This window comes from Providencia sp. TYF-12 (assembly GCF_041344805.1).
Classification (GTDB): Bacteria; Pseudomonadota; Gammaproteobacteria; order Enterobacterales; family Enterobacteriaceae; genus Providencia; species Providencia huashanensis.
The window spans coordinates 1,613,107-1,670,777 of sequence record NZ_CP166833.1 but is presented as its reverse complement, the minus strand read 5'-3'; the positions used below and the strand labels follow the sequence as shown (position 1 = coordinate 1,670,777).

Genomic DNA, 57,671 nt, shown 5'->3' with positions numbered 1-57,671 from the left:
AACAGCAGAAACACTATGGGCAGGAAATAAAGGTGGCAAAAGACTAGGTGCTCTATTAACAGGCTTTGCTGCAGGCGCAATCGGTGCGGGATTTGGCATCCCTATGGCCTCCGCAGGTATCGCTTTAATCGGTAGTATCTTTGCATTATTCATGTTTGCTATTGGCTTACTTATTCGTGGTTTTTCTGAATCGGGTCTAATTAGTTATAATTTATATGAACACTATGTCCCTCACGGTGTAATGATTGGGGCAGGAATTGTCGCACTCATTCAAATAGGTGCCATTGTTTTTCGTAATAAAAAAGAAACGGATCAGCGAATTAAAGAAAGTGAAGAACTTATTCAAAGTAGCCGCCGTATTAAATCAACACTAATTAAAGGGGCTATTTTCTACTTTCTCACCGCCCTCGCCTTAACCTTTATTAGCCAAATTTTTGTGACGATGACATTGCCACAACTCATCGGATTCCTTATTTTTGCTACCCTAGCAGCTTTGATTCAAGAGATGATTGTGGGGATGGCTGCCATGCATTCAGGTTGGTTTCCAGCGACGGCAGCTGCGCTTATCTCATTAATGATAGGTATCCTTATTGGTTTTCCCCCTGAAGCATTAGCTGTATTAGTTGGGTTCTGTGTCGCCACTGGCCCTGCATTCGCAGATATGGGGTTTGACTTAAAGACTGGGTTTATGATCCGCGGTAACGGCAAAAACCCAAATGTTGAGCGCTATGGCCGAAAGCAACAATATTTTGCCTCTATTATTGGTTTTTCCTGTGCCTTAGTCGTTGTTGCACTGACTTATGATTTCTATTTTCAGCAAGACAAAATTGTCCCTGCCTCTCGACTCTATGCGGCAACAATTCAAGCAGGCAGTTCATCTGATGTCGCAATGATGTTGTTACTGTGGGCCATTCCTGGGGCTGTTATTCAATTAATTGGCGGGGCAAAAAACCAAATTGGTGTTCTTTTTTCAACAGGCTTGATGATCAACTACCCCATTGCAGGTTGGACCGTTCTCGTAGCGCTCGCCGTGCGGGTCATCATACAACGCTTCTTTAATATTAGCTCAGATAAAATTTCAACTTTCGCTGGAGGACTCATTGCCGGTGATGCGCTCTATTCCACCGCCAAAGCCTTTCTTCCAACGATAAAAGCAAAACTGCTTTCCCTATGGGCTCGATAGTTTTCAATAGGAATATAATTATGATGAATATATGGCAACAAGCACAGCAAGATACCCTAGTCTCACAAAACTACGTCTATTTCGATACTGGAGCCGCAGCCCCCCCACCCAAACCGGTCATTGATGCGGTAAAGGCCTACCTCGACAAAACAGCAGAACAAGGTATCTATCTGCCAAGTTTTCGCAAAGCAACATACCAGCAGGTCGAAGTTTGCCGGAAAAAAATGGCCACGTTTATTGGTGCTAAAGAAAATGAAATTGCATTCACTAAAAATGGTACAGAGTCCATTTGTTTAATTGCTAGAGGTATTTCATGGCAAGCAGGTGATGAAGTTATTATCCCGGATACCGAAATGCTCAGTAATATTTCAATATGGCAATTGCTAGCAGAAGAAAAAGGAATAAAAATTGTTACTGTTCAAGCCGATAAGCAAGGGGTTATTTCTCCCGCATCCATAGAATGCGCCATTACCCCCAAAACGAAACTCATCAGTTTTGTGGCATTATCTAATATAACTGGCGTTATGCAACCTGTGCAGGCTATCTGTGAAATAGCCCAAAAGTATAAGGTATTAAGCCATGTCAGTGCCTCTCAGGCTATTGGAATGTATCGTGTTAATGTTCAAAGTTGGCAATGTGATTTTATGTCCTTTTGTGGACGAAAAGGCTTAAGAGCAATCGAAGGCAGTGGGATATGTTTTGTCCGTGAGTCGTTAATCCCCTTATTAACCCCAATGCTAGTTGGTTGGTGGAATAGTAGCATCGACCCTAAAACAGGTACGGTGATATTACCCAAGACCGCTAAACGTTTTGAAGCAGGTTGCCCAAATATCCCTGCAATTATCAGTTTGAACTCTGCATTAGACTATGCATCCCAATTAGGTATCGAGCAAATTGAAATACGTAATCAAACCCTCACACAATATGCTATGCAGAAATTAGCCACAATTCCAAATATTGAAATATATGGTCCAGATAATAGCAATCAGCGTATAGGAATAATTCCATTTAACATTAAGGGTATTTCCTCTGATTTATTAATGCAAAAATTAGAAGCTAAAAATATCATTATTGAATCAGGGCATTTTATGGCAACGGCAATTTTGCAGTTCTATAACATAGAAAGAATGGCTCGATTATCATTGCATTATTTTAATACTGAAAAAGAAATAGATTTATTTATTAACGCAATTAATGATATTACAAAGGAATAAAAAATGACTAAAGCATTATTAATGAGTAGTTCACGCATGGGAAACATGAATTATTTAGAACATGCTGATGAGCAAATTCATCGATTATTACAACATAAAAAACAAAATATTTTATTTATTCCTTATGCCGCAGTGACTTTTAGCTTTGATAAGTTTGAAGCCATTGTACAACCTGTATTTAGGGCCTTAGGTTATGAATTAAAATCCATTCATCATTTTAGCGACCCGATTAGTGCAGTGCAGGAAGCACAAGCTATCGCAATTGGTGGGGGAAATACATTCGCTCTACTAAAACGCCTATACGATGCCAAAATTGTTGACGTAATTTCCCAGCGCGTCAAACAGGATGGAGTACCTTATATGGGGTGGAGTGCAGGAAGTAATGTTGCAACCCCTACGATCCGTACAACTAATGATATGCCTATTGTTCAACCACCTTCATTTAATTCACTGAACATATCACCATTTCAAATTAACCCACACTTTATTTCTGGCAAACCAGTTGGTCACAATGGGGAAAGCCGCGAGGAACGTTTAAATGAATTTTTGACGATTAACCCAACCGAAGAGTTAATTGCCCTCTACGAAGGTACCGCGTTATTTATTGAAAATGAACAAGGCACTATTTTAGGTGACCAAAATGCATTATGGCTACGTGGCCCCGATAAAATTGAAGAAATTACCACTAACCAACCTTTCCGATTAGATATGATTAAAGGAGCATAATAATGTCATTGAACTATGTTAGCCAAGTCTATGAGTTATTGGACAGCCCCCATGTTGATGGGGAAAAAATGTCCTCGTTATTAAGCTCTGTTAGCCCCGACCATGCTCAAATCACGGTGACCTCAGTCAACTACGAGGCTCCTGAAGATACTCGTCAATTATGCCATTTTATTAAGGTTGTCATTCCCGGTACAGAGGGAAAACTATCTGGTGGAAATTACCCAACACTTGGTATTATTGGCCGTTTAGGGGCACAACAAGCGCAACCTAATCGAATCGGGTTAGTGTCTGATGCTGATGGCTCTATTGTTGCCTTTGCAAGTGCGATGAAACTACTTGATATGACAGCAAAAGGTAGCCGGCTTAAAGGGGATGTGATTATAACCTCCCATATTGCAACCCATGTTTCGATAACCCCTCATGACCCTGTCGACTTTATGGGGATGCCCGTTTCCTCAGCTACGATGAATAAATACGAAGTCGATAAACAGATGGATGCCATTTTATCTATCGATACATCCAAGGGAAATAGTATTATTAAACACCGAGGAATTGCGATTTCACCAACTGCCAAGCAAGGCTATATTTTGCGAGTTTCTCCAGATTTAGTGCGTTTAATGGAATATGCGACTGGTGATGTAGCAAAAACATTCCCAATTACCACGCAAGATATTTCCCCTTATGAAAACGGTGTTTATCATTTCAATTCCATTATGCAACCCCATGTTGCTACCCATGCTCCTGTAGTTGGCTTAGCCATCACAGCCAAAGCACTGGTCCCCGGTAGTGAAACCGGTGCAAGTTATGAAAGTGAACTTGTTGATGCTACAAGGTTTACTGTTGAAGTTGCGAAGCAGTTTTGTTGGAATAAAATACGTTTTTACCAACAAGACGAGTATGATGTGTTGTATAACTTGTACGGTTCCCTTGCACAAATTCAAGGTTAATTTAGCGAAAAAAGGTCACTATCAAAGTGACCTTTGGGTTTTATGATAAACCGTTATGCATCATTACTGATTTTCTTTTTTGTCATCGCCATCGCAATTATCAACAGTAGGGTCAAGAAAATGGACAAGGTTAATAATAACGAATAGAAACCATTCCATTGGTATTTTTCAATCACCAACGATAGCGGATAACCTGCAATTGATGCCCCAATATAAGCAAATAAGCTAACAAAGCCTGTTGACGCACCCGCAGCATTTTTATGTGAATTTTCAGCAGCGGCCATCGCAATAAGGAACTGTGGACCAAAAATAAAGAAACCAGTCATAAAAAATAAGAATGAAAATACATATTCGTTATCAACTGGCACAATCCATAAACAGAATGACGTTATGATAATCCCTAGCGCATATATGACATTCATCTGCGCACGATTACCTTTAAAGATTAAGTCAGAACCCCATCCAGCTACGATAGCCCCAAAAAAGCCACCAATTTCAAACATCATAACGACGGCGTTCGCAGACAGTAGATTAAAACCATGATCTTCAATTAAGTAAAGATTAGCCCAGTCGTTGATCCCGGTTCTAATGATATATATTACGGCATAAGACAGCGCTAATACCCACAATACCTTATTTTTAAAAATATACTGATTAAGGATCTGGCCTAGTGGTAACCCCGCCCCTTTGGCTTCATATTTTAATTCTTCAATGTCATTGCGCCATTCACCAACTGTCGGTAGCCCCATCGTACGCGGCCTATCACGTAGCAAAATACACAAACCAATACCAATCACAATAGCAATAACACCAGGGATAATCATTCCGTAGCGCCACCCTAATGCTAATGCAACACCACCAGACAAAATTGGAATTATGGCACCGCCAATATTATGCGAGGTATTCCAAATCGCCCACCATAGACCCCGCTCATTACGTGAGTACCATGTATTGAGGATTTTCGCACAAGGTGGCCATCCCCACCCTTGGAAGAATGCATTTACCATCCATAACACAATAAACATGGATATGGATGATGTTAAACCGAATAGAATATTCACGACCCCAGTGGCAATTAACCCAACCCCCATAAAGTAGCGTGGATTAGAGCGGTCACCGATGATCCCAGACAGAAACTTAGAAGCGCCGTAAGTTAGGTAAAAAGCTGTCCCAACCATTCCGATATCACCCTTTGTGATCCCCAAATCAGTTAGCATTTCAGGCATAACAAAGTTAAAACTTTTGCGTGTGAAATAAAAAACAGCATAACCAATATAACTAACAATCATTAAATGCAGACGCCAGTATTTATATTTTGCGTCGATTTCCGATTTTGACATCGTTACTGGCACATCTGGTTGTTCCTTAAATATTGACATATTGAATCCTACTAAAAGTATTAGCAGGCAAAAATATGACAATACATTGATAGCAACAATAGGTAAATTTACTTAAATGTTACAGTTTTATTACATTTTTATTTCAATTTGTTACCAACATCAAAAAACTTAATCGATTAAGCTTCATTTTTTAATGAGTGAATTGGTTATGCCAATTGTTTTGATGACACAATATTCACACCCTGAATAGGATTGACTGCGCCTTCGAGTAGCGCTGAGGCTATATTAGTTGCAGGGCTAATTTGGCAACTTGCAGGAAGCAAACGAGATAAAAACGAAATAACCCGTATTACCACCACTTCACCAAGGCGTTCTTGGCTTCTGTGACCACTAATGACATTTGGACGCACTATTGTTAAAGAAGAAAACCCCAATGATATTAAACGCTTTTCAAGCTCCCCTTTCACTCGGCTATAGAAAAAAGGGGAATTAGCATTAGCGCCTAATGCCGAAGTCAAAACAAAGGTTGGACAATGCCATTTTTTAGCGAGCTCAGCACAGGCTAACGGGTAATCATAATCAACTCGGCGAAATGCAGTCTTTGAGCCTGCTACTTTCATTGTTGACCCTAAAGTACACACCACCGCATCAACTCCCCAAAGATCTGCCTCATCTGGCAAATGATTAAAATCAACCGTTGGCGCCCATAACTTAGCATGCTCAGGTAAATCACGGCGCGTAGGCGCAATAACCTGCGTGACTCGAGAGTCAGCTAAAGCTAATGATAATACATGGCTACCGACTAGCCCTGTTGCCCCAACAATGAGTAATTTCACTTTATTTCTCCATGAGTCAGCAGTGAACCCTAACTATAGCTTAGCATTGCATCGCGCTTATTGCCTTTGCTAGCTCTCCCATAATGAATAATTTTCTTCCCGACTCAAAGGTTTGTATCCCTTTTGTTGTTTGTTTGTGAAAAACGCTTGATATTGGCAATGATTCTAAAGATAATCATTCTCAATATCATTTCTATTATCAACAAATTTAGTGTGGTAAATAATATGACAGCGCCAGTTGCAGAACACAACGTCGAAACGGCAAAGCAAACCGTTAAAGCTGACGTAATAGAAAGCCAACAACTCTTGGGGCCTAATGGCAAGGTCTCAATTCAACATAATGGCGAACTTTATTTATTAAGACAAACACGTACAGGTAAATTGATTTTAACTAAGTAGTCTGTGCCAAAAATATAAATCGCAAGCCACCTAGGTTATTATCCAGGCAGCCAGCTTAATCTAAGCATAGGAAAGGTTTCTTATGGAGTTTAAACTGACGTCTGTATACCCTATTTTTGCCTCTGGGCACCCTGTATACATAAATAACTATTCGATCCACCAACATGGTTTTACACCATTCTATTTGCGTAAAATGACAGATAACGTTACTCCGTTATCACAACCAAACTACGCCTATCTCAGTGATCTACAGTCATTAACTCCCCTTTTTTCTTATGCTAGCGCACCACTTACACTCAATTTCCCCTGTGTGATACCAAAGTCAGTTCCCCCTGACCCACTCACTTTTATTTAGCCATAAGCTGCTAATTAATAAATATTTAACTCATTCTGTTTAATACAGCGAAAAATAAAATACGTTATGGAGTCTCACAATTATGTCCCATGTTTTACGAGTGTCAGTTATAACCAGTGCGATATTGGGGGTTATAGCCAGTGCACAGGCCCAAACCACTGAAGTCTCATCCAAAAAGAATGCCAACGATGTTATGACCGTCTATGCCACTGGGACTGAGCGCGATAGCTTTGATACACCAATGATGGTGACTGTAATCAAAAATAATTCCCCAGAAACCGAAACTGCAAATAACGTGAATGATATTTTACGTAAAGTGCCTGGAATTGGTGTGACAGGAACCGCTCGCACCAATGGCCAAGATATTTATATGCGTGGTTTTGATCGCAATGGGATTTTGACGCTTGTTGACGGTGTACGACAAGGCACTGATACGGGCCATATTAATGGTACCTTTATTGACCCTGCCTTGATTAAGCAAGTGGAAATCATTCGAGGCCCTTCAGCTTTGCTATATGGTAGTGGTGCCATGGGGGGAGTCATCGCGTGGGAAACCGTTGATGCGAAAGATTTATTACGTGAAGGGCAAAACCACGGCTTCCGTGTATTTACCCAAGGCTCAACTGGAGACCATAGTATTGGTTTTGGTGGTACCGCTTTTGGTCGTAGCGACAACCTTGATGGCGTATTCAGTTTCGTGACCAAAGAGACTGGCGATATTCGCATGAGTAATGGCGATGACATGGATAACAAAGAGACTATTGGCAACCTATTAGCTAAAGGAACATGGCAAATAGACGATACGCAAAAATTATCAGGCCAACTCCGTTACTACAACAACGATGCTCACGAGCCAAAAAACCCTCAAGAGCTCACTAGTACACCTAAAAACTTAAAAGTTAACCGCACGACTCGCCAACGTGATGCACAAGCGACATACCATTTAAAACCGTCTTCACAGAATTGGCTCGACCTAAAAGTGACGCCTTATTATTCAGAGGTCAATATCACAGCCAAAGGGCAAGGCACCCCTTATGAGGGGCGTACGCAAAAAACCTCTGGTATAAAGATTGATAATAAAACTAATTTCTACGACTTACCTGTTGCTTCGCATAACTTAACCTATGGCAGCGAAGCTTATCAGCAAAAACAAACCCCTTACGCGGCAGCCACTCAATTCCCTGATGCTGAGATCACCTTTGCTTCTGGCTTTTTACAAGATGAGATCACCTTAAAAGATTTACCTGTTTCGTTCATTATCGGCACGCGTTATGACCATTATAAATCGAAAGCGAAAGGTAATGAAAAAGTCAAAGAAGGTAAATGGTCATCTAAAGGAGCAGTCAGTATTACGCCAACTGACTGGTCAATGCTGTTTGCTTCATATTCTGAAGCATTTCGCGCACCTACCATGATGGAAATGTATAACGATAGTATTCACTTCCCTATGGGACCGAATAAATTTAACAGATGGCGTCCTAACCCAAACTTAAAACCAGAAACAACTCGGACAGCTGAATATGGCTTTGGTTTGCGTTTTGATGACTTAATGATGGCTCGTGACAACCTACAGTTTAAAGCGAGCTACTTTGATACTAAAGCGAAAGACTACATCAATACCGACGTTAATATGGTGGAAAACTACACCACGTCTATCAATGCCAAGCGCGCCAAAATTTGGGGTTGGGATGCTTCTCTCGATTATACAAATGATTATGCCAAATGGAGTTTAGCTTACAACCGCACTGAAGGAATTAATGAATTCAATGGTGAGTCAATTACCTCCATCAAGCCAGAATCCGTCACAAGCAACCTGTCAATCCCTGTCGCCAATAGTGGGTTCTCTGTAGGCTGGTTAAGCGAATTTACACGCCACACCAATTTCAATAAGGCCTCAAAAGCCCCTAAACAAGCGGGGTATGCAGTTCATGACTTTTACGTCAGTTACCAAGGTGATGGGCAGCTCAAAGGGTTAGGAACGAGTGTGGTACTAGGCAATGCCTTCGACAAAGAATATTACTCATCGCAAGGCATTCCGCAAGATGGTCGTAATGCCAAGCTACTTGTCAGCTTCCAATGGTAATTCACACAATTTAAGGAGATACACGTGAATTCAACACTTTTCGAGCGTTACCAACAAGCTAAAGCAGAGAATAAAGCCAGATACGCTCGTGATCTTGCCGCTTATTTAAATGTTTCTGAAGCACAACTGCTACACAGTCGTGTGGGTCATGATAAAGCTGTGCGCTTAGATATTGATGCACCTACGCTTCTGACCGAATTGGCCAGTGTTGGGAAAGTCAAAGCTATTACTCGCAACGAATACGTGGTTCATGAGCAAGTTGGTCGCTATGACAATGCAACATTTAGCCCTCATGGTGGGTTAATTTTGAACCCTCGCGCACTTGATTTGCGGATGTTTTTTAGTCACTGGGATGCGATTTTTGCCCTGACTGAAGAAAGCAAACAAGGTGAACGCCACAGTATTCAGTTCTTTGACAAACATGGTGATGCTCTACATAAGGTCTATACCACTGAAGAAACGGATATGGCGGCTTGGTATGCGCTGATTGACAAATACACAACCCAAGATAATGCAGAATTAGTTCATCAGCCCATCGTTCCTTTTACCAGTCAACCTATTAGCGAGGAACTAAAGCGCCAGTTAGAACAACAATGGCGCGATATGACGGATGTCCATCAGTTTTTTGTATTGTTAAAGAAAAATAACTTAAGCCGCCAGCAAGTTTTTGCCGCTGTTAGCGATGATTTAGCTTGGAAAGTCCCTAATGATTCCTTCAATCAGCTGATTAATACTGCATTTAAGGATCAGAATGAAATCATGATTTTTGTGGGCAACCGCGGATGTGTGCAAATTTTTACTGGTGAAATAAAAAAAATCATGCCATACCAAAGCGAAGGTTCAGACTTAAAGTGGCTAAACATTTTCAACCCTGATTTCACCTTGCACATGATTGAAAATGGCATTGCCGAATGCTGGGTAACTCGTAAACCCACACAAGATGGCTTTGTAACTAGTCTTGAAGTCTTTGATAACCAAGGAAATCAAATCGCACAAATGTATGGGCAGCGTACCGAAGGGACTCCAGAGCAAGAGCAATGGCGCCAACAAGTCACCGCATTACCACGCATTTAAAACTAGGTAACTTATTATGAAACAATGGCTTCTAACAATTGCAACGCTGGTCATATCAATGAGTGCTTACGCAACAGAACGTATCGTCACTTTAGGTGGTGACGTCACTGAAATTGTGTATGCCCTAGGAGCGGAACAACAACTCGTTGCCCGCGATAGCACCAGCCTTCACCCCGAGCAAGCAACCAAACTTCCTGATGTTGGCTACATGCGGATGCTAAATGCGGAGGGCGTGTTATCCATGCGCCCAACACTCGTACTAGCGAGTGAGCTCGCAAAACCTTCGATGGCATTATCACAAATAGAAAAAAGTGGTGTAAAAATCATCAAGGTAACGGGGAAGCCTAATTTAGAAGCCATTCCCAAAAAAATTGAGACTATTGCTAACGCCGTGGGAAAAACGAGCCAAGGCGAGCAACTTATTAACCAATTTAATCAAGCACTAAGCCAGGTCAATACAACGCCTATTGATAAAAAAGTTCTATTTATCATGAGCCATGGCGGAGTCCTGCCCCTTGCAGCAGGGAAGCAGACTGCCGCAGATAGTGTTATCAGCGCCATCGGGGCAAAAAATGCGATGTCTAACTTTGAGAGTTACCGCCCTTTATCTCAAGAAGGGTTACTCTCAAGCCAACCTGATTTAATCGTGTTTACGGAAGAAGGCGTTAAGTCACTAGGGGGAATCGATAAAGTGTGGAAATTACAGGGAATGTCAATGACACCTGCTGGGAAAAACAAAGCTCTGCTCGTTGTTGACGATGTCGGTATGCTCACCTTTAGCTTAGGTACCCCTCAAGTCATGCAACAACTACGTGAGGCATTAGAAAAGTCCCAATGAGCCGTTTTAAAAACCCATTTTTGGTGATTATCGTTTTATTTCTAGTGCTTTGTGGCCTGACCGTTCTCGCATCTAATGCAGGTGCAATGAACTTTTCATTGAAAACGCTGTGGCAAGCTTCTGCCACAGATACCGACTGGCAAATTTGGTTAAACATTCGCCTGCCGCGTATTTTAATTGCAATCCTAGTCGGCCTTGCACTCGCTGTTTCAGGTGCAATTATGCAGGGCCTATTTCGTAATCCGCTTGCGGACCCAAGTTTATTGGGGATTAGTAGTGGTGCTGCTTTATCCGTTGCCGCTTTTATTGTTTTTTCCATTTCATTGCCGACGGTTATGCAGGGCTATGGTCACGTTGCTGCCGCATTCGTGGGTAGCCTGACCGTTTCTTTCATTATTTTTAGTTTGAATCGTTCATCAAATGGCAATCTAGCACGGCTTTTATTAGCCGGAATTGCCATTAATGCATTGTGTATGTCATTTATTGGGGTTCTTAGCTATATCAGTAATGACCAACAACTCAGAACATTTAGCTTATGGATGATGGGAACACTCGGGAATGTTGACTGGCCTTCATTGGCTATTGCCGCTTCCGTTATTTTGCCCATCAGTGTTGTCTGTTTAGCACAAGGGAACAAGCTTAATATCTTACAACTCGGCGATGAAGACGCTCATTATCTTGGCCTAAATGTTGAACGCGCTAAATTTATTTTACTCTTCCTTAGCGCCATGTTGGTCGGCTGTGCTGTTGCGATGAGCGGTGTCATTGGTTTTGTTGGCTTAGTCGTTCCGCATTTGATCCGCATGACACTTGGCCCTGATCACCGCTGGTTAATCCCAGGTTCTGCGATAGTCGGTGCTTCACTACTCTTAATTGCCGATACTATTGCGCGAACAGCTGTTGCCCCTGCAGAAATACCTGTTGGTTTACTCACTGGCCTTATTGGTGGCCCCTATTTCTTATGGTTGATTCTACGGCAACCCGCGGGGAAAATTTAAATGATGCAAATGAAACCAACATTGTTAGAAGCCAAAAATCTATCTTACAAAATCCACGACAAAACCTTGATCCAAGATATCAGTTTATCGATAGGACAAGGGGAAATGGTCGTTATTATTGGGCCTAATGGTGCGGGTAAATCCAGTTTATTGAAGTTACTCACCGGCTACAATACTCCAACTCAAGGTGCTTGCTTTTTAGAAGGCAAGGCACTATCCGATTGGGATCACAACCACTTAGCACGTAAACGCGCTGTCATGAAACAGCATAGTCACCTGCAATTTGCATTTACGGTTGAAGATGTAGTTGCTATGGGGAGAACACCTTATGGCTCTGAAAACAAGCACCTTGCCATTGATGAGGCGTTATCACAAACGCACTGCCAACCATTGCGTCAACGGGATTACCGGCAGCTTTCAGGGGGGGAACAACAGCGAGTCCAATTAGCGCGCGTGTTAGCCCAATTATGGCAGCCAACCCCACAACCGGCTTGTTTATTTCTTGATGAGCCAACCTCTGCTCTCGATTTATACCACCAACAGCATAGCCTACGGTTATTACACCAACTCACTCGTGAACAGCCACTAGCAGTTTGCTGCGTATTGCATGACCTTAACCTTACAGCATTATATGCGGATAAAGTCTTATTAATCCATGATGGTCAACTTGTGGCGAAAGGTTCTCCTACTGATGTATTAACCACCGAAAACCTAACGCGTTGGTATCAAGCAGATTTAGGCGTCACTCTACACCCTGAAAATAACACACCATATATTTATTTACGCCATTGATTTATTTATAATATTAATTACCCCATAAGCACTTTAACTCATAACTTGCTAAAGTGCTTTTATTTACCCTTTAATCTAATTATCTGTCACTATTTAAAATAACCCTACTCTTATAAGTTGTTGCTGTGATGATTTATTTCCTGCATAGCCTATTGATTTACCATTATTAAATATACAACGTGGTTATTATTCTAAAAATGAGTAAAATCAAAATAATACGTTAATAATAAGCCTAAATTAAAAAATAAATATCAAGTAATTTCACTTAGAATGCATGTGTGATTTAGTAAAGCTGACAAGGAAGCACATGGAAAATAATATCATAACAACATTAATAGAATTAACACACCGAGGAAATGATGATGTAAAAATAGCAGCCATATCTGCATTGGGGGATTATCGAGCCACAGTTGAGCAGCAGACGGCTATCACTCGGCTACTTGCATTATGCAAAGACCCAAATAAAGATGTTGCGGTATCTGCAATAAAAGCATTAAGTAAACTTTCTGACCACTTTTAATCTATGGGTAATACTATTTTTTCGAGTCATGCTATTGTATATAGCACTCACCTTCTAGCTTATTGTCATAAACTTTAACAGGCTTTCTTATTCCCTGAAAAATCACCATTGAACCTGATACCGACGAAGATAAACCCCTATGACTTATTAGGTAATTTGGTGATTAAACACTCTCATAAAATAGCACACAGCAGCCGAGTTTTTTTAATATTATTTATAATTTTATTTTGCTAATATCAACGTTCCTGTACTTTAATAATTAGGAAATTAATAATATTAATATATTTTTCCCATCTATTTTTAATAATAGTATTTTTTAGGATAAATTATGGATCATAGAGTGTTAGAAACATTTCTTCGTTTAACTAAACGAAAAAATGATGACGTCAAAATAGCCGCCATTTCAGCTTTAGGTAACTGTAAACTACCTATTGAGCAAAATAATACAATTAACCGATTACTTGAACTCTGTCATGACCCAAATAGAGATGTTGCAATAAGTGCAATCAATGCTGTGAGCAAATTATTAAACCAACACTTTGAATAGAATAATACTCTGAAATTTGTTATCTAAATATTTCTAATTTTTATAATAAAAAAGTGAAACTCATTATCGAGCCCCACTTTTTGTGTTTTAGCTATTTTATTTCAAATGTAATGCATGGAACGCAATGTGCTCACCAATAAAACTACTAATAAAATAGTAACTGTGGTCATAACCATCGCGTAAATTTAATGTATATGCATGCTGTTTTTTATCGCAAATATCAGCAAACAATTCAGGCTTTAACTGTTCTTTATAAAAAGGGTCCGCCGTACCCACATCGACTAATATTGGGGGAATAGAGTCCGTGTTTTCAAGCAAATTTACCGTATCGTATTGAGACCAACGCTCCCGTTCATCCCCTAAATATGCCGTAAATGCTTTTTGCCCCCATGGAACTTGAGATGGAGCCACAATAGGTGCAAACGCAGATAAACTACAATAACGGCCCGTATTACGTAAGCCAATCATCAGTGCCCCATGCCCACCCATGGAATGACCAAAAATGGAGCGCTTATCTGAAGCGGGTAAATGAGCTTCGACCAAAGTGGGTAATTCCGACACAATATAATCATACATTTGGTAATGGCTATTCCATGGAGCTTGCAGAGCATTAATGTAAAAACCCGCTCCTTGACCCAAGTCATAAGCCTCATCATCCGCCACTTTAGCCCCTCTAGGGCTTGTGTCAGGAGCTACCAAAATAACACCATGCTGAGCAGCAAACTGCTGCGCACCCGCCTTAGTAATAAAATTTTGCTCATCGCAGGTTAACCCTGACAACCAATAAATCACTGGGCAAGGCTGAATTTTTGCCTGAGGCGGTAAATAGGCAGCAAATTTCATTTCACAGCCAAGCACCGTAGATTGATGTTGATAAACATCTTGCCACCCCCCAAAAGAGGCATGGCGTTCAATTCTCTCCATGACTCCCTCCCTTAGTCGTAGTGAATAACTGTACGAATTGATTTACCTTCATGCATTAAATCAAATGCTTCATTAATGCTATCTAATGGTAAGGTATGTGTCACAAACGGCGCGAGTTCGATATCCCCTTTCATTGCATCTTCAACCATTTTTGGTAGTTGACTACGCCCTTTCACACCACCAAATGCAGTGCCTCGCCATGAACGACCTGTAACCAATTGGAATGGGCGAGTCGATATTTCCTGCCCTGCACCAGCAACACCAATAATAATTGATTGCCCCCAACCACGGTGGGCACTTTCCAATGCTGCTCGCATCACATTGACATTACCGATACATTCAAAAGTATGGTCAACCCCCCACTCCGTCATTTCAATTAATACCTGCTGGATAGGTTTATCATAATCTTTAGGGTTTAAACATTCCGTTGCACCAAACTGACGTGCTAATTCAAATTTTGCGGGGTTAGTATCAATCGCAATAATGCGCCCAGCTTTTGCTTGTCTTGCCCCTTGAATGACAGCAAGGCCAATACCACCTAGACCAAATACAGCAACAGAATCACCTTCTTGTACTTTCGCCGTATTGTGAACTGCGCCAATGCCAGTTGTTACACCGCAACCTAGTAAGCAAACCTCTTCATGATTGGCTTGCGGATTAATTTTCGCTAAAGAAACTTCTGCAACCACAGTATATTCACTGAAGGTTGAGCACCCCATATAATGGTAAATAGGTTGCCCGTTATAGGAAAAACGCGTTGTACCGTCAGGCATTACGCCTTTACCTTGTGTTGCCCGTACAGACACACACAAATTGGTTTTACCTGATTCACAGAAAACACACTTCCCACACTCCGCAGTATAAAGAGGAATAACATGGTCACCTACCTCAACACTTGTTACCCCTTCACCAACTTCCACAACAACCCCAGCACCTTCATGCCCTAAGACAACGGGGAAAAGCCCTTCTGGGTCATCGCCTGACAAGGTGAAAGCATCCGTATGACAAACACCCGTGTGGCTAATCTTAATTAACACTTCCCCAGCTTGAGGAGGCATTACATCAATCTCTACAATTTTCAGTGGTTCGCCTGGACCAAATGCGACGGCTGCACGTGATTTCATCATTATTCCTTATTTATTTATCGCAAGTATGTTCGAATCAATGAAATAGCATCATCCACTGAATCTTTCTGCAATTGTGTTGTTGCTGACTCTTGAAGCCCTTCGCGTAAGTGACTTTCTAATACCCCAGCCATCAAACCATTAACTGCACCGCGAATTGCCGCTATTTGCTGTAAAATCGCGGCGCATTCAGCTTCATTTTCCAAAGCCGACTCTAGAGCTAATAACTGCCCCTTTATTTTCCTGACTCTCGTCAGTACCGCTTTTTTTTCTTTTGGTGAATGTGGCATATTCAAGCCCTTCATTATACATAGGGGGAGTATAGTATCTAAGAGATTATCTGTACAGGGCTTATCTATTTGTTAAAATAAAAACTCAAAATTTCCCTTAGGAAGAAAATAAGTTATCTATTTGGTTTATAGTTTATAATTAACTTATATGCAGAGAAAGAAAGGTATAAAAGGGTTAAATACAGGGCTGAAAAGTAATTTTCCTCGCCCACTTAGGCGTAAAAAATTTTCGATAAAAAAATGCAAAGTAAATATTCCAAAGATGGGTTATCTACTTTGCAAATTAATAACCGCTATTTAGATTAGTTGTTCAAGGCTTTTAATCGGTTAATTTCTTCGCGAAGAATATCTATTTCTCGCTCTAATTTCTCAGTATCATCAAAGTGATACTGATTATTCAACCTCGTAGGGCCTGTCGCACCCGAATAATGGTCATAACAATTATTTTGTACCTTAGTAATCGCACGTTCTAACCCAGCAACTCTATTTCTATTCCCATGCATTTTGGCATATTTTAATTGCTTTTCTAATTGGTAAATTTTATTTTCACAACCATAGTATTTATATCCTGCCGAAGAAGATAATGGGATAAATAATATTGATAAAAATATTAACAATACTTTTTTCATTCAAGACTCCTACATACAAAAATTTTAATCGCTAAAATATAATCATTTTTGTACATTATTCAACATAGGCAAACTCCTAATTTAACTTAATTCAGTATAATATTACAAACAAAATACTAAAACACCATAATGATGATAAAGATTATTTATCATAAATACTGAATGAAGCTAAAAACATTCTTTCTGATGCTTTATTACAGACAGACATACTTTTCTTTGTTACTTTATGTTCAACGGACTATTCTACAAGGATGTAGCTAAAAATTTGTTCCTTAACCTTATCAATTTTCTCTGGTTAAGCATTATCCACCCAATCAAATCGATTAGTTTAATTCAACTATTATCGTTATATAGTCGTTTCCTGCCCTGATTAAACTGGCTTCTTAAACTTCTCATCAATTGAGCACTATTGGCTAATAGCCAGCGAATTTAATAAAAAACAGGATATAACGAATACTTTTTCTTGATTAAGAATAGGTCGAAACCATCACTGCTTTTCATTTTTATTTTGCGGCTATTTACGGAGTAACGCTATAGTATAGATTCTAAAGAAAATTACCCCCACAGAGAGTAGTAATGCACCCTTCTGAATTCGAATTAATATTTGCAAATGCTGACGAGCAACGTTTTCATAACGCATTAAAACAGGCGAGCCAAGCGTACCTGCACGCAAAACAAGATCATGTGTATGCAGGGAAAGCTGACCTAATAGCTATAGTGACCTTGTTTGCTATTGCTCTATTGAGTTACCTGCCAACACTGTTTACCTCGTCCACTTTGGTTTACGTATCCGCTTACTTTATATTCGTTCTACTTATTATGTTATTAAATGTAATAGGCCAACATGACGCTTGCCACAATACCCTGTTTAAAACACGCTGGAAAAATCGTGTATTTGGGCGCTTCGTAACCTTACCTCTAGGGCTAGAGCCTGAATTTTGGCGTACACGGCACGTTCATTATCACCATCATTACGCCAATATTGAACACTATGATCTAGATACTGAAGAAAATGGGGTTTTTCGCCAAACGCCATTCCAGAAATGGCGTCCCTTTATGAAATATCAACATATTTATTGGCCTTTTGTTGCCTCACTCTCATTGACATGGATTGCATTAGTATTTGATTGGTCAGATAGAACTGGGAAAACACGCTTAAAAACTCAAAAAGTTTTAGAGGGTAAGTTAGGATGGAGCCTCTTTCTTGCTAGCAAATTAGGCCATTTAATCTTAATGATAGGGTTGCCGTTATTCTTTGCTCATAGCCATGGGATCAGTTATACCACAATATTTATTACTTATTTATTAAGCCAAATGGTCGCCTCTATTTTTGTCATTTACTTGCTCCTCGGTACTCATTGGGCAGAAGCACAATTTTTTACCGCTCCTGATGACAAACAAATAAAACATGGTTGGTACCATCATAATTTTGTGACGGCTTGTGATTGGGTCCCTTCACCTCATTATTTGTGGCGCTTAACCGGTGGGTTAAATTACCACCTCACTCACCACCTTTTCCCTAATTGGCACCACCGTCATTACCCTGCTCTCGCCAAGATTTTGGCAACGCTCGCACAACAACATAACATGCCGTATCGTTGCATTAATTACAAACAGCTTGTTGCTGCGCAGTTACGTTTCTTACGACAAATGGGGGAGCCTCCCTTATCATAATTCCCTAAACAATGTTGTCTTATTCCCCCCTTACTTTCGCAATGCCAGGCATATCCTAAATAAATTAATTTAGGATATGTCACCATTAAAATAATTACTTAAGAGTAACACGTTAGACTTTTGCTATTTTATTACTAAAAAAACATTGTTAATAACAATCAATTAAAACAATTGATTTAATTATTGATATAAAAATAAGCAACCCATTATCCTTCATTACAACCAACACCTTTTATTTATCATTTATTTAGCATTAATTTATTAAGAAATTATTAAGTCGGACATTACGTTTATTGATGATTTATTTAAGTTATAAAAAATATAATCGAAGAAAAATTATATTTAAAACTACACACTACAATTTTTAGAATGGTTAAAACTCGCATGAAAAAAGCAGAGTATTTTATAAAACAATTACGCACATTTGTTGTCAGTGATAAAACGTATCTGGCTAATAAATTTACTAAAAATCTTAATTATCGTCCTGATTTTAAAGCCCCGAAAAGCTTTAATGAGAAGGTGAATTTTAGGATGCTACGTGACAAAAACCCACTTTACACTCAGTTTGCAAATAAACTAGCCGTACGTGATTATGTTTCCCGTACAATAGGTAATGAATATTTAGTCCCTATTTTAGCGACCTATAAAAATGCCAATGAAATCATTATTGATGACCTACCGGAATGTTTTGTTTTAAAATGTAGTCATGATAGCGGCAGTAGCGTTATATGTAATAATAAAGCTGAATTTAATTGGCCTAAAGCAAAGGATAAATTGGCATTTCATTTAACCAAAAACCTTTATTACATTACTCGTGAACGTCATTATAAAAATATTCCAGCACGCATTATCTGCGAGGAATATATTGATTTATTTGCCAATAAAAACAAAAAACTCGTGCCTGAAACATGCCGTGTTCACTGTTTCTCTGGTAAACCTGTTTATGCTGAAATTGATTATACTGATGAGCTTGGTAATGAATTTATTAACATCTATGATGTTAATTGGCAGTTGCAGCCCGTTACCTTTGGCTACCCGAATATGTTGGACCCTGTTCCTGAACCACCATTGTTTAAAGAAATGTTACGTCTAGCGGAAATCCTAGTCACTCCTTTTGACTACTGTCGAGCCGACTTTTTAATGTCAGATGAAAATACACTTTATTTTAGTGAGTTGACCTTTGCACCAAATGCAGGCAGAACAGAAATATCGCCTCTTTCATGGGACTTTAAACTGGGGGAATTGTGGGAGCAGCGGATCACACCAGCAAAAAATGATGTTCCTGTAGGGGCTAAACTCGCCACCCCTGCCGCTAACAAGAAAAAATAATACTAAATAAAACAAAAGGCTCTGTACTAAGTAACAGAGCCTTTTTGTTGTTGGCAAACTGAGTAAATTTAATTCGCCAAAACACTCGCTTTACGGCGTAAGCTAGCAATTAACATATAAATTGCCGTTACCAACAATACAAGGAAGAAGAAATCCACTAGCCCATTCTGCTGGTTTAAAAAAGTCCCAGCTGCTATCGGCCCCATTGCTGAGCCAATACTATAACTAAATAGCATAACCTGAGTTGCTGCAACAATATAGGACGAATCAAGGTTGTCACAAGCTAAGGTAATTGCAACAGGATATAGCGCAAATGTTGACATCCCTAATAATGCTAGAGCCACAATCATGACTAAATAATCGCTAGAGATATAAATCACCCCCATCGCGAAAACACCTAACAAAGAAACCATCGCCAATAATAATGTTTTACTCATCATAACAGATAACTTGCTGACGACTGGCTGAATTAACATCCCACCTAAAATAATTGAAGCCATCAAAACACCCACTTGGTCAGTGGTAAATTGATCTTTTTTCAATGATAGTGGCATTAACCCATAGATAGTGCCCATCGTCATACCCGAAACCATGCAACCAATAATTGCGGGTTTACTTAAACGAGATATTTTCTTTAATGATAATTTTTGGTGTGAGCCACTTTCAGGCTGGCCTCCACGCACAAATAATGGCGGCATAACAGCTAATAATAATAACCCTAAAACCACCATAAAAGGGTATGCACCATGCGTACCAATAACGCCAATCGCCAATTGACCTAGTGTTGTCCCGCCATATAATGAAGTCATATAAAAACTTAGGCGTTTTGCTCGTTCTTTAGGGTTATCACCAATCAATAACCAAGATTCAACAACGACAAAAATACCGGCGACAGCAACCCCTGCGATTAAGCGGTTCGGCAGCCAAGCTTCAATGGTAGGAACCCAAGGTAGTACAATCACCGTTGCCGCTAACATTAACAGAAAACCAATAAATGCTAAGCGATGGCCTATTTTTGCAATAACAGGTTCAATCAGCATTGAACCAATTAATAAGCCAATATAATAAGCGCTGGCTAACCACCCGGCATATTGTGTGTCAATGCCAAAACTCCCCATCGACAGAGGAATTAAGCTCATTAAATAACCCGATGCAATAGCAAAAATCGTTAACCCTGCAACAGGAACGAATGCATTGTCGCGTTTGCGCATGATAGTAGTGGACTGATTCACGCCCCACTCTCCAACTAACAAAGTAAATAATATGCGCTGCAACTACATCGTAGAATACGACAACGTTGTGTTCTTAAAAAAGGAACACAATTCGGCGATTAGTGCAGTAGTAAAATAACAAAGGTAAGACTAATTTGAGCGCAATATAGATCGTTCAATCGCTAAGTTAAAATGAGAAAATCTAATGGTGACTAGCAAAATAATTTATGTGAGAAAAATCACGTTTTTTACGAGGGATAACTTAGATAAAACACTGGCACAAAAAATAAATTATCACATTAAAAACAATAACTTAAGCAAAACCAAGCTTAAATAGTTTCTGTTACTTTTTGATACAACTTAAGTAATATTCCAAGTAGCGAAAAGTGCTATCCCACAAAATAATTCATTTATTAATTTATTCATTACAATATTGACTATATAAAACCAATCACCCCCAACTATTTTATATTCAATAACCCCATCACTTTTTCTTTTTATATAAGCGTAGGCATTAGATGATTCGTTTCCAAAATAGCCAATACTTAACTTATAGCTCATAAAATAATTACGGAGTGTTTAATCAATGCCAATGATAACTGACCGACTTAAGTTGAAAGACGACGCCAAAGTGTTGTTCTACTAATCCCTAAATACTGAGCTACGGCTTTGCGGTCCCCATTAAACCGAGCCATCACTTGCTCTAATGACTCATCAAGTTTATTTTCCGTTACTATTTCAGTGCCGTCATCGATATGCCTTTCTGGTGACAAACTCATTAACATCGTTTTTGTAATTGCTTTTTCTGGATAAGCGCTGCAATACAATGCCACACGCTCCATTAAATTTCTCAATTCACGTACGTTACCAGGCCACGCATAATTGACAAAAAAATCACGGCTATCCAACAATTGCTGGACCCGAAATGAAGGTAATGGCAGCATCAAACCTGCAAATGCTAGCTTTAATAACCTTTCAGCTAGCACCAAAATATCGTCTCCGCGCTCATTGAGAGCAGGCACTCGCATTCTTAGCACCCCAAGTCGGTAAAAAAGATCAGCTCGAAAACGCCCTTCTTTTACCCAGCTATCTAAATCACAATGTGTCGCACAAATAACTCTCACATCCACCTGTAGAGGTTTATACCCCCCCACCCGTACCACAGAACGCTCTTCCAGAACCCTAAGTAACCGAGTTTGTAATGCAATTGGCATCTCACCTATTTCATCTAAAAACAGCGTTCCACCATTCGCGATCTCAAATAACCCAGCACGACCACCGCGTCGAGACCCTGTAAATGCCCCTTCTTCATAACCGAAGAGTTCAGCCTCTAGCAATGTTTCCGGAATTGCGCCACAGTTTACAGCCACAAATGGCATATGTTTTTTACTGCGCTTATGTTGATTAAATAAGGTAAACTCATGATGGATTGCTTGTGCAACCATTTCCTTCCCTGTTCCACTGTCCCCTTGAATAAGTACAGTCGCATCTGAACGGGCATACAGCATAATCGTTTGCCGCACATGTTCCATGGGGGATGAAGAGCCAATCAAGTCATTGATAGTATAGCGAACTTTTGTAGGGTTAACGGGCAAATACTTATCTTGGGAACGACTATTTTGCTGTGATAATCTGCTCAGTTCAATCGCATCAGAAAATGCTTGTCGTATCGTTTGCGTCGAGTAAACAAAAATCCCTGTCATGCCCATTTCATCGGCAAGGTCCATAATCAAACCCGCACCAACCACGACTGATATTCCCATCGCTTTTAGAGCTTTAAGCTGCGATCTCGCATCTTCCGCTGTCACATAACTTCGTTGCTCAATATGCAAACCGAAGCGGGATTGAAACTCATCCAATGAAGGAATGATATTTTTATAATTGATAATTCCTACTTTATCGCTTATTTCTCTGGCCTTTGCTAATGATTGCATCACATCAAAGCCGCTGATTTTGACAATAATAACCGGAACTGAAACATGACTTTTCAAATAAGCCCCATTCGAACCTGCGCTAATAATGGCATCACAATGCCCTTCTTTTAAACGCTCACGTACGGCTTCTGCCGCCTGCTCAAAGCCAAGGTTTAATGGGGTAATGTCAGCTTGTTCGCTAAACTCAGGGCTAATATCCCGAAAAAGCGTGAATAATCTCGATACTGAGACGGTCCAAATAATCGGTTTATCCATAAAAACGATACCTTTCTCATGTTTCATTTTATGTTTCATTTTATGTTTCATTTAACAATATAATGTTTCAATGAAACAAAATAGCCTATTATTTAAAATCTGCTCTTAATGTCACAATTTAAATAAATTCTTAATCAATTGATTTCTAATAATTTTATAAAAAATATTTTTTATTTTTCAAACTGGCATACCAATTGCTATATGACTACCACTACAATAAATTTATTACATATCATTAACAATTAATGAGGCTACTATGTCATCGATTTCTGCTGGACAAAAATTTCGTGATGCAGTCACGCAAGAATCTCCATTGCAATTAGTGGGAACAATTAATGCCAACCACGCCTTACTCGCTAAACAAGCAGGTTATAAAGCTATCTATTTATCTGGTGGAGGGGTCGCTGCTGGGTCATTAGGCATGCCTGATTTAGGTATTTCAACATTAGATGATGTACTGATTGATATTCGTCGCATCACAGATGTGTGTGATTTACCGCTACTGGTTGATGCAGATATTGGCTTTGGCCCTTCCGCTTTTAATGTGGCTCGTACAGTAAAATCGTTCTGTAAAGCAGGAGCCGCAGGCTTGCACATTGAAGATCAAGTTGGTGCAAAGCGCTGTGGTCATCGCCCTAATAAAGAAATTGTCTCGACACAAGAAATGGTTGACCGTATTAAAGCGGCAGTTGATGCACGTACAGATGATAGCTTTGTGATTATGGCACGAACAGACGCCTTAGCTGTTGAAGGAATAGATGCCGCGCTTGAGCGAGCACACGCCTATATAGAAGCAGGTGCTGATATGCTATTTCCAGAAGCCATTACTGAACTATCCATGTACCAGCGCTTTACGAGTAATACATCCGCCCCAGTGTTGGCTAATTTAACTGAATTTGGCCAAACCCCGCTGTTTACCCTTGATGAGCTGCGCAGTGTCGGCATCGCAATTGCGCTTTACCCGCTTTCTGCATTTCGCGCGATGAATAAAGCAGCAGAACAGGTTTATTCCACACTACGTAAAGAAGGCACCCAAAAAAGTGTTATTCCTCTTATGCAAACACGGGAAGAACTTTATCAAAGCATTCATTACTACGATTATGAACAAAAACTTGATGCTTTGTTTGCTCAGAAAAAACCTTAATTCGTTAGGCCATCATATTTAACACAAGTTGCACCTCCTCTATCCCCTACAAGGAATAAATGATGAATGAACAACTTAATCGCCCTGAAGCATCTCAATTTAAACCTAAAAAATCTGTTGCGCTTTCCGGTATCGCGGCTGGAAATACCGCTCTTTGTACTGTAGGCCGTAATGGCAATGACCTACATTACCGTGGATTTGATATTCATGACTTAGCAACTCAGTGTGAATTTGAAGAGGTCGCTTATTTGCTGATCCACGATAGGCTTCCTACCGCAACCGAACTAGTCGCTTATAAAGAAAAACTAAAATCTTTTCGTGGGTTACCTGCCGATGTAAAAAAAACGCTAGAGTCCATTCCAGCTAATGCACACCCAATGGATGTCATGCGTACAGGGGTTTCAATGATGGGCTGTGTCCTTCCAGAAAAAGAATCCCATTCCTTTTCTGCTGCTAGAGATATCGCTGACCGCTTACTGGCGTCGTTAGGCTCAATGTTACTGTATTGGTATCATTTTAGTCATCATGGACGCCGCATAGAGACCCAAACCGATGATGACTCTATTGGCGCACATTTTTTACATTTATTACACGGTAAAAAGCCCCCTGCACAGTGGGAAAAATACATGCATATTGCCTCTATTTTATACGCAGAGCATGAATTCAATGCATCCACTTTTGCAGCCAGAGTTATTGCAGGTACAGGGACAGACTTTTATTCCGCAATGACCGGTGCTATTGCTGCACTTCGAGGTCCTAAACACGGTGGAGCAAATGAAGTTTCATTAGAAATTCAGCAACGTTATGCATCGATGGATGAAGCTGAACAAGACATTATGTCTCGTGTAAAAAATAACGAGGTGATTATTGGTTTCGGTCATCCTGTTTATACCCTCGCCGACCCACGCCATCCCATTATTAAATCGGTAGCTTTACAGTTATCTGAACAAAACTTAAATCGTCATTTATACACGGTTGCTGACCGCATTGAATCCGTGATGAAACGCGAAAAAAATATGTTTCCTAATTTAGATTGGTTTTCCGCAGTGGTGTATCACTTGATGGGCATCCCAACCGCCATGTTTACCCCATTGTTTGTCATGGCACGTACTGCGGGCTGGTCTGCTCATATTCTTGAACAACGACAAGACAATAAAATTATTCGCCCTTCAGCCAACTACATTGGCCCTGAAAATCAACTATTTACTCCGATAGAACAGCGCTAATAAAGGTAAAATAATGACAACTCAAACCGTTAATTCGCAGAAAATTGAATTTGATAAAGTGATCAGCGACATTGTTGATTATGTAGTGAATTACCCCATTGTCTCTGATTTAGCTTACGATACGGCCTATCATTGCCTGTTAGATACATTAGGTTGTGGCATGGAGTCGCTCGAATACCCCGCTTGCAAAAAATTGCTGGGCCCTATCGTCCCCGGAACAATCGTACCTAATGGCACAAAAATTCCTGGTACACAGTTTCAATTAGATCCTGTTCAAGGCGCATTTAATCTCGGTACAATGTGTCGCTGGTTAGATTTTAACGATACTTGGCTTGCCGCTGAATGGGGGCACCCTTCTGATAACCTAGGGGGGATTTTAGCAACAGCAGATTGGTTATCGAGAGAGAACATCAGCAAAGGAAAACCGCCATTAGTGATTAGAGATGTTTTAACCGCAATGATTAAAGCCCATGAAATTCAAGGTTGTATTGCGCTAGAAAACGCCTTTAACAAAGTGGGGCTCGACCATGTTATTTTAGTTAAAGTAGCATCAACCGCCGTTGTTGCTCACATGTTAGGGTTAGAAAGAGAACAGATCCTAAATGCAGTTTCTCAAGCGTGGATTGATGGTCATAGCTTACGGACTTATCGACATGCGCCCAATACGGGCTCGCGTAAGTCATGGGCAGCCGGTGATGCCACATCACGAGCAGTTAGGCTTGCGTTAATGGCTCAAAAAGGTGAAATGGGCTACCCAACCGCTTTGACTGCTAAAACATGGGGCTTCTATGATGTTTTGTTTGATGGGAAACCACTGACTTTTCAACGTCCTTATGGTTCATATGTTATGGAAAATGTTTTATTTAAAATTTCCTTCCCAGCAGAATTTCACTCACAAACAGCAGTTGAAGCGGCTTTACAGCTCTACCAAACGCTATTGAAATTAGGCAAAACGGCGCAAGACATTGAGTCTATCGCTATCCGTACACATGAAGCATGCATCCGTATTATCGATAAAAAAGGCCCATTGCATAACCCTGCTGATCGCGATCATTGTATTCAATATATGGTGGCAGTCCCATTAATTTTTGGTCGCCTCACCGCTGCTGACTACGAAGACAATATTGCAAATGATAGTCGTATTGATGAACTACGGGCAAAAATGCACTGTTATGAGGACCCTAATTTCACGCAGGATTATCACGACCCAGAAAAACGTTCGATCAGTAATGGGGTAACCATCACCTTAAAAGATGGCCAAGTGCTAGAAGAGGTCGTAATCGAATATCCTGTCGGCCACAAACGTCGTCGTAAAGAGGGAATGCCATTATTATTACAGAAATTTAGAATAAACTTGGCAAGACAATTCCCTGAAGCCCAGCAACTACGTATTCTTAAAGCATCCCTTGATAAACCACTATTGGAAAAAATGCCGGTGAATGAATATATGGATTTATTTGTTATTTAATATTGTTTTTGTAACTGTTTCCGTCCTCTAATGTGAACAGCACCTCAAAAGTTGGACGCCATTAGTCTGGCTTTTGGGGTGTTTTTTTATCTATTAAATACCGTAAAATTAGGCTATTACGTATAAGTATCAAAATAAAAATTGGTAACAGGTTTGGCTGGTATAAATTTTGTTAGGTTGAACAAGTGAATCATATTGCTCCCCCCATTCTGGATGATTTACCGCATCTGGAGGAAACTGTGTAGCAAGTACCACACCTGAATAGGTTGTATAGGTCTGGCTTTTTCCTGATACTGCAACTAAATGATTGCCACTATAAAGCTGAAGTGCTGGCATAGTGGTCGCAATATTTAATTTCACATCCCCATTAGGTGACCCAAGTGTTGCGACAGTTTGCACTCCATCCGTAAGGGTTTTATTTAACACTAATGCGTGGTCATACCCTCCGACGTGCTGTTGTTCTTCATCTTGTAAAAAATGAAACCCAATACGCTTACCCTGACGAAAGTCAAAGCTGGTTTCTGTTACATCACGCCACTCCCCCGTAGGGATACCATCATGAGTGATTGGCAAATAGGCATCGGCATGCACTTGTAAATCATGTTCGAGTGCTGTTCTTAGCGAGTCTTCCCCTGCTAAATTAAAATAAGCATGGTTAGTGAGGTTAACAGGGCCATAATCTGTTGATTGATATTTATAGTCGATAATGACTTGATTTGTTTCGGTTAATTCATAACTCACTTCAATATAGAGACGACCAGGAAAGCCTTGATCTCCCTCAGGAGAGGTCAACACAAAAACCGCTTTCTGTGGACTAGGTTGAAGAATTCCCCATATACGATAACTAAAATTATCTTTTCCACCATGCAAGCAGTGATTACCTTGATTATTCGATACTCGATAATGTTGCCCATTAATAGTGAACTGTGATGCACAAATCCGGTTAGCGACTCGCCCAACTGTGGCACCGAGGTATACACCTTGCTCCATATGCTTTGCCATATTGGGGGCTCCCAAGATGACATCCCTTTTCCCTGTCGCTAAAGGCACTATACAGCTAACCCAACTGGCACCGAGGCTCGTTAAGATAATTTTCATCCCATTTTTATTGGTTAGAGCGATAACTTTTGGCGTTCGGAGCATCTGACATTGTTCTTGAGTAAACTGCATTTTTCCCTCAATTATTCAGTATTAACCCGTATAGTTCGCTAGGCGGGTGTCATCATTAATGCATATTGTTTGGAAACAACCTGCTGATTTTCCATTTGTAACTCATAAAGTGCAATAACTTATTGTTAAGTTTCTAATTCATATTAGCAACAAAAAAGCCGAGCTATTAAAAGCTCGGCCTTATATAAAAATAGATTAATTCATGGTGGTTTAGTGCTTATGGTTTTTATCATATGGGTCAAGATGGGTCATAACATCTAATATTTGCGGGTTTTCCATCAATTTTTTCCGCACATTCACTGCAATATCATGGCCTGCGGTAATACTCATATTGCCATCAAGTTCTAGGTGAACATCCACTAATAAAAAATCACCTGATTTACGGGTTTTTAAATCATGATATCCAGATAACTCATTAATACCCTCTAAAACAGTGCGAATTTCTTGTAATGTTTCTTCATCAGCGCCTTTATCCATTAGGTCTTGCATCGATTGATTGGTGAATTTAAACCCCATACGAAAAACGAATGTCCCAACAATCAAAGCGGCTATTGGGTCAAGGATCCGCAACCCACATAAGCTACCAACAATACCAACTGCAACAACTAATGAAGAGGCAGCGTCAGAACGCGCATGCCATGCATTGGCAACTAACATATTAGAATTCACTTTTTTCGCCACATACAACATATAACGAAATAAGCCCTCTTTCGCGACTAAAGCCACTAAAGCTGCAACTAATGCAATCATATGAACTTCAGGGATCAGTGCTGGGTTCAACATCTTTCCAATCGCTGACCACACCATTCCCACACCGACCACTAACAAAATAATCCCTAAAATTAATGAAGCTCCATTTTCATAACGAAAATGGCCATAAGGGTGGTCTTCATCCGGCTTTTTGTGGCTTTTTTTATTCGCAATAAGTACAACAAAATCTGCAACCAAGTCAGATAATGTATGAATACCATCAGCAATTAACCCCGAAGAGTGTGAAAAAATACCAATGATTATCTGCCAAATCGACAACAGCGTATTCACCACCACACTGATTAGTGTGCTTTTCTTTGCCGCTTTGAATTTTGCTTGTTGCGTTTCAAACTCACTCATTTTATTAGATGAAGTATTTTTTATATTCATAAAATATATTCTTTAATGAAAAACAAAATAATTATCATTCAGATAAACCTTTTAAATCAATAAGTTAAAAATGATTTCTCTGTATGTTCTCACATTCTTCGTTTAAAGTCCCATTATTAATTGTAAATAAAGCTTTTAACTAATAATAATTACCCTTTCTTTTTATTAAGTTAATAATATTAAACTTGCAAAAACACGATAAATGCGCATTTAATAGCATTTGTTACTTTCTATTTAACTTATAGTATATTGTAGGTAAGCCACTATAATTAATTTTAAATGACACTAAATGAGGTAGCTATGTATCAAAAAATCCTAGTTCCTATTGATTTGTTAGAAGATGAATTGAATCAAGAGATCCTCAAACACGTAGAAGCGTTAGCGCAGCTAGGCTCACCTGAAATTCACTTTCTGTCTGTAATCCCTAGTGTCGAGTTGTTTTTTGGTATTGAAATCGCAGCACTACCTGAAAGCCATAAAGATTCCGCTGAACGTTCAATTCTGGCGATGCGCGCACTTGAAGAAGTCATAAAAGACATCAAAGTTTCCGATAAGCAAATTAACTGTAAAGTCAGTATCGGCTCAGCTAAAGATGAAATATTAGATTATGCGCAAGAAATTAACGCAGATTTAATTGTGGTCGGTTCACATCGCCCAAGCACTTCAACCTATCTATTGGGCTCTACTGCATCCGCTATTGTGCGCCATGCTAAAACTTCGGTATTTGTTATTCGTTAAATATTTTCTGATAAAAAATGCCGCAATATGCGGCATTCTTTTAATTATTTTTTGATGGAATCCATTAGCTTACCATCGGTTGACCAAACTCGGTATTTAACTTGCATATCTGATGGCGTATAAACCACGATTGGCAGCTTACTGTTATAACGCATAAAAGCGTCATCGCCTAATTGTGTGGAAACAAAACGGTCTTTCGCAGGTTCAGGGCAGCCCATCATAGTAGAGGCAGGGCCTTTGACTTCATCTAGTTTATAGTAATCATATCCCCAGCCTTCCAATGTTTTTTTATCCAGATCTCCCATAAACCATTGGCGGTTACAATCAGCTTTGATGGTTTTCCCAATAACTAATTCAACCATAAAGTCATTTTCATTTTGTTGATTGGCAAGTTGAATGACATGACGTGTCATACCTGATTCTGCTTTTGGATATGGCGCGATCTTTTCCAACTCTTCCGTTGCTACTGCACAAGATGAAATCAGTGCCGCTGCCATTACAGATAAAATCGCTTTCTTCATTATTTATTCCTATTTCAGAAGATAAAACCAATTAAAAAAACCATACTTGGCTATATGTTAAGTTATTTACACCATAATTATCACTATGGATGATTCTTAATTACAAAAAAATAAATCACCCCCAGTATTAACGTAATCATACTTAATTTTAGTAGAGTGATCATAAAAATGATAAAAATTATGTAAATTACCCCCTATTTTAATGCACAACAGCTAGGCACTGATTATACTGAACTTGAGGCTTAATACATTCTGAGGAGGTAGTATGTTATCAGCAGATCAAGATTTAGTTTCAAAATTAGTATCTACACATCCCCGTTTTCAAACTCTTTATGAAAAGCATCATCAACTCGACAAAGAAATCAGTAAGCTCGAGGGCCCTTCAGGCGCAGGTTATAATGAACACGTAGCCAAACTGAAAAAAGAAAAATTACATCTTAAAGATGAAATGCAAAAAATAATGTTGTCGAATAGGTGATCAGCCACTTCACCACAACGATACTAGCTCAGCTTTCTCTGCCGCTTTTATAAAAAAGTGAGACTTTAGCTAAGCAGTTAATATGACTTTATTTGGCTGATATTTTAAGCCGCCATTAAGTTATTAATACTTTCTTATTTAAGAGGGTAGCTTATTACCCTCTTTTTCAGCCCTCAGTAAAATCCACCGCTTTCTTGAACACCATCAATAAATTACTCAATAATTTATCGTTAACTATTCATTACACCAATAAAGTTGTATATTAAATGTATGTTTACTGTAATAGAGGACTTGTTATGGCTGGCAAACGTATTAATCGGGAAATTAAAACAATTGAAAAGATGATAAAAATCTATGAAAAAGCACACCCAGCAACCAATGATGCCCCCGATTATTATCAAAAACTCTATTTTTATGCCGTAAATCGACTAGAGAAGTGCCGTTATGGTGAAATAAAGCCCGCCTGTAAACAATGCCCTATCCATTGTTACCAACCAAAAATGCGTGAACAAATGAAGCTAATCATGCGTTGGGCTGGCCCAAAAATGCTTATTCATCACCCAATACTCGCGATACGCCACCTTCTCGATGACCGTAAACCCGTCCCTGATTTGCCACCTAAGGTTAATAAGAGAGCAAACTCTAAAGAAAGTTCATAATAAGCGAATACAGTAGATTCCACTTCATTGCATTAAAAAAGCAATATAACCCCCATCGGCAGATTATCACTAATCTTCTTATAATGATTAAAGAGCCTTACCATTATCAGTTTGTATCTATAATCCCCCCTTTAGCAATATCCTACTGTAATTTTTGAAATTTCTTCAGTGGGCTATTTGTTGCTAAAAATCTCCTTAATAGGCCATGCCCTATGCAAAAATTTATAAAATGTATTTTTTTTCAGTAATGATGGATATCTAAAAAATAGTAACCCTTAAAAACTATTTATTAAAATCTATATTTATATAACCTATCAAACCTATCAGTTTTGCCTATTGATTAAAAAACAAGATTAATGTCTCAATTTCATCCCTTTTACCCCACTTTTAATAAAAAACATCAATCATAGTGATTGATATTTTTAATAACTCAATGTAATAACATTAGTATTGATAAAATAAACTTATCAATACTACTTTTAACGAGTTTTATAGTCATTATTAACATACCTATAATTAACACTAATTCCTATAAAATGACAAACAAGCATTAAATTGAAAAAAACTCACATTACGCGTAAAAAAACAACAAAATATTAACATCCAGATGACTTTAATAAATTAGAATAATATTTCAGATAAATAACAAAAATATAGAATATTATAAAATCCCCTCCCACAAAACAACGGAAATACCTTTCAAATAAAAGGAAAGGCTCGAAAAAACCATGTTTTGAAACATTTTTTAATATTTAAATTTACAGTGTGACATAAAAACAATCGATAAATATAATTTCAGCCTTACTAGTAGTAGCGACTTTAGATATCAATAGAAGAAATAGCGTGATGTTTAATTTCGCTAATTACATTTGGAATATTTAAATGAGATTAATAAGGTGTCAATTATGCAAATTGAAAGTAACTTAAACCAACAGGTTATCAAACGAATAAGTGTAGATAGTAGTATGTCTCATAATATTATGGATTTTGCGACAAAAGGTATTTTTATTGTAGAGAAAGGTTCACTATTATTAGAAACTCCAGCTAACTTACAAACCTTAAACGAAGGGGATATCTTATATCATAAGCAAGGTTCATATTCCTTGCAAATGACTGATCCTTCAGTAGATTGCCAATTACTTTGGATAGCTTTAGATGATAAGTTTTTACGTGATTTTATTGCAACACATGGCTCTCAATTAAGCGAAATAGAGCGAAATGAGACATTCTCAAGTGACATCATTAAATTTACCTCATATTCATTAATTGATGATATTAAAAATAGCCTGAACTCATTTATCGATCATGAATATCCTGAAGTAATTGTTTCCCTTCGTGTAAGTGAATTACTCTTATTATTAAGCTACAGTGAGCAAGGCGCTTTATTATTATCTAATTTTAGGCAACTCAGTAGCCGACAAGCGGAACGTTTGCAATTATTTATGGAAGCCAATTACCTTAAAGAATGGAAATTAAGCGAGTTTGCACGAACGTTTGGTATGGGGTTAACGACCTTTAAAGAATTATTTCATACTGTATATGCTACATCACCACGCTCATGGATCAGCGAAAAACGAATTATGTATGCACACCAATTATTAGTTAACACTGCAATGAGTATTGTGGAAGTGTCAATGGAAGCTGGCTTTTCTAGTCAATCCTACTTTACACAAACTTATCGCAAGCGGTTTGGATATACGCCTAGCAGATCAAGAATAGCGGCTTAATATCGCAGCATATCGCGCATAGACACATGCCCTGTCAGTTATAGAAATTTTAGCTTTAACTATAAACTGGCAGAAAGGCACCCTCCGTCGTCCCCCTTTCTAATTAACATCCACTGACTAAATTCCCCCCTAGATTACTGATACCATAAAAAAAGTAGCCTGCCTTTTAATGACAAACTACTTCTCAAGATAATCTTAGGTAGCCGCTAAATTATTTAGCTTTAATAATTTTCAAATCAATAATAGACATTGAATTAGGTGGCACTTCGCCCGGTATCCCTTCAACGCCATAACCGCCTTCTGGTTTGATGTACACTTTAACCATTCCGCCTTCTCCAGCCCGTTCAACAAATGAGTTCAACGGTGTCGGTAACTGGTCATAAGGTAATGTGACTGGGTTTTGCTCAGTATACATTACAGTAACCTTACCATCCGTTAGTTGCTCCCTCATAATAAAAGTAACATCTTTACTCTTAACATTTTTTATCGGTGAGCCGGCCTGAATAATTTTATAATAGGTATTACTATCAAGTTTACTGTATTTTTGAGCGGTAATTTGCTCAATTATTTTCTGGTTTTTCTTCGCGTTTTCTGCAGCTATTACTTTTAAATCTTTACTAGGAAGGGCTCTTCCAGCTAAACCTGCTGTTGAACTTGTTCTTCCCTTCGCTTTTAACGCATCGTTTTCAACTTGTAACTGAGTAATGCGACGATTTAAATCCATTATTTGTGATTTTAATGCATTATCACCGGTTACAGAATTGAGCGAATCTAATTCTCTTTGCAGTTTTTTCAATTTTGTTTGGGCTGCAGCCAACTCTTTTTGTGAATCCACTTTCAAAGTACTGATAAGCTTATTTGCATCAGTGAGTTGCTGCTCAAGCTTTTTACTTTCATTTTGTTGAGTCGCCAATTCTCCCTGAATTGATTTTTTCTCTGCATCTAACTTCGTTAAAGCAACTTCCTTTTGTTTCAACAAGGTAATTTGTTTATTTAGATCAGCAGTTAACTCTTTAATCTGTTTATCATTTGCTTGACCGATCAAAGCGGTTTGTTTTTCCACGTTCGCTTGCAGTTTTTGCAGCTCTGCGTTGGCTTGTTTTAACTGCGCCTGTGCCGTGGCGTAATCCTGCTCATTTTTCTGCAAACGCGCTTGCAGCGCAAGTTGCTGCTTCTCGCTGTCAGTAAACTGTTTCGATAATGCATTTTGCGCCGCTTGGTGCTCTGCCAGCTGTTTCTTCGCTGCCGCCAATTCGCTTTCTAACGCCGCTTTCTGGGCTAATTTCGCGGTTTGTTCCGCTAATGACGCTTGGATTTTATCGGCTTGCTGCGCTTTGTCTTGTAACTGCTTCGCCAACTGCTGGTTCTGCTGCTCTAAAGCTTTCGCTGCTGCTTGTTGCTTGGCTAACGCTTCGCGCGTGGTTTGGCTCTCAGCTTGCGCTTTTTCCAACCCGGCTTCTTTTTGTTTCAATAACGCAATTTGTTTATTCAAGTCTGCCGTCAGCGCTTTCACTTGCTCATCGCTGGCTTGGCTCATCATGGCGGTTTGTTTTTCCATGTTTGCTTGCAGTTTTTGCAGCTCTGCATTGGCTTGTTTTAACTGTGCCTGTGCCGTGGCGTAATCCTGTTCATTTTTCTGCAAACGCGCTTGCAGCGCAAGTTGCTGCTTCTCGCTGTCAGTAAACTGTTTCGATAATGCATTTTGCGCCGCTTGGTGCTCTGCCAGCTGTTTCTTCGCTGCCGCCAATTCGCTTTCTAACGCCGCTTTCTGGGCTAATTTCGCGGTTTGATCCGCCAATGACGCTTGGATTTTATCGGCTTGCTGCGCTTTGTCTTGCAACTGCATCGCCAACTGCTGGTTCTGCTGCTCTAAAGCTTTCGCCGCCGCTTGCTGTTTGGCTAACGCTTCGCGCGTGGTTTGGCTTTCTGCTTGCGCTTTTTCCAACCCAGCTTCTTTTTGTTTCAATAATGCAATTTGTTTATTCAAATCCGCTGTCAGCGCTTTCACTTGCTTATCGCTGGCTTGGCTCATCAAGGCAGTTTGTTTTTCCACGTTCGCTTGCAGTTTTTGCAGCTCTGCGTTGGCTTGTTTTAACTGTGCCTGTGCCGTGGCGTAATCCTGTTCATTTTTCTGCAAACGCGCTTGCAGCGCAAGTTGCTGCTTCTCGCTGTCAGTAAACTGTTTCGATAATGCATTTTGCGCCGCTTGGTGCTCTGCCAGCTGTTTCTTCGCTGCCGCCAATTCGCTTTCTAACGCCGCTTTCTGGGCTAATTTCGCGGTTTGTTCCGCCAATGACGCTTGGATTTTATCCGCTTGCTGCGCTTTGTCTTGTAACTGCTTCGCCAACTGCTGGTTCTGCTGCTCTAAAGCTTTCGCTGCTGCTTGTTGCTTGGCTAACGCTTCGCGCGTGGTTTGGCTCTCAGCTTGCGCTTTTTCCAACCCGGCTTCTTTTTGTTTCAATAACGCAATTTGTTTATTCAAGTCTGCCGTCAGCGCTTTCACTTGCTCATCGCTGGCTTGGCTCATCATGGCGGTTTGTTTTTCCATGTTTGCTTGCAGTTTTTGCAGCTCTGCATTGGCTTGTTTTAACTGTGCCTGTGCCGTGGCGTAATCCTGTTCATTTTTCTGCAAACGCGCTTGCAGCGCAAGTTGCTGCTTCTCGCTGTCAGTAAACTGTTTCGATAATGCATTTTGCGCCGCTTGGTGCTCTGCCAGCTGTTTCTTCGCTGCCGCCAATTCGCTTTCTAACGCCGCTTTCTGGGCTAATTTCGCGGTTTGTTCCGCCAATGACGCTTGGATTTTATCGGCTTGCTGCGCTTTGTCTTGCAACTGCTTCGCCAACTGCTGGTTCTGCTGCTCTAAAGCTTTCGCTGCTGCTTGTTGTTTGGCTAACGCTTCACGCGTGGCTTGGTTTTCAGCTTGTGATTTTTCTAAGCCTTCTTCTTGTTGCTTGAGCAAAATAATTTGCTTATTCAAATCCGCCGTCAGCGCTTTCACTTGAGCATCGCTGGCTTGGTTCATCATGGCGGTTTGTTTTTCCACATTCGCTTGCAATTTTTGCAGTTCTGCGTTGGCTTGTTTTAACTGGGCCTGTGCAACTGAGTAATTCTGCTCATTTTGGCTTAATTGAGCCTGTAATCGTGCTTGTTGTTTTTCGCTATCTACTAATTGTTTTGCGAGTGTGTTTTGTGTGGTCTGGTGATTGTTAAGCTGTTCTTGAGCTTCTTTTAATGCAACTTCTAAAGCGGCTTTTTGTTCTGCTTGAAGTGTTTTTTCTGCTAATGATGCCTGAATTTTCTCAGCTAACTGTTCTTTCTCAACTAATTGCGACTGCAACTGTTGGTTTTGTTGTTCTAATAATTTCGCACTATCTTGCTGCGCCTTCAAAGCCACTTGAACATCATCTTTTTGGCTCTGTACTGCTGCTAATTCACTTTCTTTCTGCTTAAGCAACTCTTTTTGCTGCAACAGTTCAGCAGTGACTGATTTTATTTGCTCATCAGTATTACCTGCCATCTGTAATTGATTTTTCGCATCTAACTCTAATTTAGCAATATCCGCTGTAAGTTGTTCAATCTTCAGATTTGCTGCAACAAATAATTGTTCTTTCTCAGCCAATTGCTGTTTAAGTTTTGATTGCTCAGTAATACTATCATTCAGTTGATTTTCAAGTTGAGCAATGGTTTCTTGTGTTTGCTGGTTTTCTTGGCTTAATTGTTCAAGGCTATTTTGTTTTTGCTCAATAGCTTTTTGCGCTTCAGCTAATTTAGTATTCAAAGTATCAATTAGCGATTGATCATCTGATGAATCTAATACAGCCTGTAATTGTGCGATTTGCTCTTTATTTTTAAGCACCTCAGCATTCAGTTTATCAATCTCAAATTGTTTCTCAGTGATTGTATGCGTCAACTGAGCAATACTCTTATTATGATTAATAAGTTCTGCGACTAATTGATCATCGTTCAACAAGTTGTTATACGCAATTAATTGCCCTACCCCTTGCGCAATACCAAATTTATATAAATTGGTTAATTGCTGACGTTCAATAAGTTTAGCTAATTGCTCAAGGTAAGCTGAAGCATCAATACCCGTTGGTTTCGTATATTTAGATGAATACAAACCCAGTGGATCGAGGACAAGTTGATATTTCGCAAAGTCTTTCGCGAGATAGGCCGGATTCCATTGATTACTCTGGAAAAAATAAGGATAGGACGACAATAAAACAGGTGCAACCACATTTTCGGTTGTCACTGCACAAACTTCAGGAAAGGTTGTTGTATCTGAATTTTCAGCCTCAGTTTTCGCTACATCATTTTTCTTGTTTGATGCCGCAGCTGATTTTTTCTTCCCTGAGTTCTTTCCTTTGGTCCCTTTGTTGACTGCCGCAGAGTTTTGTTTTTCATTTGGCGCAGGGACCGTAGATAGCGAAGAAAAGATATCATAACCTTGGTTTTGTGTATTAACTGGTAATTGTTGTTTTTGCTCTTGCACCTTACCTTCTTTTTCTAATTGAAGGTAAGTATCAAAATCATCAATAACATTGTTAAAGCGCTCTGCTTTTGGAGCATGACTAAAAAAAGTCGTAACAAGTGCCAGCGACACACAAAGCCTAAGGTTTATTCTCATAATCCACTAATTTTCTTCAACGTTGATTCGGTAGACAATACTGAGTTATAGCGAACTTTTGCGCACAACACTTTAGTTTTAGACTCTATTGCCATTTGTAATAGTTCAATTGTGTCGGGGCTAGCAGTACCTTCAACTTGTCGATATAGGCGGTTGATTTCGCTAACCTCTTTAAATGAACCTACTAAGCGATTGTAATCTTTAGGTGAGAGCGTTTTTAATGCGTTTAATTCTTTAACACACGTATTTAGATGAGCAAATGTTTGCTGGTTAGCCGCATTACCACCATAACTTGTGGATGCTATTGGTGTGCGGTCGATAGCATTATTTAGAACTTTTTGAGATTCAGGGTAAGAATCATCAATCTGCCCTTGAGTTGCGGTTGCATCCGCTACTGGTTGAGCGGTATTAGTATTGACTACCTGCTTACTTGGGGTGTTCGGTGTTGCTGTATTGTATGTGTCTGAGCCAAATGTACAACCTGAAAGAAGAGCTGTACTTGCTATAAGCAAAGATGCAACATAAAATTTATTTTTTAAAAACATATGGTTACCTTACCAGCACTTTTCTTCGCTATTATAATGATGTCCAAGAAACCTAGTGTAAGCTAAAAATTAGCTATTTTCTATAAGCCCGAATGTAGAAATAGAGTGTTCTCATAAATTTATGATTAAATTAATTTTAGTTTCAAAATAATTTTATCGCTACATTTTAGTTATTTTTATGAGCTTATTCTCATTAATACGCCAAATAAGTGATAACTCAACACCTATGAGTAGGCTTTTTAATTATATTATGTTAGCAAAAGATTATTTAAACCGTTAACCTAATCGTAAATCAAACAGTCTAATAACATCTTAGGTCAAGCCTAATTCTAAGTATTTCTTTGTAACACTTGCTAACAAATAAAGCAGTCATCCACTTTGCAAAACAAATCTATTTTTCATTTTTATTACAAACAACGGGTTAAAGAATGCTTTAGCATAGCGAAGAGCTATCCATAATAAATGCAGTTCACTTTAAAATATTAGCTACAAACTTCGCAAAAAAAACAATAAAACTTATACTTAATCAATATGTTGCATAGAAGCACACATTAGTATAACAGTAATTTTGCGCCATCAATTATACCAGCTATCTGTCAGAATTACTTATATTAAATTGATACCATTCGTAACTCAAATTTATTTTTGATTTTAATATATGTTTCATTCGTCGTATTTAGCAGGGGCACAGCGATTAAATGTGCAAACTTAAACGAGACATTGCAATATAAAACAAACAAGGTAGTAATTTTACAACTAAAATGATGAGCTTGAATAAAGCATAAAAAGAGTAAAAGGATGGGGATAAATAAAATGCCCAGATTTAACTGGGCATATATAGTATTTAAGCTTTACTTGGACGCAATGCAGGGAACAAAATAACATCGCGAATTGTATGACTGTTAGTAAACAACATCACCATACGGTCAATACCAATACCAAGACCAGCTGTTGGCGGTAAACCATGTTCTAATGCAGTAACATAGTCCTCGTCATAGAACATCGCTTCGTCATCACCTTCATCTTTTTGACGAACTTGTTCGGCAAAGCGCTCTGCTTGGTCTTCCGCATCATTTAATTCCGAGAAACCATTACCGATTTCACGACCACCGATGAAGAATTCAAAACGGTCAGTGATGAATGGGTTATCATCATTGCGACGCGCTAATGGTGATACTTCAGCCGGATATTCGGTGATAAAAGTTGGTTGGATTAAATGACTTTCCGCAACTTCTTCAAAAATCTCACATTGAATGCGGCCAAGACCCCAGCTCTTCTCAATTTTGATACCAATTGATTGAGCAATCGCAACCGCTTTATCCATATCGTCTAAGTCAGCAACATTAGTTTCTGGACGATATTTACAGATAGCTTCTTTCATTGTTAATTTAGTAAATGGTTTACCAAAATCAAACTGCTGCTCACCATATTGAACAACCGTATTCCCTAACACTTTTTGTGTCAGTGTACGGAAGAGATCTTCAGTTAAAGCAATCAGATCACGGTAATCCGCATACGCCATATAGAGTTCCATCATAGTGAACTCTGGGTTATGGCGTGGAGATAGCCCTTCATTACGGAAGTTACGGTTAATCTCAAATACACGTTCAAAACCACCAACAACTAACCGTTTTAAGTACAGTTCTGGTGCAATACGTAAATACATATCAATATCTAACGCATTATGATGAGTAATGAACGGACGAGCAGATGCCCCGCCAGGGATAACTTGCATCATTGGTGTTTCGACTTCCATAAAGCCATTATCCACCATGAAATTACGGACTTCTGCAAGGATCTTCGAACGAACAATAAATGTATGACGTGACTCATCGTTAGCAATCAAATCAAGATAACGCTGACGATAACGTGTTTCTTGGTCTGCTAACCCATGAAATTTATCAGGCAAAGGGCGAAGCGCTTTAGTTAATAAACGCACTTCGTGACAATGAACCGTTAATTCACCTGTTTTGGTTTTAAATAAACGACCTTTTGCACCAAGGATGTCACCTAAGTCCCATTTTTTGAATTGCTCATTGTAGACGCCTTCGGCTAAATCATCGCGAGATACGTAAATCTGGATGCGCCCACCAACATCTTGTAACGTGGCAAATGACGCTTTACCCATAATACGGCGAGTCATCATACGACCTGCAATCGACACTTCAATATTTAAGTCTTCAAGCTCTTCTGATGTTTTATCATCATATTGAGCATGAATTTTGTCAGAAATATTTTCACGACGAAAATCATTGGGGAATGGAATACCCTTTTCACGCAATGCCACTAATTTTTCTTTGCGGGCTTTAAGTTCGTTATTCAAATCAGGTGCTTGTTCAGCGCCTTGTTGTTCCTGAGACATTTTTTCCTCACAGGCCAGCTTTTAAACTAGCTTCAATGAATTTATCCAAATCACCATCCAGTACGGCTTGCGTGTTACGCGTTTCCACACCAGTACGTAAATCTTTTATTCTTGCATCATCAAGGACATAAGAACGAATCTGGCTTCCCCAGCCAATATCGGATTTGTTCTCTTCCATCGCTTGCTTATCTGCATTTTTCTTCTGCATTTCCAGTTCGTATAACTTAGCTTTTAACTGGCGCATCGCTTGGTCTTTGTTTTTATGCTGCGAACGGTCATTCTGGCATTGAGTCACAATATTCGTTGGAATGTGTGTGATACGAACCGCTGACTCTGTTTTGTTAACGTGCTGACCACCAGCACCAGAAGCACGGTATACATCAATACGCAGATCCGCTGGATTAATGTCGATATCAATATCGTCATCCACTTCAGGGTAAATAAACGCAGAACTAAAAGAGGTGTGACGGCGCCCACCTGAGTCAAACGGGCTCTTACGCACTAAACGGTGAACCCCGGTTTCCGTTCTTAGCCACCCGTAGGCATAGTCACCAATAATTTTGACCGTTGCAGATTTCAGCCCAGCAACATCACCATCAGATTCTTCAATAATCTCGGTTTTAAAGCCCTTTGACTCTGCCCAGCGCAAATACATGCGTAACAGCATACTTGCCCAATCTTGCGCTTCAGTACCGCCAGAACCTGCTTGTAAGTCAATGTAGCAATCAGCGCTGTCATACTCACCTGAGAACATACGGCGGAATTCGAGCTGCTCTAACTTACCTTGTAGTAGCTCTAACTCAGCACCGGCTTCGTTGAAAGTATCTTCATCGTCGGCCTCAACAGCCAACTCCAATAAACCTTCTACGTCCTCAAGGCCTTGAACCATCTGGTCAATCGTTTCTACGATAACTTCAAGGGATGAGCGTTCTTTACCAAGTGCCTGAGCCCTTTCTGGTTCATTCCAGACATCTGGTTGCTCAAGTTCAGCGTTGACTTCTTCTAAGCGTTCTTTCTTGGCATCATAGTCAAAGATACCCCCTCAGAACCTCTGTCCGTTCAGACAGGTCCTGAATCTTACTTTTTACTGGGTTTATTTCAAACGTCATTTTTCAATATCTTATGGTTAGTCAAAAATAAAATTTTTATTTACAAACCGTTTAGTATAACGGAATTTATCTCAGGTTTATAGCGGCATCAAACGCTATTTCTCTGGCTATTTGTTAGCTCAATCCGGCCAAATATGTTCAACCATTAACTGGACATTTTTTTGCCCACGGTATTCATTTACATCAAGTTTAAACGCAATTTTTGCTTTCTTGATGCTGTTATCAGGCCACCGGCGAACATCAATATTAAACATGATGGCATCTAGCATAGGCCCACCACAAACAGGTTCTAACATCAATTTAAGGTGACGCTCCCCAACTAACCTTTGTTGTAGCAACTGGAAATGCCCGTCAAATACAGGTTCAGGGAATGCTTGCCCCCATGGGCCACTTTCGCGAAGAAGCTCAGCTGTTTCTAAACAAAATTCATGGCGCGATAACTCACCATCGCTCCAAACTACGCCTGAAAGCTGCTCGGGCTGAATGAGCTCACCCATTAATAGTTCAAAATGATGTTTAAAAACATCAAATTTATCGACGTCCAAAGTCAACCCAGCCGCCATGGCATGGCCACCAAATTTTTGCATCAGCCCAGGTTGTAAGGTATTTAGCCGCTCTAAAGCATCTCGCATATGTACACCTTGAATTGAACGCCCTGACCCTTTTAATATCCCATCCCCTGCCGGTGCAAAAGCAATAACCGGGCGATGGTATTGTTCTTTTATCCTTGAAGCCAAAATCCCAACAACACCTTGGTGCCATTCAGGATGGTAAATCGCTAAGCCATTAGGCAATGGGTTATTACCGTATTCAAGTTTATTAAACAGAACCAATGCTTCTTGTTGCATCCCTGCTTCAATATCGCGACGTGTTTGGTTTAAACCATCAAGTTCGTTAGCAAGCTCCCGAGCATAGGCCATATCATCTGTTAATAATAACTCAATACTCACGGACATATCGTCTAACCTACCCGCAGCATTTAGCCTTGGACCAAGTGCAAAACCGAAATCATTTGCGACTAACCTAGATAAGTCCCGTTTAGAAACTTCAATTAATGCTTTAATACCAACACAGCAACGGCCTGCTCTAACACGGTTTAAACCTTGATGAACTAAAATACGATTATTGGTATCAAGGGGAACCACATCTGCCACAGTCCCTAATGCGACTAAATCAAGGTACTCTGCTAAATTAGGCTCACTAAGACCTTGTTGCGTAAACCACCCTTGTTGGCGTAAATGTGCACGCAATGCAGACATCAAATAAAAGGTCACGCCAACACCAGCGAGTGATTTGGACGCAAAACGGCAATCATTTAGATTTGGGTTAATAATTGCATCAGCTGCAGGTAAAACTTCGCCGGGCAGATGGTGATCCGTAATAATGACATTTATTCCATATTGGTTAGCTACGGCAACTCCCTCATGAGATGAAATACCATTATCAACAGTAATAATTAAATTTGTCCCGCGTTTATAAGCTTCTTCAACAACAAACGGCGTTAAACCATAGCCATTTTCAAAACGATTAGGAACAATATAATTAAGGTTTGCATAGCCCATCGCTTTTAAGGCGCGGATAGCTAATGCCGTGCTCGTTGCCCCATCTGCATCAAAATCACCAACGATGGTGATCGCCTGATGTTCAACCAATGCGCGATAAAGCAGTGATAACGCATCCCCAATACCAGCTAATGAACGATAGTCCAATAAATTAGACGCTTTACGTTCTAATTGCGTTATGTCCGTGATCCCCCGATGCCGATAAATGCGCTGTAACAGCTCCGGTAAACCAGGTAATTGGACAGCCGAGTTATCTTGGGTTCTTTGTTGTAATAACGTTTCTACATTCACAATAATTAACTATTTTTGGTCAAGTAACTGGATAAGAGCATCTGGCTTAAGAAAACCGGGTAACATTTGGCCGTCTGGTAATATGATGGCAGGCGTCCCTGTGACTTTAAATAAATTGCCGACATTCATATGTTTGCTTAAGTCAATTTTGCAACCATCAATCATCGCAATTTCGTCCCCTTTAAATGCCTGAGTCAAGGCTTTTTGAGGGAGACCATTACACCATATTGATGCCATTTTTTTACCTACGTCGCTATCAGCGCCTTGACGCGGATATGCAAGATAACGAACCGTAACCCCTTTACTGTTTAACTCACCAACAGATTCATGCAATTTTTTACAGTAACCGCAGCTAATATCGGTAAAGACAGTAACAACATATTTTTCTCGAGGCGCTTTGAAAATAATCATTTCATTTTTTAGTGCTTCAATTTTTTTCATCAGTGGCTGATTACTAATATTGACTGGGTTTTTGCCACTCATGTCATAAATCGGCCCTTGCAGTAAATATTTACCGTCGTCAGTGATATAAACAATACCAGTTGTTGTTTCAACGACATTCAAGCCGACTATTGGTGAGGGTTTAATTGCCTCAACCGACATATCGTATTTTTCTAACGTATCGCGGATCACTTTTTCTTCGGTTGCGCCATATACTGTCGCTGTAAATGCCGTAATACACGCGGCAGCCAATAATAACAATTTGCGTTTCATAGATAATCCTTTAATCATACATCACCCCCTTGGGTGATGTTGCTCATGTAACATGCGTAACCGTTCTGTGGCAACATGGGTATAAATTTGTGTTGTGGATAAGTCACTATGACCTAATAACATTTGCACAACACGTAAATCCGCCCCGTGGTTCAATAAATGGGTTGCGAATGCATGCCTCAGTACGTGAGGTGAGAGTAGTTCAGTATCAATATGAGCAAGTACTGCATAATATTTTATCCGATGCCAAAAAGTTTGCCGTGTCATTTTAGTGCCACGCTTACTGGGAAATAAAATATCGCTGGTTTTGCCATTCAATAGTTCAGGACGACTTTCATCAATATATTTTTCTAGCCAGTATATTGCCTCTTCTCCCAATGGAATCAATCTTTCTTTATCACCCTTACCTACCACACGGATGACACCTTGACGTAAACTGATATCTGAAAATGTTAAGCCTATCAATTCAGATACTCGCAAACCACAAGCGTACAACACTTCTAACATCGCTTTATCTCGTAACTCAAGCGCATCCTCTGTTGCGGGTGCATTCAATAAATCTTCGACTTGCCGCTCACTTAAATCCTTAGGTAAACGCTGAGGAATTTTGGGTGCTGCAATAACCGCAGATGGGTCATCGAGACGTATTTTTTCACGATACAAATACTGAAATAACCTACGCATAGCACTTAATAGGCGAGCAGAGCTGGTCGCTTTATAACCGCCATCAATGCGTTCTGCTAAAAAAGATTGCAGGTCAATTGACTGAACACTTTCTAAATACAATTGGTGAGCATCAAGCCAGTTGTCTAACGACTGAAGGTCATTACGATAAGATGCCAAAGTGTTTTCGGCAAGATCTTGTTCTAACCAAATGGTATCAAGAAATTGTTCAATTAATGGATTAAGTTGTTTTGTTTCCACGAAAAATGAGCTTCCTTAGGGTAAGACCACACAATTCTATTATGCCTGAATGTAGTTGCTTCTGTTACAATACATCTCTTGTGATGAAAACCATAGCTGGACATAGTAACAATATATATGAAAATAGGTCTTTTTTACGGTTCTAGTACCTGTTATACCGAAATGGTTGCAGAAAAAATACGTGATATTCTGGGCGATGATTTCGTCACACTGCATAACATTAACGATACACCGCCAACTGAAATGGAACAGTATGATGTTCTTATTTTGGGAATACCAACGTGGGATTTTGGTGAAATACAAGAAGATTGGCTAGAAATTTGGGAAGCGCTTCCCACTCTTAACTTAGCAAATAAAATTGTTGCTATGTACGGGTTAGGAGATCAAATAGATTATAGCGAATGGTTTCTTGATGCCTTGGGCATGTTATACCACCAATTAAAACCAACAGGTGTCAAATTTGTCGGTTTTTGGCCTACTGATGGCTATGAATTCGAAAGCCCAAAACCCTTAAATGAACAGGGTGATAAATTTGTTGGGCTAGCATTAGATGAAGTTCATCAATTTGAGCAGACCGATGAGCGCATTGCGCAATGGTGTGTGCAAATTTTGCAAGAAATCGAAGCTTCCCTGTAATACATGAACATAAGTGACTAAGGTTCTTTACGGCTACTTGTTTTTCAGTAGCCTTAAATATCAGGGTATTGAAGTAATAATTGGTTCAAATTACGCCAACTTTCCTCAGAAACAGAGTCTTTAGCAACCCATAGGTGAATTTTTTGTTGCTTACCTTGTAAAGCTTCTAATGACAATAAGATGCCATAGCGGCTCAACCAAGGTGCTTTCACAATATTCCATTCATTCTTTTTCCATTGGACTTTATTACCATTAACCAACACAGCAACCCCTTTTATTTTGCTGATGTTCTTTTGGCTTTTTGCCCAACTAGCCACCACAACCGCAAGAAGTGGCAACCATATCATTGAATGAGCCGGTGCCCATGGTGCAACAAGCAAAAACATGCCTACTGCCCCATGAACACAGGTTGAAAAAAACTGTGTTTTCCATGAAATGGAAAGATTAGATTTCCACAGGACCACGATTTTTATTTTTTTCCTGAATCAGTTTTACCATACGAAATAGCTCGTCGTCATCTGGGCGACCGTGATTCATTAACCAGTTAAATAAATCAGGGTCCGCACACTCCAATAAACGGACAAACACCTGTTTATCATTGGTTGTCAGACTATCATATTCATACTCAAAAAATGGCATGATTGAAATATCTAGCTCACGCATACCGCGGCGACAAGCCCAATGAATTCGCGCCTTGTTCTCAATATCCATTCCACTACGACCTTTTGTTGCAGTTAACTGATAAGATTGATTATTTTCAATACTCTAACAGATTATCTACTGAGAAAACATGCCATAGGCTACATTGTTGTAATTTTAGTAGTAAAATGCCGTTTTTCTACAAACAGATAACAAAAAAATACTCAATAATACCCGTGGTATCATAATAACTACTTGCAATGTTATCTAGCTATTTTACCATTAAGCACCTTTATCTATCAAAGAACAACAGGTGAAATCATGACTACCCAAATTGATATTGATAGTACACAACAATTTCCCTTTGAATCACACTCTTTACCGCTCGTTTTGATTTCACTGGAAAACTGGGAACTTATCCACCTTCATGGCCTAGACGCAGAAAAATACTTACAAGGCCAAGTGACCGCAGATGTTGCCACACTCACTCAATCACATGCATTAACTGCCCATTGCGACCCAAAAGGTAAAATGTGGAGTGACCTGCGGTTATTCCATCATTTAGAAGGGTTCTCTTATTTATTAAGAAGCAGTATTGCTGATACGCAACTCGCTGAACTCAAAAAATATGCGGTTTTTTCCAAAGTAACATTTGAGAAAAAAAATGAGCTTAAGCTACTTGGGGTAGCGGGTAAAGGAGCAAGAGCAGCACTTTCAGCAGTCTTTAGCGTTTTACCTGACGAACAAAACCAAGTAGTCACTGACGGTGATTCGACTTTACTCTATTTTTCATTACCTACAGAACGTTTTTTAGTGGTTACAACAGAGGCAACAGCACAGACAATAGTGCAGACACTCGGTGCCCCACAAGTCAGTGATGAACAGTGGTTAGCACTCGATATCGAAGCAGGCTTTGCCGTTATAGACCAAGAAAATAGCGCTCAACACTTACCTCAAGCGGCTAATTTACAAGCTCTTCCTGATGGAATTAGCTTTAAAAAAGGCTGTTACACGGGTCAAGAAATGGTCGCTAGGGCCAAATTTCGTGGTGCCAATAAACGCGCAATGTATTTGTTAAAAGGAACAGGTTCAACACTCCCAAATATTGGTGAAGGCGTTGAATGGCAACTCGGCGATAAATGGCGCCGTACTGGGACAGTTCTTGCCACGGTTCGCTTAGGGAATGGCAAAATATATGTGCAAATCATTATGAATAACGATATGGAACCTGACAGTGTTTTTCGCGTTATGGGTGATGAGCAAAGCCATTTAACTATCGTACCGTTGCCATATTCATTAGAAGAAAAATAGTTGGGGTTTTTATGTCATCTGTATTAGGTAACGAGCCTATTGAGGTTATCAAGTTTGGGGCTTTTACCGAGGTCGTCCAATTTTTAATGGAATTAGATAAGCTCAAAAGTATTTACCGTAAAAATAAGTTATTGAATCGCGAACGCCAAGAAAATACTGCCGAACATAGCTGGCAGTTTGCAGTTGCAGCCATGAGCTTCGCCCCTTATGTTCAAGGTGTTAACATTGAGCATGCGATTAAATTAGCATTAGTTCACGACATAGTCGAAATTGACGCAGGTGATGTAATGGTATTCGATAATGCTGCTCGTGACGCTATCCATGAAGAAGAAGTTAAAGCGGCTAATCGTATTTTCAACCTATTGCCTAACCCGCAAGCTGAAACGCTTTTAGCATTATGGAATGAATATGATGCACTTGAAACTCCTGAGTCCATTTACGCCAATGCGATTGATAGGGCTATGCCAATGCTGATGAATTTACATAATCAAGGGCAAAGCTGGGTTGAAAACAACATCCGTCTTGAGCAAGTAATCAGTAAATGTGATTATATAGAGCAAATTCTTCCTGATTTTTATCAACAACTTAAATTACAGTTAGAGCAAGCCCAGCAAAAAGGCTGGTTACTGTAATTCCCGATAAGCGGCTTAACGGTCGCTTATAAAAATCCTATAACCTCCTTCAAAACTAATTTTTAATACATTTAATAGTTTGCTAATTAATAAGATGTTACCTATGGTTTAAACAAACATTCACGTGATGTATTGATTATCAATTAGGTGACATATGCCAATGAATAAAATTAGCTCATCCCCTTATCTATTGTTACTTGATGTCCATTCTCCAGCCATTATTCAGTTTAATAAATCAACCTATCAAATTACATGCCTAATAGAACAATTAGGTGGAACACCAGATGGTATCGCCGTCGACCCAACGAATAAATTAATTTATTGGAGTAATATGGGAGAGGATTATGACGCTGATGATGGTTCAATTAACGTAATGAACTTCGATGGTAGTGGGCGAAAAATGTTGTTAGGTCATGGAGATGTCAGAACACCAAAACAGCTACAACTCGATTTAATCAATCAAAGGCTATATTGGTGTGATCGCGAAGGGGGAAAAGTTGCTTCTTGCCATGTCGATGGCTCAAACTTGCAAACTCATGTGGCAAGGCCCAGAAATAAGCAAAACCAAGTTGATATTTTAGACCAGTGTGTCGGTATTTCTTTAGATATTCCCAACAATTGGGTTTATTGGACACAAAAAGGGACGCCAAAAGGTAATCTTGGTCGTATTTTCAGAGCACCACTAAAACCAAACATTCAGCAATCCCCCGAGAACCGAACTGATATTGAACTATTACTTGATCGCCTACCTGAGCCTATTGACCTATTACTTGATGAAGAAGCCTGTCTTTTATATTGGACGGATAGAGGTGCCGAACCGGATGGTAATAGTTTAAATTGTGCAAATGTGACGACGCATGGCGTCAATAATCACAAAGTTATCAGCCGTGGTTTCAAAGAAGCTATCGGTCTCACTTATGATAAACCTGCTCAATTAATGTATGTCGCAGACCTAAATGGTGGGGTTTATCGCGTAACAATACCGACCGGTGACATTGAGAAAGTTTATCAAGGTAAAAACTATACGGGGATCACCCAGTATTCACCTTAATTTATCATGTGAATATATTAAAGAAAAAGGCCTGACTCAGTCTAATATTGAGTTCAAGCCTTATAACTAATTTATTGATAGTGCTCAACATGATATGAGCACTTTAAATTATATCTTACATATACTCTTCAATCGGAACACACGAGCAATGTAAATGACGGTCGCCATACACATCATCAAGACGTTTAACCGCTGGCCAATATTTATTAGCTTTGGTTTGCGCCGTCGGGAACACAGCCAATTCACGGCTATAACTGTGAGGCCATTCTTGCGTTAGCTCGGTTTGGACATGAGGAGAATTCACCAGAGGGTTATCCTCAAGCGTCCACTGCCCTTCAACCACTTGGTCAATCTCATCCCGTATTGCTAACATCGCCTCAATAAAACGGTCGATTTCAGTGATACATTCCGATTCCGTTGGTTCTATCATCAACGTCCCTGCCACAGGGAAAGACATGGTTGGGGCATGAAAACCATAGTCAATCAACCGTTTAGCTATATCAAGCTCACTGATGCCGGTATCCTTTTTAATTGGGCGTAAATCAACGATACATTCATGAGCAACGTAACCATCTTGCCCTGTATATAAAATGTCATAGCGGCTGGAAAGGCGTTTAGCAATATAGTTCGCATTCAAAATAGCCACTTGGCTCGCTTTGCGTAAGCCATAAGAGCCCATCATTCGGATATACATCCAGCTAATGGGCAAAATAGAAGCGCTACCAAATGGAGCAGCAGAAACTGCACCTTGGTCTGTGACCATTTCTTGTTCAACTACTGAATGCCCTGGTACAAACGGAGCTAAATGTTTTTTCACCCCAATTGGACCCATACCTGGACCGCCACCACCATGAGGAATACAGAATGTTTTATGTAAATTTAAGTGAGACACATCCGCGCCAATAAAGCCCGGTGTCGTTAACCCAACCTGAGCATTCATATTTGCTCCATCAAGGTAAACTTGCCCACCATATTGATGAATAATCTCACAGACTTCGCGAATACTTTCTTCATAAACCCCATGTGTAGATGGATAAGTCACCATGACACAAGAAAGTACATCACTATATTGCTGCGCTTTATCGCGTAAATCGTCTAAGTCGATATTCCCTTCATCATCACAACGTACAACCACGACTTCCATACCTGCCATATGGGCAGACGCTGGATTGGTTCCATGAGCTGAAGCTGGGATCAAACAAATATTCCGCCCCCCATCATTACGGCTTTCATGATAACGGCGGATAGCGAGCAGCCCTGCATATTCCCCTTGTGCACCTGAGTTAGGTTGCATACAAACCGCATCGTAACCCGTTAATTGCACCAACCAATGAGAAAGCTGTTCAATCATTTGATGATAGCCTTGTGCTTGGTCCACAGGGCAGAATGGATGTAGCTCCCCAAATTCTGGCCATGTAATCGGGATCATCTCCGCGGCTGCATTAAGCTTCATCGTACACGACCCCAGCGGGATCATCGCTTGGTTCAACGCTAAATCTTTACGCTCAAGGCTATGCATATAACGCATCATTTCTGTTTCGCTGTGATAGCGATGAAAATTCGGATGAACTAAGATTTCATCTGCCCGTTGCATAGATTTTGGAATGGCGTGTTCTTGATTTGCAACAGATTGGTCTAATTTTTCAAAATCCAATTTAGTGTCAATACCCGTGATCACCGTAAACAGCTCATTTAAGTCCTGGCGAGTGGTGACTTCACTAAAGGTGACCCCCACGGCTCCACGAATATCCGTCCGTAAATTGATGTTTGCTTTTTCTGCTCGGGCTAATACTGCGGTTTTATCTTCCACTTCAACTGCTAAAGTATCAAACCAAGTTTTATGGCGTGATGAAAACCCCGCTTCGGCTAAAGCTTTAGCAAAGATTGATGTGAAGCGATGAATACGCCCAGCAATCATTTTTAAACCTTCAGGACCATGATAAACCGCATACATAGCCGCAATATTGGCTAACAAAACTTGTGAGGTACAAATATTTGAATTCGCTTTTTCACGACGAATATGCTGCTCACGGGTTTGCATCGCCATACGCAATGCTGTATTCCCCGCGGCATCGCGTGACACACCGATAATACGCCCCGGCATTGCACGTTTAAACTCATCACGGCAAGCAAAGAAAGCTGCATGTGGACCGCCATAGCCCATAGGTACACCAAAACGCTGCGCTGAGCCAAATACGATATCGGCCCCTTGTTTACCCGGTGCAGCTAATAACACTAATGCCATCATGTCTGCAGCAACACAGCTAACGATTTGGCGCTGTTTTAATGTTGCGAATAGTTCACTGTAATCATGGATATTACCGGTTGTGCCCACTTGTTGTAACAAGGCCCCAAACACCCCTTCATGTTCAAGAACTTTTTCTGCACTATCAACAATCACTTCAAAACCAAAGGTACCGGCTCGTGTTTTTACAACGTCAAGAGTTTGCGGGTGAATATCATCAGCAACGAAGAAACGTTCAGCATTCTTTAACTTACTAATTCGTTTTGCCATCGCCATGGCTTCAGCCGCCGCAGTCGCTTCATCTAATAATGAGGCTGATGCTAAGTCTAATCCGGTAAGGTCAATCGTTAACTGCTGGAAATTAAGTAATGATTCTAAGCGGCCTTGTGAAACTTCAGGTTGATATGGCGTGTAAGCTGTGTACCAACCGGGGTTTTCCAATAAGTTACGCAAAATAACAGGGGGAAGCACCGCGGGTGCATAACCCATCCCAATATAACTTTTAAAGCGTTTATTCAGTGATGCGATAGCTTTCAATTCAGCTAAAGCTTCCTGTTCAGTTGCCCCACCACCTACTCTTGGTGGCTCTGAAAGTAAAATTGCTTTAGGAACAATTTTGTCCATCAAAGCATCTAATGAGGTTGCACCCACAGTATCTAACATGGTTTTTATTTGTTGTTCTGATGAACCAATGTGGCGTGAAATAAATTCTGAACGGTTTTCTAATTGACTCAGTGACATCGACATATCTGTGTTCCCATCCTTTGTCTGCTATGCATAAGTTGTAGGGCGGTTATTACGGAACTTGCGAGGTAACGACTTGTTGCTTGCTAATTATGTTTTTCAACTCTCTAAATAGTTCATCTTGTGACTAGGCGGCAAGCGGAGACAATTTTGGGGAGCATACACTAGTATGTGACCCGAGTTGTCGAGTGCATCCACCCATAAAACAAGCGTATTAATAAATCCTATAAATAGTTCATCTTGTGGCTAGGCGGCAAACGAATAAGACCCTAGGAGCATACATCAGTATGTGACTAGGGCGAATGAGCGAAGCCAACGCCGCCACAAGAAGAAATATGACTAGGATTTTATTCTTCGGCTTCGATCATAGAGGTATAACCCGCCGCATCAATTAAGTCCGCCAGCTCAGAGGTATCCGACGCTTTAATTCGGAAAATCCAACCTTCTTGATAAGGCTGTTCATTTACTAGTTCAGGTGAATCATTCAGGTCGCTATTAACTGCAACAATTTCACCGCTCAAAGGTGCGTAGATATCAGATGCCGCTTTTACGGATTCCACAACAGCACAGTCATCACCTGCGCTAACCACGCTACCAACCTCAGGTAAATCAACAAACACCATATCACCCAGAGTTTCTTGCGCATGCTCAGTAATACCAACGGTATACTCACCGTTACCTTCATCACGCAGCCACTCATGTTCACGGGTATACAATAATTCTTTAGGTGTATTGCTCATTATTTGCCTCTCAATTTTAAAATTTGTTTATCGGGTTACCCCAAATTACACTAAGCAGTTACCTTCGCGGACAAAGCCCGGTTTAACCACTTCAACTGGCATTTCTCGATGTCGAATTTCAACAATCGCTTTGTCTTGAATTCCGTTAGGGACACGCGCCAACGCAATACTAAATCCGAGAGTTGGAGAGAAAGAACCACTCGTGATTACCCCCTCTTGTAATTTACCCAATTCATCAGTAAAGCGGACCACTTGCCCTGCTCGCAGTATACCTTTTTCACGCATCACAATACCGACGAGTTTTTCAGTTCCTTGTTCGCGTAATTGTTCTAATGCCTCACGCCCAATAAATTGGCGGTCTTCCGGTTTCCAAGCAACCGTCCACCCCATATTCGCGGCTAGAGGGGAAATACTTTCATCCATATCTTGACCGTAGAGATTCATACCTGCTTCTAAACGCAATGTATCACGTGCGCCAAGGCCAGCAGGATGGACACCCGCTTTTAATAACTTATGCCAAAAACCAACAACTTGATTTTTCGGCATCGCAATTTCATAACCTTTTTCACCGGTATACCCTGTCGTGGCGATAAATAAATCCCCTGTTTGGACACCATAGAAAGGTTTCATGCCAGCAATGGCTTTATTTTGCTCATCACTGAGCAAGGAGTGTACTTTTTGCTGAGCTTGAGGGCCTTGAACTGCCAATAAGGCTAAATCATCCCGTACACGAATTTCGACAGCATAACCCGCTGCGTGCTGCTCAATCCATGCGATGTCTTTATCCCTTGTCCCAGAGTTAACCACCAAACGATAGAAACCCTCTTCCAAATAATAAACAATCAGGTCATCAATAACCCCACCGGATGCATTTAACATACCCGTGTACAAGGCTTTACCTTTCTCTGTAAGTTTATTGATATCGTTAGCGAGTAGATAACGAAGAAAGTCACGACAACCTTCACCATGTAAATCGACAATAGTCATATGGGAAACATCAAACATCCCTGCATCGGTTCTGACGAAATTATGTTCATTGATTTGAGAACCATAATGCAACGGCATCATCCAGCCATGAAAATCCACCATCTTTGCGCCGCAGGCTATATGCTCTTCATATAGTGTTGTTTGCTTTACCATGAATACCCTCTTTACATTATTTATATGACAGGGTGATTGCGTGGTTAAGAATACCTATTATCGATTAATCAATTGGCATTACTAACCTGACGCAAACGATAACATTTTTAAAAACCTACCATTGTTCGCGGCTAGATTCTATAAAAAAAAATAGGGCTACTGCTCCACTGTATTACTGATTACATCCTACTTTTACCAGTGCTTTTTGTTAAATAATTGAGAATGATCACTCAAAATGCTTACAATCAAGGCAGAATAGATTAAAAAGCAACCAGATTATATTCTTTATGAATAAAATTGGAGAGCAAAACCCAACGAGCAAAATAAGTAAAACTAATGCGAAATGTAGCTGCAATTAGTTTTTTTCAGTCATACTGTGAAAATAATACTGCGCCCAAATAGCAAATTAAACGAAAGACCATGGCAGGATCAGGGATTAAACAATACGAGTTATTTCTGGCAACAGAATATGTATTAACAGACTTGGAATTTAATATGACAAGATAAAGGTATAACTGGCGCTATACCTTTACTGAACAAGAAATTAGAGCGACTCTTCTAATGATAGTTTTTCCAACCATTTAGGCATATCAGATAACCCCATAGCATGGTTCAATAACTGGGGTTTAACACCCGGCAAACTATCAGCCAAAACTAAACCAATATCACGTAGCAGTTTCTTCGCAGGGTTATTCCCCTCAAATAGCTCTCGGAAACCTTGCATCCCCGCTAGCATCAATGCAGCACTGTGTTTTCGACTACGCTCATAATCACGCAAGTAGAGATATTGGCCAAAGTCTTTACCCTCCCGATGTAAGCGTTTAATTTCACCAATTAACATCGCCACATCCATAAAACCAAGGTTAACGCCTTGACCAGCCAATGGGTGGATAGTATGTGCCGCATCACCTAATAAAGCTAAGCGTTGAGCGGCAAATTGCCTAGCATAACGCCCTATTAATGGTATTGTTAGCCTGTCACTTTCTAATTGGCAAAGACCAAGACGTAAATCAAACGCCACTGCGAGCTCTTTATCAAAACTTGCCTTATCTAACGTTTGTCGCCTTGCAGCCTCCGTTGCCCCTTGTGACCAAACAATAGAACAAAGGTGTGGGTCACTTAAGGGTAAAAACGCTAAAATGCCTTCACCATTAAAAGCTTGCCTTGCGATCCCTTCATGGGGTTTTTCGGTTCTGATAGTTGCAACAAGCGCAGTATGCTCGTAATCCCAAAAAGTCAGCGGGATATCAGCATGGCTACGTAACCATGAGTTTGCCCCATCAGCCCCAACTATTAGCCTTGCCGTCAGCATGTTTTCATCTTCTAATGTGATAAAAACATCATTTTCCCCCCAAGCCACTTTTTTTATCGCTGCAGGCGCTAATAACGTTACATCCCTTAGTTGAGACGCTTTATGCCATAAAGCATCTCGCACCACATTATTCTCAACAATATGACCTAAATGGGTCAAATTTTGTTCGTTAGCAGAAAATGTAATACGGCCAAAGCTGTCGTTATCCCAGACTTCCATACCACCGTAAGCTGAGGCTCGCATTTCTTTAATAGCTGACCAAACACCTAAGTGAGTAAGTAATTTCTCACTCGCTGCATTAATTGCCGACACTCTTAATGCGTAAGGTTCTGCCGCTGAAAATGTGCATTTAGGGGGGGTATTTTCAACCACAGCGATACGTAGGCCACTGCCTTCTAAACCACAAGCCAGCGCAAGTCCAGCCATACCCCCGCCAGCGATAACCACATCAAATGATTGCATGTTATTAATTTCCTCTCTATTTCGTGGTTATTGGTGTGTAACCCAACCCAATGTTTGGCGCGCCAAAACATCGCGAGCGGGTGGCAACATTTCCATTGCCATTAAGCCTAAATTACGGCCAACAATCAGTGGTAAGCAACGGTTAGCAAATATGCGTACTAACCCATCGGTCATTGTGACGGTTTTGTCCCTATCGAGAGCCCGTATTTGTTGGTACTGACTTAACAACGAATAGCTGCCGATATCTTGATTATCAGCATGTGCATTCACCACCGTTTGAGCTAATTGCATAACATCACGGAGCCCTAAGTTAAAGCCTTGCCCTGCAATAGGGTGTAATGTTTGTGCTGCATTACCAACCAGTACCACTCGGTGGCTGACCGGTGTCAGTGCCTTGCGTAATACTAATGGGTAGCAATGACGCTTACCGGCCATCACAACCTCACCTAAACGCCAACCAAATGCTTGTTGTAGCCTGTGAATGAATGTTGCATCATCCCATGCATTAATGGCATCAGCTTGTTCTTGATGGTGGCACCAAACCAAAGAGCTACGCCCTTGTGACATAGGTAATAGTGCAAGGGGGCCAAATTCAGTAAAGCGTTCAAATGCTTGGCCTTTTGGGTCAACCGCCGTTTTCACATTAGCGATGATGGCTACTTGCCCATAATCATCCTGTTGCCATTGTATGTTACATGCTTTACCAATCGCAGAATGGCTACCATCAGCGGCAACCAATAATTGACCAGTTACTGTATCACCATTGTCCAAAGTCACGCTAACAGAGCCTTGTTCACGATGAACACTTTCGACTTTGGCGGGGCAGTATAATGTCACCCCCGGCGCTTTACGCAGAAGGGAGAATAAACGGGTTCCAGCCTCATGTAACTCAATCACATTACCCAATGCGGCAATATGATAATCTTTTGCGGCAATATTGACAAAACCCGCATGCCCTCTATCAGAAACATGAACGTGATTAATCGGTGTCACACAATCTGAGAATGCAGGCCACCCCCCTATTTTTGATAAATACTGGCAAGTACCATGTGCTAATGCAATGGCTCTAGCATCAAACCCAGGGTGTTTGCCTTCCGGTAAAGCGGCCTCGATGAGTGAAACCGATAACTTT

At 40.1% G+C, this 57,671-nt stretch carries 51 protein-coding genes (2 of these 51 only partly in view); 26 read left to right on the top strand and 25 right to left on the bottom strand.

All coding sequences use genetic code 11. The annotated features are described in order from the left end of the window. The 4 genes in view from ABE954_RS07385 to ABE954_RS07370 are tightly spaced (at most 20 nt apart) and all read left to right on the top strand, a layout consistent with a single transcriptional unit that may run on beyond the window. A protein-coding gene (locus tag ABE954_RS07385; RefSeq protein ID WP_042844990.1) for an OPT/YSL family transporter crosses the window boundary here: on the top strand, positions 1-1,183 show its 3' portion. It extends 446 nt beyond the left edge of the window; 1,183 of the gene's 1,629 nt are visible here — the last part of the coding sequence; the start codon falls outside the window, past its left edge; its stop codon occupies positions 1,181-1,183. Between the two features lie 20 nt (positions 1,184-1,203). Beyond that, entirely contained in the window at positions 1,204-2,397 is a 1,194-nt protein-coding gene (locus tag ABE954_RS07380) for an aminotransferase class V-fold PLP-dependent enzyme (protein ID WP_210787188.1), read from the top strand. A gap of 3 nt (positions 2,398-2,400) precedes the next feature. Continuing rightward, positions 2,401-3,123: a dipeptidase PepE gene (gene pepE / locus ABE954_RS07375; protein WP_042844993.1), complete on the top strand. Its 723-nt coding sequence runs from the start codon at positions 2,401-2,403 to the stop codon at positions 3,121-3,123. Between the two features lie 2 nt (positions 3,124-3,125). Next, positions 3,126-4,070 carry a DUF1177 domain-containing protein gene (locus tag ABE954_RS07370; protein ID WP_166696607.1) on the top strand — a complete coding sequence of 315 codons (945 nt, stop codon included), beginning with the start codon at positions 3,126-3,128 and terminating at the stop codon, positions 4,068-4,070. Between the two features lie 53 nt (positions 4,071-4,123). Here the strand turns inward: ABE954_RS07370 and uhpC are convergent, their stop codons facing one another. Both uhpC and ABE954_RS07360 read right to left on the bottom strand, forming a co-directional pair. Continuing rightward, a complete protein-coding gene (uhpC, locus tag ABE954_RS07365; RefSeq protein WP_206227112.1) occupies positions 4,124-5,449 on the bottom strand; it encodes an MFS transporter family glucose-6-phosphate receptor UhpC in 1,326 nt (441 codons plus the stop codon). 167 nt (positions 5,450-5,616) lie between these two features. Continuing rightward, entirely contained in the window at positions 5,617-6,246 is a 630-nt protein-coding gene (locus ABE954_RS07360) for an NAD(P)H-binding protein (RefSeq protein WP_131680641.1), read from the bottom strand. Between the two features lie 225 nt (positions 6,247-6,471). Between ABE954_RS07360 and hemP the strand changes: the two genes are divergently transcribed. From hemP to ABE954_RS07315, 9 genes are all read left to right on the top strand, one after another. Beyond that, positions 6,472-6,645: a hemin uptake protein HemP gene (gene hemP, locus ABE954_RS07355; protein WP_094301214.1), complete on the top strand. Its 174-nt coding sequence runs from the start codon at positions 6,472-6,474 to the stop codon at positions 6,643-6,645. A gap of 82 nt (positions 6,646-6,727) precedes the next feature. Next, on the top strand, positions 6,728-7,000 hold the full coding sequence (locus ABE954_RS07350) for a hypothetical protein (protein ID WP_129466200.1): 273 nt from the start codon (positions 6,728-6,730) through the stop codon (positions 6,998-7,000). A gap of 82 nt (positions 7,001-7,082) precedes the next feature. Further along, positions 7,083-9,083, top strand: a complete 2,001-nt coding sequence (locus ABE954_RS07345) for a TonB-dependent hemoglobin/transferrin/lactoferrin family receptor (RefSeq protein WP_131680642.1) — start codon at positions 7,083-7,085, stop codon at positions 9,081-9,083. A 24-nt stretch (positions 9,084-9,107) separates the two neighbouring features. Then, a complete protein-coding gene (locus ABE954_RS07340; protein WP_042845003.1) occupies positions 9,108-10,157 on the top strand; it encodes a hemin-degrading factor in 1,050 nt (349 codons plus the stop codon). A 16-nt stretch (positions 10,158-10,173) separates the two neighbouring features. After that, the gene (locus ABE954_RS07335) at positions 10,174-10,995 is read left to right on the top strand and encodes a hemin ABC transporter substrate-binding protein (protein ID WP_042845005.1); all 822 of its coding nucleotides are present in this window, start codon (positions 10,174-10,176) and stop codon (positions 10,993-10,995) included. Next, on the top strand, positions 10,992-11,993 hold the full coding sequence (locus ABE954_RS07330) for an iron ABC transporter permease (protein ID WP_272663667.1): 1,002 nt from the start codon (positions 10,992-10,994) through the stop codon (positions 11,991-11,993). The genes ABE954_RS07335 and ABE954_RS07330 overlap by 4 nt, the downstream gene beginning before the upstream one ends. Next, positions 11,994-12,785 (top strand): heme ABC transporter ATP-binding protein, encoded by a 792-nt coding sequence (locus ABE954_RS07325; RefSeq protein ID WP_206074968.1) that lies wholly within the window; start codon positions 11,994-11,996, stop codon positions 12,783-12,785. Positions 12,786-13,092: 307 nt separating this feature from the next. Further along, the gene (locus ABE954_RS07320; protein ID WP_042845008.1) at positions 13,093-13,305 is read left to right on the top strand and encodes a HEAT repeat domain-containing protein; all 213 of its coding nucleotides are present in this window, start codon (positions 13,093-13,095) and stop codon (positions 13,303-13,305) included. A 328-nt stretch (positions 13,306-13,633) separates the two neighbouring features. Continuing rightward, a complete protein-coding gene (locus tag ABE954_RS07315) occupies positions 13,634-13,852 on the top strand; it encodes a HEAT repeat domain-containing protein (RefSeq protein ID WP_042845009.1) in 219 nt (72 codons plus the stop codon). Between the two features lie 96 nt (positions 13,853-13,948). Here ABE954_RS07315 and fghA read toward each other — a convergent pair whose 3' ends face one another. The 4 genes from fghA to ABE954_RS07295 all read right to left on the bottom strand — a co-directional run bounded on the left by fghA (position 13,949) and on the right by ABE954_RS07295 (position 16,819). Continuing rightward, positions 13,949-14,776 (bottom strand): S-formylglutathione hydrolase, encoded by an 828-nt coding sequence (gene fghA / locus ABE954_RS07310; RefSeq protein ID WP_206227109.1) that lies wholly within the window; start codon positions 14,774-14,776, stop codon positions 13,949-13,951. 11 nt (positions 14,777-14,787) lie between these two features. Continuing rightward, entirely contained in the window at positions 14,788-15,900 is a 1,113-nt protein-coding gene (locus ABE954_RS07305) for an S-(hydroxymethyl)glutathione dehydrogenase/class III alcohol dehydrogenase (RefSeq protein WP_042845011.1), read from the bottom strand. A 17-nt stretch (positions 15,901-15,917) separates the two neighbouring features. Continuing rightward, positions 15,918-16,190: a formaldehyde-responsive transcriptional repressor FrmR gene (gene frmR, locus ABE954_RS07300; protein WP_042845012.1), complete on the bottom strand. Its 273-nt coding sequence runs from the start codon at positions 16,188-16,190 to the stop codon at positions 15,918-15,920. Between the two features lie 302 nt (positions 16,191-16,492). Further along, positions 16,493-16,819 (bottom strand): DUF1090 family protein, encoded by a 327-nt coding sequence (locus tag ABE954_RS07295; protein ID WP_042845013.1) that lies wholly within the window; start codon positions 16,817-16,819, stop codon positions 16,493-16,495. A 576-nt stretch (positions 16,820-17,395) separates the two neighbouring features. Here ABE954_RS07295 and ABE954_RS07290 point away from each other — a divergent pair. Both ABE954_RS07290 and ABE954_RS07285 read left to right on the top strand, forming a co-directional pair. Continuing rightward, the gene (locus ABE954_RS07290; RefSeq protein WP_131680647.1) at positions 17,396-18,493 is read left to right on the top strand and encodes an acyl-CoA desaturase; all 1,098 of its coding nucleotides are present in this window, start codon (positions 17,396-17,398) and stop codon (positions 18,491-18,493) included. Positions 18,494-18,877: 384 nt separating this feature from the next. Beyond that, positions 18,878-19,822 (top strand): ATP-grasp fold amidoligase family protein, encoded by a 945-nt coding sequence (locus ABE954_RS07285; protein WP_129466203.1) that lies wholly within the window; start codon positions 18,878-18,880, stop codon positions 19,820-19,822. Positions 19,823-19,890: 68 nt separating this feature from the next. Here ABE954_RS07285 and ABE954_RS07280 read toward each other — a convergent pair whose 3' ends face one another. After that, complete coding sequence (locus tag ABE954_RS07280; protein ID WP_042845016.1) at positions 19,891-21,033, bottom strand: MFS transporter; 1,143 nt, start codon at positions 21,031-21,033, stop codon at positions 19,891-19,893. 608 nt (positions 21,034-21,641) lie between these two features. After that, positions 21,642-23,222, bottom strand: coding sequence for a propionate catabolism operon regulatory protein PrpR (gene prpR, locus ABE954_RS07275; RefSeq protein ID WP_105881231.1), 1,581 nt, complete (start codon positions 23,220-23,222; stop codon positions 21,642-21,644). Positions 23,223-23,478: 256 nt separating this feature from the next. Between prpR and prpB the strand changes: the two genes are divergently transcribed. The 3 genes from prpB (at position 23,479) to ABE954_RS07260 (ending at position 27,060) form a co-directional block, all read left to right on the top strand. After that, positions 23,479-24,366, top strand: a complete 888-nt coding sequence (gene prpB / locus ABE954_RS07270; RefSeq protein ID WP_042845017.1) for a methylisocitrate lyase — start codon at positions 23,479-23,481, stop codon at positions 24,364-24,366. A gap of 62 nt (positions 24,367-24,428) precedes the next feature. Continuing rightward, positions 24,429-25,592: a 2-methylcitrate synthase gene (gene prpC / locus ABE954_RS07265; RefSeq protein ID WP_042845018.1), complete on the top strand. Its 1,164-nt coding sequence runs from the start codon at positions 24,429-24,431 to the stop codon at positions 25,590-25,592. 13 nt (positions 25,593-25,605) lie between these two features. Next, complete coding sequence (locus ABE954_RS07260) at positions 25,606-27,060, top strand: bifunctional 2-methylcitrate dehydratase/aconitate hydratase (RefSeq protein ID WP_071548271.1); 1,455 nt, start codon at positions 25,606-25,608, stop codon at positions 27,058-27,060. A 129-nt stretch (positions 27,061-27,189) separates the two neighbouring features. Here the strand turns inward: ABE954_RS07260 and ABE954_RS07255 are convergent, their stop codons facing one another. Continuing rightward, on the bottom strand, positions 27,190-28,230 hold the full coding sequence (locus ABE954_RS07255; protein WP_042845020.1) for a galactose-1-epimerase: 1,041 nt from the start codon (positions 28,228-28,230) through the stop codon (positions 27,190-27,192). Between the two features lie 210 nt (positions 28,231-28,440). Beyond that, positions 28,441-29,370, bottom strand: a complete 930-nt coding sequence (locus tag ABE954_RS07250) for a cation diffusion facilitator family transporter (RefSeq protein ID WP_187550098.1) — start codon at positions 29,368-29,370, stop codon at positions 28,441-28,443. A gap of 300 nt (positions 29,371-29,670) precedes the next feature. Here ABE954_RS07250 and ABE954_RS07245 point away from each other — a divergent pair, with 300 nt between their 5' ends. Next, entirely contained in the window at positions 29,671-30,108 is a 438-nt protein-coding gene (locus ABE954_RS07245) for a universal stress protein (protein WP_042845023.1), read from the top strand. Positions 30,109-30,152: 44 nt separating this feature from the next. Here ABE954_RS07245 and eco read toward each other — a convergent pair whose 3' ends face one another. Beyond that, a complete protein-coding gene (gene eco / locus ABE954_RS07240) occupies positions 30,153-30,629 on the bottom strand; it encodes a serine protease inhibitor ecotin (RefSeq protein WP_042845024.1) in 477 nt (158 codons plus the stop codon). A gap of 265 nt (positions 30,630-30,894) precedes the next feature. Here eco and ABE954_RS07235 point away from each other — a divergent pair, with 265 nt between their 5' ends. The 3 genes from ABE954_RS07235 to ABE954_RS07225 all read left to right on the top strand — a co-directional run bounded on the left by ABE954_RS07235 (position 30,895) and on the right by ABE954_RS07225 (position 33,493). Then, positions 30,895-31,107 (top strand): DUF465 domain-containing protein, encoded by a 213-nt coding sequence (locus tag ABE954_RS07235; protein WP_042845025.1) that lies wholly within the window; start codon positions 30,895-30,897, stop codon positions 31,105-31,107. A gap of 296 nt (positions 31,108-31,403) precedes the next feature. Continuing rightward, positions 31,404-31,766, top strand: a complete 363-nt coding sequence (locus ABE954_RS07230; RefSeq protein WP_042845026.1) for a nitrous oxide-stimulated promoter family protein — start codon at positions 31,404-31,406, stop codon at positions 31,764-31,766. A 905-nt stretch (positions 31,767-32,671) separates the two neighbouring features. After that, positions 32,672-33,493, top strand: a complete 822-nt coding sequence (locus tag ABE954_RS07225) for an AraC family transcriptional regulator (RefSeq protein ID WP_042845028.1) — start codon at positions 32,672-32,674, stop codon at positions 33,491-33,493. Between the two features lie 211 nt (positions 33,494-33,704). On the opposite strand, the gene ABE954_RS07220 is transcribed toward ABE954_RS07225, so the two are convergent. From ABE954_RS07220 to xerD, 7 genes are all read right to left on the bottom strand, one after another. Further along, positions 33,705-38,096 (bottom strand): hypothetical protein, encoded by a 4,392-nt coding sequence (locus ABE954_RS07220; protein ID WP_371025812.1) that lies wholly within the window; start codon positions 38,094-38,096, stop codon positions 33,705-33,707. A 20-nt stretch (positions 38,097-38,116) separates the two neighbouring features. Further along, positions 38,117-38,665 carry a hypothetical protein gene (locus tag ABE954_RS07215; protein WP_206226970.1) on the bottom strand — a complete coding sequence of 183 codons (549 nt, stop codon included), beginning with the start codon at positions 38,663-38,665 and terminating at the stop codon, positions 38,117-38,119. A gap of 844 nt (positions 38,666-39,509) precedes the next feature. Continuing rightward, the gene (gene lysS / locus ABE954_RS07210; RefSeq protein ID WP_042845032.1) at positions 39,510-41,027 is read right to left on the bottom strand and encodes a lysine--tRNA ligase; all 1,518 of its coding nucleotides are present in this window, start codon (positions 41,025-41,027) and stop codon (positions 39,510-39,512) included. A 7-nt stretch (positions 41,028-41,034) separates the two neighbouring features. Then, positions 41,035-42,136 (bottom strand): peptide chain release factor 2 gene (prfB, locus tag ABE954_RS07205; RefSeq protein WP_105881210.1). Its coding sequence is split into 2 segments (ribosomal slippage): positions 41,035-42,057 and positions 42,059-42,136, totalling 1,101 coding nucleotides; the frame shifts between segments, so codons are not numbered across the junction. A gap of 119 nt (positions 42,137-42,255) precedes the next feature. Then, positions 42,256-43,989, bottom strand: a complete 1,734-nt coding sequence (recJ, locus tag ABE954_RS07200; RefSeq protein WP_240133205.1) for a single-stranded-DNA-specific exonuclease RecJ — start codon at positions 43,987-43,989, stop codon at positions 42,256-42,258. Between the two features lie 9 nt (positions 43,990-43,998). Beyond that, complete coding sequence (dsbC, locus tag ABE954_RS07195) at positions 43,999-44,703, bottom strand: bifunctional protein-disulfide isomerase/oxidoreductase DsbC (RefSeq protein ID WP_042845413.1); 705 nt, start codon at positions 44,701-44,703, stop codon at positions 43,999-44,001. Positions 44,704-44,724: 21 nt separating this feature from the next. Further along, positions 44,725-45,627 (bottom strand): site-specific tyrosine recombinase XerD, encoded by a 903-nt coding sequence (xerD, locus tag ABE954_RS07190; protein ID WP_129466206.1) that lies wholly within the window; start codon positions 45,625-45,627, stop codon positions 44,725-44,727. Between the two features lie 117 nt (positions 45,628-45,744). Here xerD and fldB point away from each other — a divergent pair, with 117 nt between their 5' ends. After that, on the top strand, positions 45,745-46,263 hold the full coding sequence (fldB, locus tag ABE954_RS07185; protein ID WP_166687314.1) for a flavodoxin FldB: 519 nt from the start codon (positions 45,745-45,747) through the stop codon (positions 46,261-46,263). A gap of 53 nt (positions 46,264-46,316) precedes the next feature. Here the strand turns inward: fldB and ABE954_RS07180 are convergent, their stop codons facing one another. Continuing rightward, complete coding sequence (locus ABE954_RS07180; RefSeq protein ID WP_042845040.1) at positions 46,317-46,727, bottom strand: protein YgfX; 411 nt, start codon at positions 46,725-46,727, stop codon at positions 46,317-46,319. Continuing rightward, positions 46,708-46,974, bottom strand: a complete 267-nt coding sequence (gene sdhE, locus ABE954_RS07175; protein WP_042845042.1) for an FAD assembly factor SdhE — start codon at positions 46,972-46,974, stop codon at positions 46,708-46,710. The genes ABE954_RS07180 and sdhE overlap by 20 nt, the downstream gene beginning before the upstream one ends. A gap of 249 nt (positions 46,975-47,223) precedes the next feature. Here sdhE and ygfZ point away from each other — a divergent pair, with 249 nt between their 5' ends. From ygfZ to ABE954_RS07160, 3 genes are all read left to right on the top strand, one after another. Beyond that, positions 47,224-48,213, top strand: coding sequence for a tRNA-modifying protein YgfZ (gene ygfZ / locus ABE954_RS07170; RefSeq protein ID WP_129466207.1), 990 nt, complete (start codon positions 47,224-47,226; stop codon positions 48,211-48,213). 11 nt (positions 48,214-48,224) lie between these two features. Then, the gene (locus ABE954_RS07165) at positions 48,225-48,845 is read left to right on the top strand and encodes an HD family hydrolase (protein ID WP_071548274.1); all 621 of its coding nucleotides are present in this window, start codon (positions 48,225-48,227) and stop codon (positions 48,843-48,845) included. Between the two features lie 160 nt (positions 48,846-49,005). Next, the gene (locus ABE954_RS07160) at positions 49,006-49,896 is read left to right on the top strand and encodes a hypothetical protein (protein ID WP_240133204.1); all 891 of its coding nucleotides are present in this window, start codon (positions 49,006-49,008) and stop codon (positions 49,894-49,896) included. A 115-nt stretch (positions 49,897-50,011) separates the two neighbouring features. Here the strand turns inward: ABE954_RS07160 and gcvP are convergent, their stop codons facing one another. From gcvP to ubiH, 5 genes are all read right to left on the bottom strand, one after another. Next, the gene (gcvP, locus tag ABE954_RS07155) at positions 50,012-52,888 is read right to left on the bottom strand and encodes an aminomethyl-transferring glycine dehydrogenase (RefSeq protein WP_042845048.1); all 2,877 of its coding nucleotides are present in this window, start codon (positions 52,886-52,888) and stop codon (positions 50,012-50,014) included. A gap of 344 nt (positions 52,889-53,232) precedes the next feature. After that, the gene (gcvH, locus tag ABE954_RS07150; protein WP_131680651.1) at positions 53,233-53,625 is read right to left on the bottom strand and encodes a glycine cleavage system protein GcvH; all 393 of its coding nucleotides are present in this window, start codon (positions 53,623-53,625) and stop codon (positions 53,233-53,235) included. A gap of 45 nt (positions 53,626-53,670) precedes the next feature. Next, complete coding sequence (gene gcvT, locus ABE954_RS07145; protein WP_042845051.1) at positions 53,671-54,765, bottom strand: glycine cleavage system aminomethyltransferase GcvT; 1,095 nt, start codon at positions 54,763-54,765, stop codon at positions 53,671-53,673. Between the two features lie 544 nt (positions 54,766-55,309). Next, positions 55,310-56,539, bottom strand: coding sequence for an FAD-dependent 2-octaprenylphenol hydroxylase (gene ubiI, locus ABE954_RS07140; protein ID WP_129466211.1), 1,230 nt, complete (start codon positions 56,537-56,539; stop codon positions 55,310-55,312). Between the two features lie 27 nt (positions 56,540-56,566). Next, a protein-coding gene (ubiH, locus tag ABE954_RS07135) for a 2-octaprenyl-6-methoxyphenyl hydroxylase (RefSeq protein WP_240133203.1) crosses the window boundary here: on the bottom strand, positions 56,567-57,671 show its 3' portion. The gene runs 74 nt beyond the window's last position; 1,105 of the gene's 1,179 nt are visible here — the last part of the coding sequence; its start codon lies beyond the right edge, outside the window; the stop codon is at positions 56,567-56,569.

What these genes read in the sequence shown, in the direction of transcription:
- ABE954_RS07380 (WP_210787188.1), top strand. Translation starts at nt 1,204, where the DNA reads ATGATGAATATATGGCAACAAGCACAGCAAGATACCCTAGTCTCACAA.
- pepE (WP_042844993.1), top strand. Translation starts at nt 2,401, where the DNA reads ATGACTAAAGCATTATTAATGAGTAGTTCACGCATGGGAAACATGAAT.
- ABE954_RS07370 (WP_166696607.1), top strand. Translation starts at nt 3,126, where the DNA reads ATGTCATTGAACTATGTTAGCCAAGTCTATGAGTTATTGGACAGCCCC.
- uhpC (WP_206227112.1), bottom strand. Translation starts at nt 5,449, where the DNA reads ATGTCAATATTTAAGGAACAACCAGATGTGCCAGTAACGATGTCAAAA.
- hemP (WP_094301214.1), top strand. Translation starts at nt 6,472, where the DNA reads ATGACAGCGCCAGTTGCAGAACACAACGTCGAAACGGCAAAGCAAACC.
- ABE954_RS07350 (WP_129466200.1), top strand. Translation starts at nt 6,728, where the DNA reads ATGGAGTTTAAACTGACGTCTGTATACCCTATTTTTGCCTCTGGGCAC.
- ABE954_RS07345 (WP_131680642.1), top strand. Translation starts at nt 7,083, where the DNA reads ATGTCCCATGTTTTACGAGTGTCAGTTATAACCAGTGCGATATTGGGG.
- ABE954_RS07335 (WP_042845005.1), top strand. Translation starts at nt 10,174, where the DNA reads ATGAAACAATGGCTTCTAACAATTGCAACGCTGGTCATATCAATGAGT.
- ABE954_RS07330 (WP_272663667.1), top strand. Translation starts at nt 10,992, where the DNA reads ATGAGCCGTTTTAAAAACCCATTTTTGGTGATTATCGTTTTATTTCTA.
- ABE954_RS07325 (WP_206074968.1), top strand. Translation starts at nt 11,994, where the DNA reads ATGATGCAAATGAAACCAACATTGTTAGAAGCCAAAAATCTATCTTAC.
- ABE954_RS07320 (WP_042845008.1), top strand. Translation starts at nt 13,093, where the DNA reads ATGGAAAATAATATCATAACAACATTAATAGAATTAACACACCGAGGA.
- ABE954_RS07315 (WP_042845009.1), top strand. Translation starts at nt 13,634, where the DNA reads ATGGATCATAGAGTGTTAGAAACATTTCTTCGTTTAACTAAACGAAAA.
- fghA (WP_206227109.1), bottom strand. Translation starts at nt 14,776, where the DNA reads ATGGAGAGAATTGAACGCCATGCCTCTTTTGGGGGGTGGCAAGATGTT.
- ABE954_RS07305 (WP_042845011.1), bottom strand. Translation starts at nt 15,900, where the DNA reads ATGAAATCACGTGCAGCCGTCGCATTTGGTCCAGGCGAACCACTGAAA.
- frmR (WP_042845012.1), bottom strand. Translation starts at nt 16,190, where the DNA reads ATGCCACATTCACCAAAAGAAAAAAAAGCGGTACTGACGAGAGTCAGG.
- ABE954_RS07295 (WP_042845013.1), bottom strand. Translation starts at nt 16,819, where the DNA reads ATGAAAAAAGTATTGTTAATATTTTTATCAATATTATTTATCCCATTA.
- ABE954_RS07290 (WP_131680647.1), top strand. Translation starts at nt 17,396, where the DNA reads ATGCACCCTTCTGAATTCGAATTAATATTTGCAAATGCTGACGAGCAA.
- ABE954_RS07285 (WP_129466203.1), top strand. Translation starts at nt 18,878, where the DNA reads ATGAAAAAAGCAGAGTATTTTATAAAACAATTACGCACATTTGTTGTC.
- ABE954_RS07280 (WP_042845016.1), bottom strand. Translation starts at nt 21,033, where the DNA reads ATGCGCAAACGCGACAATGCATTCGTTCCTGTTGCAGGGTTAACGATT.
- prpR (WP_105881231.1), bottom strand. Translation starts at nt 23,222, where the DNA reads ATGGATAAACCGATTATTTGGACCGTCTCAGTATCGAGATTATTCACG.
- prpB (WP_042845017.1), top strand. Translation starts at nt 23,479, where the DNA reads ATGTCATCGATTTCTGCTGGACAAAAATTTCGTGATGCAGTCACGCAA.
- prpC (WP_042845018.1), top strand. Translation starts at nt 24,429, where the DNA reads ATGAATGAACAACTTAATCGCCCTGAAGCATCTCAATTTAAACCTAAA.
- ABE954_RS07260 (WP_071548271.1), top strand. Translation starts at nt 25,606, where the DNA reads ATGACAACTCAAACCGTTAATTCGCAGAAAATTGAATTTGATAAAGTG.
- ABE954_RS07255 (WP_042845020.1), bottom strand. Translation starts at nt 28,230, where the DNA reads ATGCAGTTTACTCAAGAACAATGTCAGATGCTCCGAACGCCAAAAGTT.
- ABE954_RS07250 (WP_187550098.1), bottom strand. Translation starts at nt 29,370, where the DNA reads ATGAATATAAAAAATACTTCATCTAATAAAATGAGTGAGTTTGAAACG.
- ABE954_RS07245 (WP_042845023.1), top strand. Translation starts at nt 29,671, where the DNA reads ATGTATCAAAAAATCCTAGTTCCTATTGATTTGTTAGAAGATGAATTG.
- eco (WP_042845024.1), bottom strand. Translation starts at nt 30,629, where the DNA reads ATGAAGAAAGCGATTTTATCTGTAATGGCAGCGGCACTGATTTCATCT.
- ABE954_RS07235 (WP_042845025.1), top strand. Translation starts at nt 30,895, where the DNA reads ATGTTATCAGCAGATCAAGATTTAGTTTCAAAATTAGTATCTACACAT.
- ABE954_RS07230 (WP_042845026.1), top strand. Translation starts at nt 31,404, where the DNA reads ATGGCTGGCAAACGTATTAATCGGGAAATTAAAACAATTGAAAAGATG.
- ABE954_RS07225 (WP_042845028.1), top strand. Translation starts at nt 32,672, where the DNA reads ATGCAAATTGAAAGTAACTTAAACCAACAGGTTATCAAACGAATAAGT.
- ABE954_RS07215 (WP_206226970.1), bottom strand. Translation starts at nt 38,665, where the DNA reads ATGTTTTTAAAAAATAAATTTTATGTTGCATCTTTGCTTATAGCAAGT.
- lysS (WP_042845032.1), bottom strand. Translation starts at nt 41,027, where the DNA reads ATGTCTCAGGAACAACAAGGCGCTGAACAAGCACCTGATTTGAATAAC.
- dsbC (WP_042845413.1), bottom strand. Translation starts at nt 44,703, where the DNA reads ATGAAACGCAAATTGTTATTATTGGCTGCCGCGTGTATTACGGCATTT.
- fldB (WP_166687314.1), top strand. Translation starts at nt 45,745, where the DNA reads ATGAAAATAGGTCTTTTTTACGGTTCTAGTACCTGTTATACCGAAATG.
- sdhE (WP_042845042.1), bottom strand. Translation starts at nt 46,974, where the DNA reads ATGGATATTGAGAACAAGGCGCGAATTCATTGGGCTTGTCGCCGCGGT.
- ygfZ (WP_129466207.1), top strand. Translation starts at nt 47,224, where the DNA reads ATGACTACCCAAATTGATATTGATAGTACACAACAATTTCCCTTTGAA.
- ABE954_RS07165 (WP_071548274.1), top strand. Translation starts at nt 48,225, where the DNA reads ATGTCATCTGTATTAGGTAACGAGCCTATTGAGGTTATCAAGTTTGGG.
- ABE954_RS07160 (WP_240133204.1), top strand. Translation starts at nt 49,006, where the DNA reads ATGAATAAAATTAGCTCATCCCCTTATCTATTGTTACTTGATGTCCAT.
- gcvP (WP_042845048.1), bottom strand. Translation starts at nt 52,888, where the DNA reads ATGTCGATGTCACTGAGTCAATTAGAAAACCGTTCAGAATTTATTTCA.
- gcvH (WP_131680651.1), bottom strand. Translation starts at nt 53,625, where the DNA reads ATGAGCAATACACCTAAAGAATTATTGTATACCCGTGAACATGAGTGG.
- gcvT (WP_042845051.1), bottom strand. Translation starts at nt 54,765, where the DNA reads ATGGTAAAGCAAACAACACTATATGAAGAGCATATAGCCTGCGGCGCA.
- ubiI (WP_129466211.1), bottom strand. Translation starts at nt 56,539, where the DNA reads ATGCAATCATTTGATGTGGTTATCGCTGGCGGGGGTATGGCTGGACTT.